49 protein-coding genes, 2 tRNA genes, 4 pseudogenes and 1 riboswitch (1 of these 56 cut by a window edge) are annotated in these 56,257 nt (G+C 71.3%); of the genes and pseudogenes, 22 read left to right on the top strand and 33 right to left on the bottom strand.

The window, feature by feature from the left end; translation table 11 throughout:
- Window positions 1–18: 18 nt before the first annotated feature.
- From IEZ08_RS29020 to IEZ08_RS29035, 6 genes and pseudogenes are all read right to left on the bottom strand, one after another.
- Window positions 19–450, bottom strand: a complete 432-nt coding sequence (locus IEZ08_RS29020) for a replication initiator (RefSeq protein WP_189243380.1) — start codon at window positions 448–450, stop codon at window positions 19–21.
- A 721-nt stretch (window positions 451–1,171) separates the two neighbouring features.
- Window positions 1,172–1,753, bottom strand: a complete 582-nt coding sequence (locus tag IEZ08_RS39855; protein ID WP_229803613.1) for a hypothetical protein — start codon at window positions 1,751–1,753, stop codon at window positions 1,172–1,174.
- 165 nt (window positions 1,754–1,918) lie between these two features.
- A pseudogene (locus tag IEZ08_RS40690) lies at window positions 1,919–2,077 on the bottom strand (recombinase family protein); the annotation flags it as partial.
- 133 nt (window positions 2,078–2,210) lie between these two features.
- A pseudogene (locus IEZ08_RS40695) lies at window positions 2,211–2,708 on the bottom strand (recombinase family protein); the annotation flags it as partial.
- A gap of 35 nt (window positions 2,709–2,743) precedes the next feature.
- Complete coding sequence (locus IEZ08_RS29030) at window positions 2,744–3,895, bottom strand: metallophosphoesterase (RefSeq protein WP_229803617.1); 1,152 nt, start codon at window positions 3,893–3,895, stop codon at window positions 2,744–2,746.
- A 103-nt stretch (window positions 3,896–3,998) separates the two neighbouring features.
- Window positions 3,999–4,868 (bottom strand): ABC transporter substrate-binding protein, encoded by an 870-nt coding sequence (locus IEZ08_RS29035; protein ID WP_068926052.1) that lies wholly within the window; start codon window positions 4,866–4,868, stop codon window positions 3,999–4,001.
- A gap of 130 nt (window positions 4,869–4,998) precedes the next feature.
- Here IEZ08_RS29035 and IEZ08_RS29040 point away from each other — a divergent pair, with 130 nt between their 5' ends.
- Window positions 4,999–6,573, top strand: coding sequence for a methyl-accepting chemotaxis protein (locus IEZ08_RS29040; RefSeq protein WP_068926050.1), 1,575 nt, complete (start codon window positions 4,999–5,001; stop codon window positions 6,571–6,573).
- A gap of 13 nt (window positions 6,574–6,586) precedes the next feature.
- Here IEZ08_RS29040 and IEZ08_RS29045 read toward each other — a convergent pair whose 3' ends face one another.
- Together IEZ08_RS29045 and IEZ08_RS29050 are read right to left on the bottom strand one after the other, a co-directional pair.
- The gene (locus IEZ08_RS29045) at window positions 6,587–7,228 is read right to left on the bottom strand and encodes a response regulator (protein WP_068926049.1); all 642 of its coding nucleotides are present in this window, start codon (window positions 7,226–7,228) and stop codon (window positions 6,587–6,589) included.
- Window positions 7,225–8,379 carry a sensor histidine kinase gene (locus IEZ08_RS29050; protein WP_068926047.1) on the bottom strand — a complete coding sequence of 385 codons (1,155 nt, stop codon included), beginning with the start codon at window positions 8,377–8,379 and terminating at the stop codon, window positions 7,225–7,227. Before IEZ08_RS29050 ends, IEZ08_RS29045 begins: the two co-directional genes overlap by 4 nt.
- 159 nt (window positions 8,380–8,538) lie before the next feature.
- Between IEZ08_RS29050 and IEZ08_RS29055 the strand changes: the two genes are divergently transcribed.
- Entirely contained in the window at window positions 8,539–9,273 is a 735-nt protein-coding gene (locus IEZ08_RS29055) for a hypothetical protein (RefSeq protein ID WP_189243382.1), read from the top strand.
- Here the strand turns inward: IEZ08_RS29055 and IEZ08_RS29060 are convergent.
- Entirely contained in the window at window positions 9,243–10,223 is a 981-nt protein-coding gene (locus IEZ08_RS29060; RefSeq protein WP_189243383.1) for an aldo/keto reductase, read from the bottom strand. The genes IEZ08_RS29055 and IEZ08_RS29060 overlap by 31 nt on opposite strands.
- A 146-nt stretch (window positions 10,224–10,369) precedes the next feature.
- Here IEZ08_RS29060 and IEZ08_RS29065 point away from each other — a divergent pair.
- Window positions 10,370–11,562 (top strand): annotated as a pseudogene (locus tag IEZ08_RS29065) (RNA-guided endonuclease InsQ/TnpB family protein); the annotation flags it as partial.
- Between the two features lie 34 nt (window positions 11,563–11,596).
- On the opposite strand, the gene IEZ08_RS29070 reads toward IEZ08_RS29065, so the two are convergent.
- Window positions 11,597–11,959 carry a MerR family transcriptional regulator gene (locus IEZ08_RS29070; RefSeq protein WP_068929080.1) on the bottom strand — a complete coding sequence of 121 codons (363 nt, stop codon included), beginning with the start codon at window positions 11,957–11,959 and terminating at the stop codon, window positions 11,597–11,599.
- Between the two features lie 339 nt (window positions 11,960–12,298).
- Here IEZ08_RS29070 and IEZ08_RS40700 point away from each other — a divergent pair.
- Window positions 12,299–12,760, top strand: a pseudogene (locus IEZ08_RS40700) (DUF998 domain-containing protein); the annotation flags it as partial.
- Window positions 12,761–12,850: 90 nt separating this feature from the next.
- Here IEZ08_RS40700 and IEZ08_RS29080 read toward each other — a convergent pair.
- Window positions 12,851–13,873 (bottom strand): nucleoside hydrolase, encoded by a 1,023-nt coding sequence (locus IEZ08_RS29080; RefSeq protein ID WP_203863527.1) that lies wholly within the window; start codon window positions 13,871–13,873, stop codon window positions 12,851–12,853.
- A gap of 81 nt (window positions 13,874–13,954) precedes the next feature.
- On the opposite strand from IEZ08_RS29080, the gene IEZ08_RS29085 reads away from it, so the two are divergent.
- Window positions 13,955–15,391 (top strand): WGR domain-containing protein, encoded by a 1,437-nt coding sequence (locus IEZ08_RS29085; protein ID WP_068926037.1) that lies wholly within the window; start codon window positions 13,955–13,957, stop codon window positions 15,389–15,391.
- Window positions 15,392–15,404: 13 nt separating this feature from the next.
- Here IEZ08_RS29085 and IEZ08_RS29090 read toward each other — a convergent pair whose 3' ends face one another.
- The 14 genes from IEZ08_RS29090 to IEZ08_RS29155 form a co-directional block, all read right to left on the bottom strand.
- Window positions 15,405–15,926 carry a TrmH family RNA methyltransferase gene (locus IEZ08_RS29090; protein ID WP_068926035.1) on the bottom strand — a complete coding sequence of 174 codons (522 nt, stop codon included), beginning with the start codon at window positions 15,924–15,926 and terminating at the stop codon, window positions 15,405–15,407.
- A gap of 240 nt (window positions 15,927–16,166) precedes the next feature.
- Entirely contained in the window at window positions 16,167–18,602 is a 2,436-nt protein-coding gene (locus tag IEZ08_RS29095; protein WP_068926034.1) for a Tex family protein, read from the bottom strand.
- A 137-nt stretch (window positions 18,603–18,739) separates the two neighbouring features.
- Window positions 18,740–20,461, bottom strand: a complete 1,722-nt coding sequence (locus IEZ08_RS29100) for a sialidase family protein (RefSeq protein ID WP_068926032.1) — start codon at window positions 20,459–20,461, stop codon at window positions 18,740–18,742.
- Between the two features lie 99 nt (window positions 20,462–20,560).
- Window positions 20,561–20,917 carry an MmcQ/YjbR family DNA-binding protein gene (locus IEZ08_RS29105; RefSeq protein WP_068926031.1) on the bottom strand — a complete coding sequence of 119 codons (357 nt, stop codon included), beginning with the start codon at window positions 20,915–20,917 and terminating at the stop codon, window positions 20,561–20,563.
- Between the two features lie 55 nt (window positions 20,918–20,972).
- Window positions 20,973–21,314: a VOC family protein gene (locus tag IEZ08_RS29110; RefSeq protein WP_068926030.1), complete on the bottom strand. Its 342-nt coding sequence runs from the start codon at window positions 21,312–21,314 to the stop codon at window positions 20,973–20,975.
- Between the two features lie 109 nt (window positions 21,315–21,423).
- Window positions 21,424–22,515, bottom strand: a complete 1,092-nt coding sequence (locus IEZ08_RS29115) for a DUF5685 family protein (protein WP_189243386.1) — start codon at window positions 22,513–22,515, stop codon at window positions 21,424–21,426.
- A 179-nt stretch (window positions 22,516–22,694) separates the two neighbouring features.
- A tRNA-Arg gene (locus IEZ08_RS29120) sits at window positions 22,695–22,770 on the bottom strand.
- Window positions 22,771–22,802: 32 nt separating this feature from the next.
- Window positions 22,803–22,875: transfer RNA gene (locus IEZ08_RS29125), tRNA-Met, on the bottom strand.
- Between the two features lie 193 nt (window positions 22,876–23,068).
- Window positions 23,069–23,596: a GNAT family N-acetyltransferase gene (locus IEZ08_RS29130; protein ID WP_176728589.1), complete on the bottom strand. Its 528-nt coding sequence runs from the start codon at window positions 23,594–23,596 to the stop codon at window positions 23,069–23,071.
- Window positions 23,597–23,695: 99 nt separating this feature from the next.
- Window positions 23,696–24,235 carry a P-loop nucleotide/nucleoside kinase family protein gene (locus tag IEZ08_RS29135; protein ID WP_084780599.1) on the bottom strand — a complete coding sequence of 180 codons (540 nt, stop codon included), beginning with the start codon at window positions 24,233–24,235 and terminating at the stop codon, window positions 23,696–23,698.
- Window positions 24,236–24,280: 45 nt separating this feature from the next.
- Window positions 24,281–25,627 carry an FG-GAP repeat protein gene (locus tag IEZ08_RS29140; RefSeq protein ID WP_189243387.1) on the bottom strand — a complete coding sequence of 449 codons (1,347 nt, stop codon included), beginning with the start codon at window positions 25,625–25,627 and terminating at the stop codon, window positions 24,281–24,283.
- A 134-nt stretch (window positions 25,628–25,761) separates the two neighbouring features.
- Window positions 25,762–26,331 carry a cellulose binding domain-containing protein gene (locus IEZ08_RS29145; protein ID WP_068926023.1) on the bottom strand — a complete coding sequence of 190 codons (570 nt, stop codon included), beginning with the start codon at window positions 26,329–26,331 and terminating at the stop codon, window positions 25,762–25,764.
- Window positions 26,332–26,389: 58 nt separating this feature from the next.
- A complete protein-coding gene (locus tag IEZ08_RS29150; RefSeq protein WP_189243388.1) occupies window positions 26,390–27,409 on the bottom strand; it encodes a lytic polysaccharide monooxygenase auxiliary activity family 9 protein in 1,020 nt (339 codons plus the stop codon).
- Between the two features lie 245 nt (window positions 27,410–27,654).
- Window positions 27,655–28,689, bottom strand: a complete 1,035-nt coding sequence (locus tag IEZ08_RS29155) for an ROK family transcriptional regulator (protein ID WP_068926020.1) — start codon at window positions 28,687–28,689, stop codon at window positions 27,655–27,657.
- Between the two features lie 46 nt (window positions 28,690–28,735).
- On the opposite strand from IEZ08_RS29155, the gene IEZ08_RS29160 reads away from it, so the two are divergent.
- Window positions 28,736–29,923: an MFS transporter gene (locus tag IEZ08_RS29160; RefSeq protein ID WP_068926018.1), complete on the top strand. Its 1,188-nt coding sequence runs from the start codon at window positions 28,736–28,738 to the stop codon at window positions 29,921–29,923.
- Between the two features lie 101 nt (window positions 29,924–30,024).
- Here the strand turns inward: IEZ08_RS29160 and IEZ08_RS29165 are convergent, their stop codons facing one another.
- Window positions 30,025–30,417, bottom strand: coding sequence for a hypothetical protein (locus tag IEZ08_RS29165; RefSeq protein WP_068926017.1), 393 nt, complete (start codon window positions 30,415–30,417; stop codon window positions 30,025–30,027).
- Between the two features lie 173 nt (window positions 30,418–30,590).
- On the opposite strand from IEZ08_RS29165, the gene IEZ08_RS29170 reads away from it, so the two are divergent.
- Entirely contained in the window at window positions 30,591–31,106 is a 516-nt protein-coding gene (locus IEZ08_RS29170; RefSeq protein ID WP_068926015.1) for a 2'-5' RNA ligase family protein, read from the top strand.
- A gap of 46 nt (window positions 31,107–31,152) precedes the next feature.
- On the opposite strand, the gene IEZ08_RS29175 is transcribed toward IEZ08_RS29170, so the two are convergent.
- Window positions 31,153–31,941 (bottom strand): calcium-binding protein, encoded by a 789-nt coding sequence (locus IEZ08_RS29175; RefSeq protein ID WP_068926013.1) that lies wholly within the window; start codon window positions 31,939–31,941, stop codon window positions 31,153–31,155.
- A gap of 387 nt (window positions 31,942–32,328) precedes the next feature.
- Between IEZ08_RS29175 and IEZ08_RS29180 the strand changes: the two genes are divergently transcribed.
- Window positions 32,329–33,186: a pentapeptide repeat-containing protein gene (locus tag IEZ08_RS29180; RefSeq protein ID WP_068926011.1), complete on the top strand. Its 858-nt coding sequence runs from the start codon at window positions 32,329–32,331 to the stop codon at window positions 33,184–33,186.
- Between the two features lie 23 nt (window positions 33,187–33,209).
- Here the strand turns inward: IEZ08_RS29180 and IEZ08_RS29185 are convergent, their stop codons facing one another.
- Window positions 33,210–35,078: an N-6 DNA methylase gene (locus tag IEZ08_RS29185; RefSeq protein ID WP_189243389.1), complete on the bottom strand. Its 1,869-nt coding sequence runs from the start codon at window positions 35,076–35,078 to the stop codon at window positions 33,210–33,212.
- Between the two features lie 166 nt (window positions 35,079–35,244).
- Between IEZ08_RS29185 and IEZ08_RS29190 the strand changes: the two genes are divergently transcribed.
- A complete protein-coding gene (locus IEZ08_RS29190) occupies window positions 35,245–36,519 on the top strand; it encodes a hypothetical protein (protein ID WP_189243390.1) in 1,275 nt (424 codons plus the stop codon).
- A 4-nt stretch (window positions 36,520–36,523) separates the two neighbouring features.
- On the opposite strand, the gene IEZ08_RS29195 is transcribed toward IEZ08_RS29190, so the two are convergent.
- Window positions 36,524–36,907 carry a hypothetical protein gene (locus tag IEZ08_RS29195; protein ID WP_189243391.1) on the bottom strand — a complete coding sequence of 128 codons (384 nt, stop codon included), beginning with the start codon at window positions 36,905–36,907 and terminating at the stop codon, window positions 36,524–36,526.
- Window positions 36,908–37,125: 218 nt separating this feature from the next.
- Between IEZ08_RS29195 and IEZ08_RS29200 the strand changes: the two genes are divergently transcribed.
- On the top strand, window positions 37,126–37,365 hold the full coding sequence (locus tag IEZ08_RS29200; RefSeq protein WP_189243392.1) for a hypothetical protein: 240 nt from the start codon (window positions 37,126–37,128) through the stop codon (window positions 37,363–37,365).
- A gap of 28 nt (window positions 37,366–37,393) precedes the next feature.
- On the opposite strand, the gene IEZ08_RS40375 is transcribed toward IEZ08_RS29200, so the two are convergent.
- On the bottom strand, window positions 37,394–38,329 hold the full coding sequence (locus IEZ08_RS40375) for an NADPH-dependent FMN reductase (RefSeq protein WP_189243393.1): 936 nt from the start codon (window positions 38,327–38,329) through the stop codon (window positions 37,394–37,396).
- A gap of 331 nt (window positions 38,330–38,660) precedes the next feature.
- Between IEZ08_RS40375 and IEZ08_RS29210 the strand changes: the two genes are divergently transcribed.
- From IEZ08_RS29210 to IEZ08_RS29240, 7 genes are all read left to right on the top strand, one after another.
- Window positions 38,661–39,020 (top strand): MmcQ/YjbR family DNA-binding protein, encoded by a 360-nt coding sequence (locus tag IEZ08_RS29210; RefSeq protein WP_068926001.1) that lies wholly within the window; start codon window positions 38,661–38,663, stop codon window positions 39,018–39,020.
- Between the two features lie 126 nt (window positions 39,021–39,146).
- On the top strand, window positions 39,147–40,136 hold the full coding sequence (locus IEZ08_RS29215; RefSeq protein WP_084780592.1) for a LacI family DNA-binding transcriptional regulator: 990 nt from the start codon (window positions 39,147–39,149) through the stop codon (window positions 40,134–40,136).
- A 314-nt stretch (window positions 40,137–40,450) separates the two neighbouring features.
- A complete protein-coding gene (locus tag IEZ08_RS29220; protein ID WP_189243394.1) occupies window positions 40,451–41,842 on the top strand; it encodes an extracellular solute-binding protein in 1,392 nt (463 codons plus the stop codon).
- Window positions 41,843–41,988: 146 nt separating this feature from the next.
- On the top strand, window positions 41,989–42,846 hold the full coding sequence (locus IEZ08_RS29225) for a carbohydrate ABC transporter permease (RefSeq protein ID WP_229803623.1): 858 nt from the start codon (window positions 41,989–41,991) through the stop codon (window positions 42,844–42,846).
- On the top strand, window positions 42,846–43,835 hold the full coding sequence (locus IEZ08_RS29230; protein WP_189243395.1) for a carbohydrate ABC transporter permease: 990 nt from the start codon (window positions 42,846–42,848) through the stop codon (window positions 43,833–43,835). Before IEZ08_RS29225 ends, IEZ08_RS29230 begins: the two co-directional genes overlap by 1 nt.
- A gap of 58 nt (window positions 43,836–43,893) precedes the next feature.
- A complete protein-coding gene (locus tag IEZ08_RS29235) occupies window positions 43,894–45,426 on the top strand; it encodes a glycoside hydrolase family 13 protein (protein ID WP_068929077.1) in 1,533 nt (510 codons plus the stop codon).
- A 188-nt stretch (window positions 45,427–45,614) separates the two neighbouring features.
- Window positions 45,615–46,337, top strand: coding sequence for a hypothetical protein (locus IEZ08_RS29240; RefSeq protein WP_068925995.1), 723 nt, complete (start codon window positions 45,615–45,617; stop codon window positions 46,335–46,337).
- Here IEZ08_RS29240 and IEZ08_RS29245 read toward each other — a convergent pair.
- Entirely contained in the window at window positions 46,286–47,653 is a 1,368-nt protein-coding gene (locus IEZ08_RS29245) for a sensor histidine kinase (RefSeq protein WP_068925994.1), read from the bottom strand. The two genes, IEZ08_RS29240 and IEZ08_RS29245, sit on opposite strands and share 52 nt — an antisense overlap.
- A complete protein-coding gene (locus IEZ08_RS29250) occupies window positions 47,650–48,324 on the bottom strand; it encodes a response regulator (protein ID WP_068925992.1) in 675 nt (224 codons plus the stop codon). Before IEZ08_RS29250 ends, IEZ08_RS29245 begins: the two co-directional genes overlap by 4 nt.
- A 195-nt stretch (window positions 48,325–48,519) precedes the next feature.
- On the opposite strand from IEZ08_RS29250, the gene IEZ08_RS29255 reads away from it, so the two are divergent.
- From IEZ08_RS29255 to IEZ08_RS29265, 3 genes are all read left to right on the top strand, one after another.
- A complete protein-coding gene (locus IEZ08_RS29255) occupies window positions 48,520–48,876 on the top strand; it encodes a GNAT family N-acetyltransferase (RefSeq protein WP_068925990.1) in 357 nt (118 codons plus the stop codon).
- 111 nt (window positions 48,877–48,987) lie between these two features.
- Entirely contained in the window at window positions 48,988–49,965 is a 978-nt protein-coding gene (locus tag IEZ08_RS29260; RefSeq protein WP_084780588.1) for a pirin family protein, read from the top strand.
- A gap of 306 nt (window positions 49,966–50,271) precedes the next feature.
- A complete protein-coding gene (locus IEZ08_RS29265; RefSeq protein WP_068925987.1) occupies window positions 50,272–50,685 on the top strand; it encodes a VOC family protein in 414 nt (137 codons plus the stop codon).
- A gap of 120 nt (window positions 50,686–50,805) precedes the next feature.
- On the opposite strand, the gene IEZ08_RS29270 is transcribed toward IEZ08_RS29265, so the two are convergent.
- Window positions 50,806–51,411 (bottom strand): DJ-1/PfpI family protein, encoded by a 606-nt coding sequence (locus IEZ08_RS29270; protein ID WP_068925985.1) that lies wholly within the window; start codon window positions 51,409–51,411, stop codon window positions 50,806–50,808.
- 207 nt (window positions 51,412–51,618) lie between these two features.
- A riboswitch (S-adenosyl-L-homocysteine riboswitch) is annotated at window positions 51,619–51,696 on the top strand.
- Between the two features lie 15 nt (window positions 51,697–51,711).
- On the opposite strand from IEZ08_RS29270, the gene metH reads away from it, so the two are divergent.
- Entirely contained in the window at window positions 51,712–55,410 is a 3,699-nt protein-coding gene (metH, locus tag IEZ08_RS29275; RefSeq protein ID WP_189243396.1) for a methionine synthase, read from the top strand.
- A gap of 42 nt (window positions 55,411–55,452) precedes the next feature.
- Window positions 55,453–56,257, top strand: partial view of an STAS domain-containing protein gene (locus tag IEZ08_RS29280; protein WP_373294387.1) — the 5' portion only. Its footprint extends 26 nt past the window's final position; 805 of the gene's 831 nt are visible here — the first part of the coding sequence; the start codon lies at window positions 55,453–55,455; its stop codon lies off the right edge, out of view.

The following is a 56,257-nucleotide window of genomic DNA, read 5'->3' on the forward strand; positions in this document are numbered from 1 at the left end:
AAGATCCACCCGCGGCACCTACCTCGTCGAGCTTTTTACACCGCCCCGAGGACGCCACCCATGGACCGCACCGAAGGAGGGAGCGGTGAACGTGGCGAACACGCGTGGATGTTCACTCACGTCCTCCGGAACGCCCTTACCGCCACGGAGGCCGGAGATGATCAGGTGATAGGTGTCGTCTCGATAAGTGGCCGAGCAGGACGGGCAACGGGACGCACGCCGGTTGCCGCATGCGGTCAGCAGAAATCCGGTGGGTTCGTCGGCGGTCCGGTAGACGTCCAGGACCTCACCCGTTCCGGCGTCCACGGTCAGGCGTTCCCCGTGGAGCCGGACGGGCTGAGCACAGCCGCCAGTCGCATACACCATGCGTTGCCACCGGGCGAAGTCCGGCATGGCTGCACGCTGTACGGCGGCCAGGATGTCAGGCGAGAACGGCGGGACATCGCTCACGCGGCATCCCTCCCGCTCTCGGCGGGGACGGACGGAGCGGCATCGGCCCGCTGGTGAGAGAACTCGATGCCGTAGATGGCAGCGATACGCCGCCACTTCTCGGGCGAACGCTCAGGAGCCTGAGCGATCATGCGCTTAGTCCACTCCTCGATAAGCGCGGCTTGCGGTACCGGTCCTTTGGGTACCAATTCACTCCTTTCCTCGCAGGGAAAGCCGCCGCCTGTACCGGGAAAAGGGTGAGCGCCATCGCCGGATATGCCGGAACGGCATACCCGCTCTTGCGGTGGTGTCTCTTTCAGCGAGAGCGTGGAGTGTTAGGTTTTGCGCGACGGTTTAGCCAGGTGAGCACTGCCGTGGTGTGGGCCTACCGCTGGCCGGGTCCCCCCAGCGGAACGGCTTGTCATCGTTTTATTGCCCGGTGGCGCTCTGTGCTCGATCTGTCGCGGCTGGTGTCTCGCTGCTTCCCGAACTACGGGGCTCTTTTCGTACTCACATTTTTACCACTCGAAAGATGAATTCATGCAGACCAAGGTTCCGCGCAGTCCATTAACCGTGAGTCCCCGTGAGAGTCCCTAGACGTCCACCGGCGTCCGGTTGCGTCCCATGGCGTCCGACTGCATGCGGCTGCACCTGATCGTTTGAGGGCATAAGTAAGGGAGCTGGCACCTTTCGGTAAGGCAGTCAGCTCCCTTGATCGACGAGGACGTCTCAGGACGTCCGGTCAGTCTTCCCGCCAGACCGGCTCCAGCAGATCGGGGTTGAAGGGTTTGTAGCCCCCGCCCGCCGGATGGACGATCACGGCGAGCAGCTCTTCCCGGATGTGTGCTCGCTTCTGCGACAGAGCCAGACCGCCTTCTTCTTCGGGCAGGTCCCAACGACGGCGGAGTTCGGTGATGTCGATCGCCGAGCTTGCGCGCTGACGCTCGACCGAGGCGGCATGCCTGTGCTTCTCCGCACGGAGCCGACTGATCGTCTTCTCAAGCCGGGGAAGAGCGCTGAAGAAGAACTCGTTGCTGACTTCCTCACTCTCCCACTTCGCCGTCAGAGCATCGCGGCGCTTTATGGCGGCGGACAACTCGTCTTCTTTGTCCCAGGAGGAATCTTGCTCAGGGGCGTTGAAGACCGCCCTTGCTTCCATGAAGTTCAGGACGAGTTGAGAGATCGCGAAGTCCACCAGGTCGCCGCGCCGACTGACACCACCGCACCCGCCCGCGCCTTTCGACTGGCACTGATAGAGGTGATAGTCCTTGCCTTTCGGCTTTGACGCCCGCAGTCGCTTGTTGCAGATCTTGCCGTTGGGCATGAGCCGTCCACACCGGAGGAACCCGGTAAGGAGATAGGTGTGCTCCCGCCAATCCTGCGAGAGAGGGCCGGAGACAGCCCCGTCGCTGCCCACTTGGTGGCCTTTCCTGCTATCGATGATCGATTGCACGGCGAGCCACTCTTCCGGGGTGAGAATCGGAGTCCACTGGCCGACGACGGGGTTGCCCTCCGCGTCCCGTACGAAGTCCCCGTTGAGCCGACGCCAGCCGCACAACCGGGGAGCGGCCAGCATGGTCCTCAAGGTCTGTACTCGCCAGGGATTGCCCCGAGGGGTCAGCACGCCCGCCTTCTGCCACTCCGTCACGATCGAGTTCAGGGAACGACCAGCGATGAAGTCGCGCGGCCTTCTGGATGAGCGGAGCTTCGGCAGGGTCGAGGGTCAGGCGATCGGCCTTCCAGCCGAACGGACGCACCCCGCCCACCGGCTTGCCCTGCATGGCCCGCGCCTGATGCGAACGGCGCATGCGGCGCTGGATCTTCCGGGCCTCCATCTTGGAGATGACCACGCCGAACATGCCCATGCTCTCTACGTCCTCGCTGTAGAGGTTCTTGACGCTCTTGGAGTCGGCGAAGACGAAGCCATCGTTGTAGGTGAACGCGTCAACGAAGCGTTCGTAGTCACCCGAACGCCGGGCAAGGCGGTCATCGGCCACGACCACCACACCGCGAATCGGCGTGCCGTCGGGGAGCTGGCCCTTGCGCAGGGCTACGAGCATCGCTTCGAAGCCGTCGCGGACGACATCGGCCTTCGAGGCGGACTTGTCGTTGTCGGTGAACTGATGCACAACAGTCCATCCGCAACGGGCAGCCGTCTCGTGGTTCACGATGTGCTGGTCCTTCACACCGTGTTCGTCCTTCTTGGTGTCCGCCGAGATGCGAGCGTATGAGACCACCGGGATCGGGGAGTCTGGCCCCAGCGCGACCAAGCGTGGCATGACGCCTCCTTGAGAACCTCGCCTCAAGGAATGTTCTACATGTAGTCCAGGATCGGGGTGTCCTTGTACGGGGACTCCGCCGCCGACAGCTGCTCCCTGGACTGGGCGACGACCGTGTTGACGTACTTGACCGTCGTGTCGTGCTGCTCCTTCATGAGCGAGACGATCTTCGGGTCCTCGGCCACGGTGTTGGTGTTCAGTGTGGTGGAGGACTTGCCGACGACGGTCCACTCACCGCGCTTCTTGGCGAGCTGGAAGTCCAGCACGCTCAGCCGCTGGCCCCACCGGCCGGGCTCGGTCAGCAGGACCTGCCGGCCGGTGGCCTTGTTGGTGACGAACTTCTGCGGCACGTCGTTGTGCGCGTGCCCGAACAGCACGGCGTCCACGCCCGGGACCTGCTCGGCGACCATGGCCGAGGCGTTCTCGACCGGCAGGTCGCCGCCGTAGGACGACATTCCGTTGTCGCCCGCGTGAGCGGTGACCACGACGACGTCGGCGCCGAGGCCGCGGATGACCGGAACCCACTTCTTGGCGCTCTGCACCAGGCCGGTGAAGCGCAGCCTGCCCTCGACGTTGGCCTTGTCCCAGATCGCCACGCCCGGGTTGGTCAGGCCGAGCACGCCGACCTTGATCGGCTTCTCGCCCCTGGCCTTCATCGTCTTGATGACGAACGGCCGGTAGGCGGGCAGGCCGGACCTGGCGTGGACGGCGTTGGCGCCGAGTACCGGGGCCTTCATCTGCTTGACCCAGGTGGCCAGAAGCGGCAGGCCGTAGTTGAACTCGTGGTTGCCCAGCGTCACCGCGTCATAGCCGATGGCGTTCATCGCACGGGCCATCGGGTGGAGCTTCCCGGTCTCGTTCACCGGCTCGATCTTGGCGTAGTAGTACGCCAGCGGCGTGCCCTGGATGGTGTCGCCGGAGTCGAACAGCAGGGTGCGGTCCGCGCCGCGCTCGGCCCGGATCTTGTCGACGAGCGTCGAGACCTTGGCCAGGCCGACGTGGTTGCCCCGGCTGTCGGTGAACTCGGCGTTCTTGAAGTAGTCCCAGTTGAGGGTGTTGCCGTGCAGGTCGGAGGTGCCCATGACGGTGACGGTCACGGGCGTGTCGGGGGACGCCGATGCGGTCGCGGGGACGGCCAGGGCCGCCACCGTGACCGCGCCGACGAGAGCGAGCTTCCTGGTGTGCATGTGACCGGAGGGTAACGTGCACAGATTGCTGCCCGCTTACGACACCCTTACTGCTCATTGGGGCTTTGATCCCCGGTGGGAGATTCCGGATGGATCACCGGGATCAGGCGCCGCCGTTGATGGCCCCGGTCTTGAGTGAGCCCTCCGCGATCTCCCACTTCTTCAGCAGCCCGTCGTAGGTGCCGTCCTCGAACAGCTCGTACAGGGCCTGCTGGACGGCCTTCTTCAGGGTGCCCTTGCCCTTGCCGATCGCGATGCCGTACGGCGCCGCCTCGATCTGCGGCCCGGAGATGCGCAGCGAGGAGTTCTCCTGCACGGCCAGCGACCCCGGCGGGAAGTCGTCGAGGTAGGCGTCGGCCTTGCCGGCGAGCACCGTCTTCTTGGAGTCGGACAGAGCCGGGACCGTCACCACCGTCATCTTCCTGCTCGCGGGGCAGCGCTCGTTCTGGGCCGCGGCGAGATCGACGTAGATGGTGCCGGCCGGGACGGCGACCCGCTGCCCGCACAGCGCGGCGACGCCCTCGTCGTCCGTCTTCCCGCGCACCACGATGACGGAGCCGACGTTGAGGTAGTCGACGAAGTCGACCCGCTGCTGCCGCTCGGCGGTGTCGGTGATGGACGACATGGCGGCGTCGATCTCACCGGACTCCGCCTTGCCGAGCAGGTCACCCCAGGAGGTCTGCCGCATCTCCAGCTCCAGCCCGAGCTTGGCGGCGATGGCGGTGGCCAGGTCGACGTCGAACCCGGTCTGCTCGCCGTTCTCGACGAACTCCATGGGCGCGTACGACAGGTCGGAGCCGACCACCAGGACTCCCGACCGCAGGATGTCGTCGGGCAGGTAGGCGCGGGCGGCGGCGGCCTGCGTCGCCGGAGCGCCCGCCGCGCGGGAATCCTCCGGGGCGTCCGGCTCCGCCGAGCAGCCGGTGACGAGAACGCCGGCGGCGAGAGCCGCGAGCAACGGGGTGATGCGCATGGGGATGTCCTTGGGTACTCAGAGGGCCTGCCGGTTCTTCCCTGCGAATCGGCAGTGACTCGCATCACTTGAGCCCTCAGCTTCGCCTTGTACCTGTCGATTCACCGGGCAAGCGATGGAAGAGGCGGCAATGAGACTCACAATCCGGCATCAGATCCTGTCCCTGGCGGCGGGAGGCTTCGTCATGGTCACGATGGCGGGCCTTATCGGCTATCAAGGTATTTCGCAGCTTGAGGACACACAGCGCGAGGCGGGCAATGCTGCGGCGGCCCTGGAGGCCGTCGGAACGGCCGACACCGCCCGGGTGGCGTTCCGCGGCGACGTCCTGAACGCGATCACCACACGTGACAGCGCCGAGCGGCAGAAAGTGCTGGACCTGCTCGGCTCCCACGTGTCGGAGCTGCGCGGCAGCTTCGCGCAGATCGTCCGGCTCCGGCCGGAGCTGGCCGGTGAGCTGAAGGAGCTCGACGCCGCGACCGATGAGATGATCGCGGCCGGTCAGCGGGTGGTGACCCTGGCCAGCCGGGTGGTCAGCGACCCGCGGCAGGTCGGCGCGGCCGAGGCGCGGCCCGACTTCGAGAGCCGCTACCGGCGGTTCGACGAGATGCTGCCCGAACTGGAGAAGGCGATCGCCGACGAGGCCGAGGGGGCCTCCGCGGCGGCCGAGGCCACGGCGTCCGACGCCAAGACCCTCACGCTGGTCACCGCCGGACTGGCCGCGGTGCTGCTGGGCGGCGCCGCCGTCCTGCTCGCCCGGCGGGTGTCGCGCCGCATCGGCTCGTTCGTGCTGGCCATGAAGGCTCTGGCGGACAAGGACCTGACCGTGCGGGCCGACATCGGGGGCACCGACGAGCTCGCCGAGCTCGGCAAGAGCCTCGACGAGGTCGTCACCACGGTCCGCGGGGCCATCGGGGAGATCGCCGACAATGCCGCAGCCCTCATCTCCGCCTCCGCGCGGCTCTCGGACACCAGCCGGGACCTGGCGTCGGGTGCCCAGACGGCGGCCGACCAGGCGGGCAGCGCCTCGTCCAACGTTGACCAGGTCTCCGAGAGCGTCAGCTCGACCAGCCAGGCGGCGCAGAGCCTCCAGGCGTCCATCCGGGACATCAACGGCGCCGTCACCGAGGCCGTGGAGGTCGCGGCAGAGGCGGTCGGCCTGGCCACGACCACCAACCGCACGATCGAGCGGCTGCGGACCTCCAGCGGCGAGGTCGGCGCCGTGGTCAACATGATCACTTCGATCGCGCAGCAGACGAACCTGCTGGCGCTCAACGCGACGATCGAGGCCGCCAGAGCCGGTGAGCAGGGCAAGGGCTTCGCCGTCGTCGCCGGAGAGGTCAAGGACCTCTCCCAGGAGACCGCCTCCGCCACCGAGGACATCGAGAGCAAGGTCGCGGCGATGCGGGGCGACACCGAGAACGCGATCGAGGCGATCGGCCGCATCGGCACAGTGATCAACCGCATCGACGAGATCCAGCGCTCCATCGTCGCCGCGATCGAGGTGCAGAGTCAGGCCACCCAGTCCATCGGCGCAGGCATCGAGGTGGTCTCCCGGTCGTCGAACGACATCACCGGCTCGATCCTGAACGTCGCCGAGGCGACCCGCACCACCCACGACGGGGCCACCAGGACCGAGATGGCGGCCACGGAGCTGGCGGAGCTCGCCCACAACCTCAACGCGCTCGCCGAGCGTTTCCAGCGCTGACGGCCGGGTCCCGCTACGGGTCGCGGGGGCGGACCAGCCCGTGCTCGTAGGCGTGGCGGACGGCCTCGGCGCGGTCGCGCAGGCGGAGCTTGGCGAACAGGCGGTTGATGTGCGTGGAGACCGTGGAGAGGCCGATGCGCAGGGTGGCGGCGATCTCGGCGTTGGTCAGGCCGCGGCCGATCAGCGCGAGGATCTCGCGTTCGCGGGGCGTGAGGTCGCCCGGCTCGATCGGAGTCCCGAGATAGCCCGCCATCACTCGGCCGGTGATCGCCGGGTCGAGGGCGGCCAGGCCGCCCGCCGCCGCCCGGATCACCGTGAACAGCCGCTCGGGCGGTGACACCTTGAGCAGGAAGCCGCTCACCCCCGCGCGCAGGGCGCCTTCGAGGTTCTCGTCGGTGTCGTAGGTCGTCAGCATGACGATCCGGGGCGGTTCGGGATCCGCCAGCAGCTCCCGGGCCGCGGCGATCCCGTCCATGCCGGGCATCGCGATGTCGAGGAGCGCCACGTCGGGCCGGAGGCGCCGGGCGGCCGCCACGGCCTCCCGGCCGTCGGCGGCCTCGCCGACCACCCGCAGGTCCGGCTGGGTGCCGATGACGAGGCGGAGGCCGCGGCGGACCGTCGCCTGGTCGTCGGCGAGGAGAACGGAGACGGTCATGTGACCACGGTGATCCTTCCGGCGATAGGGAGCGAGACGCTCACGCCGTACCCGCCGCCCGGCCGCGGACCGGCCGACAGCCGCCCGTGGAACAGCGCCACCCGCTCGCGCATGCCGACCAGGCCGTGGCCCGTCCCGTTCATGCCGGGCACCCGCCCGTCACGGGGGCCCTCGTCGACGATGTCCAGGCAGAGCATCCGGGACCGGTAGGAGATCCGCACCTCGGACGTGGTGGGCCCGGCGTGCCGGAGCGTGTTGGTGAGCGCCTCCTGGACGATCCGGTAGGCCGACAGGTTCAGTCCCGCCGGGAGCGGCACCGGGTCGCCTTCGACGGTCAGCCGTACGTCGAGACCCGCCAGGCGCATCTGCTCCACCAGCTCGTCCAGGCGGGCCAGGCTCGGCTGCGGGGCGAGCCCGTCCTTGACGGGGCCGGTCCGGAGCAGCCCGACCATGAGACGCAGCTCCTCCACCGCCTCGCGTCCCGTCTCCTCCACCACGTTCAGCGCCTCGCGCTCGACGGCCTGCTCGGGACGGAGCATCAGCCGCGCCGCGCCCGCCTGCATGACCATCACGCTGACGCTGTGCGCGACGACGTCGTGCAGCTCCCGGGCGATCCGGAAGCGCTCCTCGGTCACCGCCTCCCGGGCGAGCAGCTCGCCCCGCTCCTGCGCCTGGAGGGCGACCTGCCGGTGGTGCCGTACGGCGATGCCCGCGCCGCCCGCGAGAGAGATCATCACCAGCAGGACCGCCACGTCGCCGGGCGTGAGGTCGGAGGCCGTCACCAGGACGACGACGGCGTACACGGCCGTGAGCGACAAGCCCGCGACGGCCCGCCGGTCCTCCAGCGGGAACACGCTGAGCAGGGTGAACAGCAGGAGGAGATGGACGTAGAGCTGCCAGGCGGCGAACATGTCGCCGTGGTACGCGGTCAGCGGCGTGTTGATCGACACATAGGCGACCAGTGCGGTGAACGGTACCCGCTGCCGGAAGAGCACCAGGACCGCGGCGATCACGACCACCCCGATCCACCACCAGGGACGACCGTACTCACCGGATCCCATGACTCCGTCGAGCTCCTCGGCGACGCCGAACAGCAGGAAGGCCAGGAAGATCAGCCAGTCGGCGGGGGTGGGCGGCGGACGGCGGCTCATGAGGCGAGCGTAAGGGGAAGATCGTGTCGAGGAATCCGCCTTGCGGGGGATAAGTCCGGTTGAATCGGTCAGCGGGAGGCGGGCATCCCCCGCGAGGCGGACACGGGATCGAAGCGGGCCTCGACGACGCGGGACGGGTTCCTCCCTAGTGTTCCTGCCATGCTCGGACTCACCAGCCCCGACACCTTCCGCCGCCGCGCCGCAGGTGTCAGCCTCGTCCTCGCCCCGCTCTGCCTGCTGCTCGGCATGATCGTCGATCCGCTGACGGCGGGAGCCGACGAGACCCTCGGCTACGCCCAGAACCCCGTCGCCACCGGGATCAGCGCGACCCTGCTGCACTACGCCTGGGTGCTCTGGGTCCCCGGCGTGATCGGTCTGGTCCACCTGGTGCGGGGGAAGGGAGTGGTCCTGGCCAACGTGGCCGGAGCGGTGACCGTGCTCGGCCTGATCAACTTCTCCTCCCTGATGATCGCGGACTTCTTCGACATCGTGCTCTACCGGCGGCTCCCGGAGGAGCAGGCCACCACGATCCTGCAGGAGGCGGCCCAGCCCGCGATGGTCATCGCGTGGCAGGTCCCCGGCATGATCGGCTCCCTCTCCGGGCTGATCGCGGTGGCCGTGGCCTACGCCCGTGCCGGACACGCGGGCTGGTGGTTCCCGGCCGGGGTGCCGGTCGGCATGGTGGTCTGGATCGCCGGGACGCGTGCCGGGATCCCGCTGCTCGCCTACACCGGACCGGCGATCCTCCTGCTGGTCTTCGGCATCGTGGGCACGGCGATGATCCGGATGACCGACGAACAGTGGAGGCCGGCCCGGCCGCCGGTCCCGGCCGGAGACCGATCGGTCCCCGGCCGGACGCGTGGTCAGCTCTCGATGGAGGACATGTCCGGGTAGCGGTCACCGTGTACGGCCCCGCCGGGCACGGCGGCCTCCAGCGCGGCGAGCTGGTCGGAAGTCAGCACGACGGCGTCCGCCGCCGCGTTCTCCTCCAGGTAACGCAGCCGCTTGGTGCCCGGGATCGGGATGACGTCCTCACCCCGGGACAGCGCCCAGGCCAGGGCGAGCTGGGCCGGGGTGCACCCCGCCTCGTCGGCGATCTTCCGGACCCCGGCGACGAGCGCCTCGTTGTGCGCAGCGTTCTCCCCGGCGAAGCGGGGGAGGTACTTGCGGAAGTCGTCGGCGGGCATCTCGTCGGCGGGCGGAAGGGCTCCGCCGAGCAGTCCCCGGCTGATCGGAGAGTACGCCACCAGGGCGATGCCCAGCTCCCGGGCGGCCGGCAGGATCTCCCCCTCGATGTCCCGGGCGAAGAGCGAGTACTCGCTCTGCAGCGCGGCGATCGGGTGGACGGCCTGGGCCCTGCGCAGGCTCTCGGCGTTCACCTCGGACAGGCCGAGGTGGCCGACCTTGCCCGCGGCGACCAGCTCGGCCATCGCCCCGACGGTCTCCTCGATCGGGACCCGGGGGTCACGGCGGTGCATGTAGTACAGGTCGATGTGGTCGACGCCGAGCCTGTGCAGAGAGGCGTCGCACGCCTTGCGGACGTACTCGGGGCTGCCGTCGATGGCCCGCGCGGCCGGGTCGTCGCCGCGGACGATGCCGAACTTCGTGGCCAGCACCACCCGATCCCGGCGATCGGCGATCGCCCGCCCGACCAGCTGCTCGTTGTGCCCCTTGCCGTACATGTCGGCCGTGTCCAGGAAGTTGACCCCGAGCTCCAGCGCCCGGTGGATGACCCTGATCGACTCGGCCTCGTCGGTCGGGCCGTAGAACTCCGACATGCCCATGCAGCCGAGCCCGAGCGCGGAGACCTCGGGGCCGCCGTTGCCGAGACGTCGCTTGTTCATCTGAAACCTCCGAGGAGACCCCCGCCTCCAGGCGGGGGAGGAATCGGACCCCTGCGCAGCAGGGCAGGGGCAGGCGATTCGCCGTCAGGCGAACCGTCGTGTCGAACAACCATGCGGTTCTTAACCGATCGCGCGATGATGTGGATATGGCGCAGAGTGTGAAGCGGGCCTACAAGTACCGCTTCCATCCGACCCCCGGACAGGCCCAGGAGCTTGCCCGCACGTTCGGCTGCGTGCGCCTGGTCTACAACAAGGCGCTGGAGGAGCGGACCCGCGCCTCCACCGTCGAGGGCCGCCGCATCTCCTACGTGGAGACCTCGGCCGCGCTCACCCAGTGGAAGAAGACACCCGAGCTGGCGTTCCTGTCCGAGGTGTCGTCGGTGCCGTTGCAGCAGGCGTTGCGCCACCTGCAGGCGGCGTTTGCGAACTTCTTCGCCCGCCGGGCCAAGTACCCGGTGTTCAAGTCCCGCAAGAAGTCGCGGGCGTCGGCCGAGTACACCCGCTCGGCCTTCACCTGGCGCGACGGCCGGCTCACCCTCGCCAAGATGGACGGCCCGCTGGACATCGTGTGGTCGCGCCCGCTGCCCGAAGGAGCGCAGCCGTCCACGGTGACGGTGTCGAAGGACGCGGCCGGGCGCTGGTTCGTGTCCCTCCTGGTGCAGGAGACGATCGCCCCGCTGGCTGCGACCGGGAAGCGGGTCGGGGCAGACGCCGGGCTCACGTCCCTGGTCACGCTCTCGACCGGGGAGAAGATCACCAATCCGAGGCATGAGCGGGCCGACCGGCGCAAACTCGCCAAGGCCCAGCGCAACCTCGCCCGCAAGGCGAAGGGCAGCGGCAGCCGGGCCAAGGCCCGGCTGAAGGTCGCCCGCGTGTACGCCCGGATCGCCGACCGCCGCCGCGACCACCTGCACAAGCTCACCACTCGGCTCGTCCGTGAGAACCAAACGGTCGTGATCGAGGACCTGACCGTCCGCACCATGGTCAAGAACCACTCGCTGGCCCGCGCCGTCTCCGACGCCTCCTGGCGGGAGCTGCGCTCGATGCTGCAGTACAAAGCGCAGTGGTACGGGCGGGACCTGGTCGTGATCGACCGTTGGTTCCCCTCGTCCAAGCTGTGCTCGGCCTGCGGCACCCTGCAAGAGAAGATGCCGCTGGGCGTGCGGGAATGGCAGTGCGCCTGCGGCGCACTGCACGATCGCGACGTCAACGCCGCGAACAACATCCTCGCCGCCGGGCTGGCGGAGAGGTGAAACGCCTGTGGAGCTGGTGTGAGACCTCAACGAGAGTCCTCTCGGGAAGGCGACCGGCGGTGAAGCAGGAAGGCCGACCGGCGACGGTTGGAATCCCCTCCCTTCAGGGAGGGGAGGAGGTCAAGAGTTCTCCATTGCGTGGTAGAGGTCGATCTTGTAGTCGAGGATTGAGAGATCCTCGCTGAGCTGGGCGATCCGTTCCAGGACCCGAGCCCGATGGATTTCGAGCATGCGCCGCCGCTCGGCCGCGGTCGCCGGACCCCGGCGGCGCAGCTCGGCGTACCGGCACATCTCGGCGATCGGCATCCCGGTCGTGCGCAGCTTCGTGAGGAAGTCCAGCCAGTCGAGGTCCGGCCGGGTGTAGCTGCGCCGCCCGCCGGAGTCGCGGCCGACCTCGTGGATGAGCCCGATCCGCTCGTAGTAGCGCAGCGTGTGCGTGCTCAGCCCCGACACGCGCGAGGCTTCCTGGATGGTGATGCCCATGGACATCACCCTGCATGTTGAAGTGCACTTCAAGTCAAGCGGGTCCTTCGGGGCACCGGTCCCCGGGACACGACCCCGAAGCGGCCGACCCTGAGGGGGAGAGCCCTACCTCCAGGGGAGTCCGCGCAGTTCACGGGTACGGCACGGCGGGCGTCACCCTGAGGACTGCCCCACCCCCGGCCGGGGTCCCTCCGGGACCGGTCAGGGATGGCTGGGGATCATTTCGGATACTTCATGACCTGGCCCGACGCGATCGTTGACGCCATGGGAAGCAAGGCGTTCTCCGGACCATGGATGGTCCTCGGCGGGTACACGGCGATCGTCGCCGGGTCGGTGTCCATGCTCGGCCTGCACGTGGCCACAGGGCTCGATCCGGTGCACACTCTGATCAGCGAGTACGCGTTCGAGCGGGACGGCTGGCTGCTGCCGGCCTCGCTCACGCTCTTCGCCGTGGGCGCGACGGCCTTCGCCGTCCTCCTGGCCCGCCGCGGCAGGGATCGCAAGGCGGCGGCGCTGGTCGGGATCTGGGGCCTGTGCATGCTGCTGATCGGCGCCTTCCCCACCGACCGGCCCGGGGTGCCGCTGTCCATGTCCGGGGGCATCCACCGGTACGCCGCGTTCGCGGCGTTCCTGGCGATGCCGGTCGCCGGGCTGATCCTGGCACGGCGGAACGAGGGCAGGCCGTACGCCAGGACGGTGAAGGTGCTGAGCCTGGCCTCGCTGGGTGTGCTGCTCCTGGTGGTGATCCCGTACGTGGTGCGGATGTTCGGCGTCGAGCTGACCAACGACGACATCCCGGCCGGGGTGACCCAGCGGCTGGTGGTCGGCTTCGAGGTCGCGGTGCTGGCGACGCTCGGGCTGGCGCTGGGGAGCGGGCCCGGCCGGAAGGGGTCAGCCGAGGCGGTGGGCGAGGCGGCGGTAGGACGACAGCGCCAGCTCCCAGAACCGGTCCGCGTCGAGGGCGGTGGCGACCACGGCGTTCGCCGGTCGCCCCGGCCGGAGGTCCGTGACCGTCGTTCCGGGGGCGGGGCCCGCGGCGGTCTCGCCACCGCCACTCTTGCCGCCCCCGCTGCCCCCGCTGTCGCCGGAACCCGTTCCGGGGGCGGTTCCGGGACCGGTGACCACCGTGACCGCGGCGGGCGCGGTGGTCACCACCCCCGGATCGATCACGCAGGCGACGGCGCAGGCGTCGTGGACCGCGGGGCCGCCGGGCCCGCCCGCCCTGCGGGGGAACTCCACGCAGGGGACGAGCAGCTCGCGGCCGAGCCGTCCCAGCGTCCGCATCTCCGCCACCACGGCGTCCCCGGCCCGCGCCTGCCCGGCGACGTCGACGCCGATCGCGGTCACCGTCCAGCCCGCCCCGAACACGACCGCGGCGGCCTCGGGGTCGGCGGCCAGGTTGAAGTCGGGAACCGGGGCGCGGCGGGTGTGGCGGCCGCCCAGGACGACCAGGCCGCGGACCTGTTCCACCAGGCGGGGCTCCGCGCGCACGGCCAGCGCGATGTTGGTCAGCGGGCCGAGCGCGAGCAGGGTGATCTCGCCCGGATGCGCCCGTACGGCCTCGGCGAGGAAGTCCGCCGCGTGACCGCCGGCCGGGGGCGGGCAGACCTCGGGAAGCGCGACCGCCCCCAGGCCGGAGACCCCGTGCGGGCTGTTGTGCCGCGCGAGGCCGTGCCCCGCCAGCGCGCCGGCGCTCCCGGGGACGACCGGCACCTCGTCCGCGCCGAGGAACGCGCGTAGCCGCAGCGCGTTGACGGTCGTCCGCTCCAGGGTGGCGTTGCCCGCGACCGTGGTGATCCCGGCGATCTCCAGGCCGGGGGCGGCGCACGCGAGGGCGAGGGCGAGGGCGTCGTCCAGCCCCGGGTCGCAGTCGATGATGATCTTGCTCGGTGTCACGGTCCCGGCGGTGGCCACATGAGGCAGGTTACCCATTTCATGATTTGTCGCCCTGCTGCCGTACGCTCCCCGAAAAACCGATCAAGGGAAGAGGCGGAGATGACGGCGCAGAGCACGTACCTGGAGCTGTCCGAGGACGGCGGCGGCTCGCACAAGTTCTACGAGGTCGTGCTCGACGGAACACAGGTGACGATCACCTACGGCCGGATCGGGGAGTCCGGGCAGACCAAGACCTCCTCCTTCCCCACTCCGGAGAGGGCCGCGGCCGCCGCGGCGAAGAAGGTGAACGAGAAGGTCCGCAAGGGGTACGCGACCGCGGTGCGGGGCGTGCGGCAGGCCCGGCCGGTCACCCGGCGCAGCATCGTCAGCTCCCGCTCCACCGCCCGCCAGGCGCCGGTGCTGTGGCGCTTCGCCAGCGGCGCGGCGGCGTTCGGCATCTTCGTGGACGCAGAGCGCTGCTGGGTGGGCAACCAGCGGGGCGACGTCTACACCGTCACCCACGACGGCACCGTGACCGGCCGCTTCCGGCTGCCCGACGGCGTCAAGTGCATCGTCGCCGACGACTTCTGGATCTACGCCGGCGCCGACGACGGCAAGGTCTACGACCTCAGCGGGAAGGTCCCCCGGGTCGCCTACGAGATCGCCGAGGACGTCGACATCTACTGGCTCGACATCCACGACGGCGTGCTCGGCGTGTCCGACCGGGCGGGACGGATCACCACCATCGACCACGAGGACGAGTTCCAGTGGGCGCGCACCGGCCAGGGCGAATCCGCCTGGATGGTCCGCTGCGACGACGAGGCCGTCTACCACGGCCACTCCGCGGGCGTGGCCCGCTACGACGCCGCCGACGGCGCCCCCGTCTGGCAGACCGGGGTCCAGGGCGCGGTGCTGTTCGGCTGGCAGGAGGCCGCGTCAGTCTACGCGGGCACCTCGCGCGGGGCCGTGCACCGGCTGCACAAGTCCGACGGCCGCACCGAGGCGGTCTACCAGTGCGACGCCACCGTCTTCTCCTGCGCCACCGCCCCCGGCGGCCGCTACGTCTTCGCCGGGGACAACCACTCCTCCATCTACTGCTTCGGCGCCGACGGCACGCGCCTGTGGAAGCTCGCCACCGGCTGCGGCTCGGCCTTCTCCATGCAGTACCTCGACGACCGCCTCTACATCGTCACCACCGACGGCACCCTGGCCTGCATCGACGCCACCGAGGCGGCGATCAGGGCGGCGCAGGAGGGCACCGTTCCCGAGCCGGTGGACGTCAAGGCAGCCACCGGCCTGGCCGCGGTGGAACCGGCCACGACGGTGGAGATCGTCTCGCCGGAGGCGCAGGCGGACGGCGGAGTGGTCGTGGAGTGCTTCCAGGAGGGCGGACGACTCCGGGTCCGGGTCCTCAGCGAGGGTTACGAGCGCGGCTGGAACGTGCAGTTCCCCAAGAACGTGCGCGAGGCGGGCGCCCGCTACCTCGTCGAAGGCGTGCGCTCCTCCGGCCGGGGCGGGTTCTACCGGGCCTACGGCGACATCCGCCGCCTGCTCTGACCGGGTCCGGCCTTCAGGCGAACCCGGCCAGCTTGTAGAGGACGAGCGAACCCGCGACGGCCACGTTGAGGCTCGCCCCCGTGCCGATCATCGGGATCTCCACGGCCGCGTCGAGCAGGTCGAGGGCCTCCGGCGGGATGCCGTCGCGTTCGTGGCCGAGGACCGCCACCGTGGGGCGGCGGGCCATGGGCAGGTCGGCCAGGCGGACGGCCTCCTCCGCCAGTTCCACCCCCAGGACGTGGTCACCGGCCGCCCTGCGCTCGGCCAGCCAGTCCAGGGGATCCCGCACCCAGTGCACGCAGGCGGGCCGGCGCAGGGTGTTACCGCGCCGCAGGGCCTCGGGGACCCACGGCAGGCGCGGTACGGCCATGCACGCGCCGACCGCGTCGCAGGTCCGCAGCAGCGTGCCGAGGTTGATCCCGTGCATCGGCCAGAGCGGGGCGACGCGCAGGTGACCGAGACATCGGGGAGGACGGGGGCGGCGGGCGGCCCGCAGGTCCTTGCGGGTGCGCACCCGCACGGCGGGGCCGGTCACGACCGGGCGCGGACGACCTCCGCGGGAAGGCGACAGATCATACAGCTCATACGGATCATGCTGCGGGCGCTTCAGCGGTGCGCCCGGAACCATCGACGGGGATGCCTGAGTCCACAATAGCCGTACGGCCGCCGTCCCACGAGGAGACGACAGCCGTACGGCACACGACAGGCACGGCCGCCGTATCGCCGGAGGGGACGGGCGCGCCGCCCTCCGGGGATCACCGGTCGAGTGGCCCGATCAGCGCTTGCCGCCGTCGGAGCCACCGAGGCCGGCGCGGCGCAGGGCCTCGGCCATGGCGCCGCCCGGGGCGTTGCGCTCCTGGCCGCCGCGCTGCTGTCCGCTCCGCTGGCCGCCGCGCTGCTGTCCACCCCCCTGCCCGCGCTGCTGCTCGCCGCCGCGCTGCTGATCTCCGCGCCCGCGCTGCCGGTCCCCGCGCTGTTCTCCGCGGTGGCCGCCGTCGCGCCGGTCACCGCCGTCCCGCCGCCCGCCGCCGGAGCGGTCGCGCTGCTCGCCGCGGGCCTCGGTCTCGTCCTCCAGGCGGAGGGTGAGCGAGATGCGCTTGCGCGGGATGTCGACGTCGAGCACCTTCACCCGGACGACGTCACCGGACTTGACCACCTCGCGGGGATCCTTGACGAAGTTGCGGGACATGGCCGAGACGTGGACCAGGCCGTCCTGGTGCACGCCGACGTCGACGAACGCGCCGAACGCTGCGACGTTGGTGACCACGCCCTCCAGGACCATGCCCGGCCGGAGGTCGGAGATCTTCTCCACGCCCTCCTTGAAGGTGGCGGTCTTGAAGGCGGGCCGGGGGTCGCGGCCGGGCTTCTCCAGCTCCGCGAGGATGTCAGTGACGGTCGGCAGGCCGAAGGTGTCGTCCACGAACTCCTGGGGCCTGAGGGACCGCAGCGTCGCGGAGTTCCCGATCAGCTGGGTGATCTCGCAGCCGGTGGCCGCGAGGATGCGGCGGACCACCGGGTAGGCCTCGGGGTGCACGCTGGAGGAGTCGAGCGGGTCGTCGCCGCCGGGGATGCGCAGGAAGCCCGCGCACTGCTCGAACGCCTTGGGCCCGAGGCGGGGCACCTCCTTCAGCGCCCGGCGGGAACGGAACGGGCCGTTGGCGTCACGGTGGGCGACGATGTTCTCGGCGAGCCCGGAGCCGATGCCCGACACCCGGGTCAGCAGCGGCGCCGAGGCGGTGTTGACGTCGACGCCGACGGCGTTCACGCAGTCCTCGACCACCGCGTCGAGCGAGCGGGAGAGCTTGGTCTCGGCGAGGTCGTGCTGGTACTGGCCGACGCCGATGGACTTGGGATCGATCTTGACGAGCTCGGCCAGCGGGTCCTGCAGGCGGCGGGCGATGGAGACCGCGCCGCGCAGGGAGACGTCCAGGCCGGGCAGTTCCTGTGAGGCGTAGGCGGAGGCGGAGTAGACCGACGCCCCGGCCTCCGACACCACGATCTTGGTCAGCCCGGGGACCAGCTTGACCAGCTCGCCGGCGAGCTTGTCCGTCTCCCGCGAGGCCGTGCCGTTGCCGATCGCCACCAGCTCCACGCCGTGCGCCTTCACCAGCGCGGCCAGGGCCGCCAGCGACTGGTCCCACTGGCGGCGCGGCTCGTGCGGGTAGATCGTGTCGGTCGCCACGACCTTGCCCGTGGCGTCGACCACCGCGACCTTCACGCCGGTCCGCAGGCCCGGGTCCAGGCCCATCGTCGGGCGGGTCCCCGCGGGAGCGGCCAGCAGCAGGTCGCGCAGGTTGGTGGCGAACACGCGCACGGCCTCGTCCTCGGCGGCCTGCCACATCCGCATCCGCAGATCGATGCCGAGGTGGACGAGGATGCGGGTGCGCCACGCCCAGCGGACGGTGTCGGCCAGCCACCTGTCGGCGGGCCGCCCCCGGTCGGAGATGCCGAAGCGGTGGGCGATGGCCGCCTCGTAGGAACCGGTGGGCTCCTCCTCCGGCTCCAGGGTGAGGGTCAGGACCTCCTCCTTCTCACCCCGGAACATCGCCAGGATCCGGTGCGAGGGCAGCTTGGTGAACGGCTCGGCGAAGTCGAAGTAGTCGGAGAACTTGGCGCCCGCCTCCTCCTTGCCCTCGCGCACCGCCGAGACCAGCCGCCCCCGGCTCCACATGCGCTCGCGCAGCTCGCCCACCAGGTCGGCGTCCTCGCTGAACCGCTCGACCAGGATGGCCCGCGCCCCGTCGAGCGCGGCGGCGGCGTCGGGCACGCCCTCGCCGACGAAGGCCGCCGCGGCGGCCTGCGGGTCGACGGACGGGTCGCCGAGCAGCCCGTCGGCCAGCGGTTCGAGCCCCGCCTCCCGGGCGATCTGCGCCTTGGTGCGCCGCTTGGGCTTGTAGGGCAGGTAGATGTCCTCCAGCCGGGCCTTGGAGTCGGCCGCCATGATCTGGGCCTCAAGGGCGTCGTCGAGTTTGCCCTGGCTGCGGATCGACTCCAGGATCGCGGTGCGCCGCTCCTCCATCTCGCGCAGGTAGCGCAGCCGCTCCTCGAGCGTGCGCAGCTGCGCGTCGTCGAGCATCCCGGTGGCTTCCTTGCGGTAGCGCGCGATGAAGGGCACCGTGGCCCCGCCGTCGAGCAGCTCCACCGCCGCCCGCACCTGCCCCTCGCGCACGCCCAGCTCGTCGGCGATCCGCTGATGAATAGAAGTCGTCACGATCTCTTCCCCTTGTGATGGACGCCCCAAAGCTACCGCGTGGCGGGGGAGCGGAAGGGGTGGTGCCGCCAGGCATGTGGACGACTCCGGGGAATCGCCCCCTGCGGATCGTCCGATCGCGACGGCCCCGGTCCCCGTCACGGCAGGGGGAGCGGCTCCGGGAACGCCGGGGAGAGGCGGGTCCACTCGACGGTGGCCGCGGCGGCGTTGCCGCCCGGGGTGCCGGTCACCCAGTGGGTGAGCTGCGGCCGTTCCCTGCTGTCCTGGACCACCCAGGCGGCCCCGGTGTCCGTACCGTCGCGGAACAGACGGGCGACGCCGGAGCTGTCGACGGTCACCCGCCAGGTCGCGATCCGCCCTGCGCCGTCCAGGGCGTGGACCCGCTCCCAGACCGGCGAGCCCTTGCGCATGCTCCAGACCCCGCCGCGCTGTACGGCCAGCATCAGCCGCCGGGCGCCGTTGGCCACCTTCGCGCCCAGGCAGACTCCGTCGCCGGTCCGGGGGTCCAGCGCGCTGTCGTCGTCGACCCGGCCCCGGAACTCCAGGGTGAAGTCGCACCCCCGCCGCACGTCGAGGGCGCGGGTGGCCCCGCTGGCCCGGGTGCCGCCGCTGCGCAGGACGAACCCGCCGCCGGGGGCCCGCCGCGCGCCGCCGTACAGCTCCCAGTCCCCGGCGAACAGGTCGCCGGGGAACTCCCGGGTGATGTCGAGCTCGGCCACCTTGATGTTGATCTGGTTGTGCTCCCAGACGACGAAGAACCTCCCCGGCTCGTACTCGTCGGCGCTGGGATAGACGTCCCACCCGCGTGCCGCCCCCCGGGTCAGCCGCCTTCCGTCGGCGAGGAGCCGCCCCGGCCCCCACGGTTCCCCGGGCCGCCGCACCTTGTAGTGGAGCACCTCGCGGTACTGGTCGGGCCTGCTCTCCGCCGGACCGGTGAACGGCCCGGCCAGCGTGTTGTAGATCGCCAGATGACGGCCCCCGGAGTCGCGGGTGAAGAACGTCTTGACGTAGTAGTTGGGCAGGTCCTCGTCCAGCGTGAGGCGTGACCAGGTCAGGCCCCCGTCGGTGCTGGTGGCGGTGGCGCAGTGGGCGGCGCTGACCCGGTAGCGGGCGTCGCGCTCGGCCGCCGAGGCGCCGCCGCGCAGGTCCAGCGTGCGGGTGACCATGACCAGCGCGCCCGGGTCGTCATAGGAGATCGCGATCTGCGGCTCCTCCACCGCCACGCCGGGCGGGTTCTCCGCGAGCGCCCCCGGGGTCCAGGTCCTCAGGTCCGCCGAGCGCAGCACACCCGCCCGCGTGGTCCCGCCCGCGTGCCGCCAGTACGGCACCAGCCAGTGCCCGCCGTACCGCAGCGGCCTGCCCGCCACGACCACGCCCCGGCCGTTGTCCGGCACCTCCACCGTGATCGGGAAGTCGGTCCAGGTACGGCCCGCGTCGGTGCTCCGCCTGGCCGTCATCGCGGTCGGGAAGCCGTCCACCCGGCCCTCGCGATCCCGGTCGCGCTCGACGTCGATCAGCCCGAGCAGCGCGTACAGGACGCCGTCGTCGTTGAGGAACATCACGTAGTGGTAGCGGTGCGCGGCGGTCGCCGCGGCCAGCGTGCCGACCGTCCAGGTCCGCCCGGCGTCGCCCGACCGGGCGTACATGATCGATCCCTGGTCCTTCGGGGACGGGTCACGGCTGTCGCGCACCCCGGCCCGCCAGCCGACCACCAGCCGCCGGGAGTCCAACGCGACGATGTCGGGAACGCGGTTCCCCTCGTGGGCGAGCTCCCCTCCGGGAGTCCTGTCGGCCTTCCCGTAGACGGTGACGGGGGCGCCGACGTGCGTTCCGACGATGTCGATCTCCGGCCAGGACATGGATCACAGCGAACAGGCGAGAGGTGACCGGAGGGTTGCCGGAAGGTGACATCCCGCCCCTGATCACCTCGGCGCCGCCGCCCGGGACGGGCGGCCCGGTCACTCCAGGAGGGCGGCCAGCCGTTTGGGAGCGACGGCCCGGTAGGCCTCGGTGACGATCTCGGCGATCTCGGCCCAGTCCTGGGGGACGTCGAGATAGACGCCGAGCCAGCCGCGGTGCCCGACGTACGGCGGGCGGAAGAAGCGCTCGGGCGCCTCGGCGACCATGGCCTCCTGGACGCCGGGCGGGGCGGCGCACCAGAAGGCGAGCCGGTCGTCGTGATGGTGGTCGGCGTACATCACGAACGTCTTCCGGTCGCGGATGAACCAGGTCGGCTCGCCGTGGCTGAGCCGTTCGGTGGTCTCGGGGAGCGCCAGGCAGAGCCGCCGCAGTGACTCCAGCGGATCATCGGTCATGGTCCGACGATACGCCCGTCGTGCCGGCCCGCGCCGGTCACAGGGGGAGCACCGGTTACAGGGGAGCACCGCCGAACCCGATCTCGTTCCCTTCGGGATCGCGATAGATGACCTTGCGCACGCCGTTGGAGTATGTCTCGCGTTCCACGGGCTCGATTCCCCGCTCGGCGATCCGCGCCACACGCGTGTCGAAGTCGTCGACGAAAACCGTGTGCATGGCGTGACCGGCCCGCTCGGGCCGCCGCTCGACGTATACGGACCGGTGTTCCGCGAGTTCCCACACGGCCTCCGTGTCGCTTGCGACGAACGTCGGCGGGGCGCCCAGCAGCTGTTCGTACCACTTCAGGGCCGCCGCGTAGTCGGTTACCGGAATTCCTGCGAACAACTCCAGGGTCATACGCCGATTCTATGGATCTCTTCCGGATCGTGAGCTGCGGGACCGCGCCCACTCCGCCGGATACGCCCGGTCCGGCGGGCGGCCGGCGGGCCGCAGCCGGTGCGGGGACTCAGGCGCAGCAACCGCAGCAGTCGCAGTCACAGCAGCTGCAGCAGTCGGCGTCACGCAGGTAGCAGCGCTCGCTGCGCGGCAGACCCCTGCGCCTGCTCCACCGGGGCCGCCACATTCCGCAGGTGAAGAAGGTCGCCACCCCGGCTGCCGACTTGCGGATCCATCCCGGCCGCTCGTAGGAGGCATCCGCGGGATGGTCGCGGAAGGCGCGCTCGACCGCCCGCCGTACCTCGGTTCCGAGGAGCACCTCCACCAGGTGACGCTCCTGGAGCTCCATATCCCGCAACGCCAGGGTGAGGCCGTGTACGGCGTCGTCGCAGAGCCGCCGCGCCTCCCGCCTGGTGGCGCCCGTGGCGGTCAGCGGGTTGAACCGGCCCCGCGCGTCGTCGTCTTCCTGGTCCTCGACCGCGTCGAGCAGGTGGGCGATCCGGCCGAAGAACCTGCCCGCCTCGGCCAGGGCGTCGGCGTTGCCGGGCCGCCCGGCGAGCACCGCCGTGTGGGCGAACGCCGCGGCGACGGCGTCCTCCGCCGGGCGGGTCAGGTCGAGGAGCGTGATCGGCCGGGCTCCGGAACCGCCGGAACCGCCGGAACCGCCGGGCCCGGACGGGGAGGCGGCCCGGCGCTCCAGGTCGAGCTGCCGGTCCACGGTGGAGGCCAGGACGGCGGTGTCGAACCCGACCCCCGCCCCCAGCCGCGCCCCACTGGCCTCCCAGCGGGCCGCCAGCCTCATCCGGGCCGGTCCGGTCCCGGCGGCGACGTCGCCGTCCACCACCTGATCGCGGATCCGGCCCGCGGCGAGCACCAGCGAGACCGCGGCCGCGAGCTGCGCCCCCTGGGCCCGGGCGTCCACCACGTCGGCGGAGCGGAACCCGCGCAGCGCGCAGGGGCCCGCGGTCCGGTGCGGGGAGGCGGACGGCAGCTGGGCCTCGGCGAGGACCGAGATGATCAGGGTGTCGTAGTTGGTGGCCAGTCGCCCTCCGTGTCCCTGCCCGTCCCGCAACGTCAGGCACAGCCCGCACAGGTGCGCCCGCCACGCCCGGTGGAGGGACGGGCACCCGTGCTCACCGCACGGGCGGATGATTCCGAACACGCGACCTCACAGCTCAATGGAGCGATCCATCACATAACGAGGGAATGGTAGGGGTAAAACCAGTCCCTTCGGTATGGCCGCGTCTCGGGAATGACCGCCGCCACGAGGCCGAGGGCGTGGAGCCCCAGGTCGCGGTCGTGGAGTCCTGGATCCCGTGTGGAGTCCCGGACCAGGAAGGGTGGTGCCTCCGGCTGGATTCGAACCAGCGTCCTCCTGCTCCGCAAGCAGGCGCGCTCTCCGCTGCGCCACGAAGGCCGGAATTCTTCGATGAAATAATGGAGAATCCGTGGCGGGTGTGGGAATCGAACCCACCTGGGGTGGCTTATGAAACCACCGGGCACGCCAGCGCCCCCACCCGCCGGGAATGCGAAGAGCCGCCCCGGGAACATGTCCGGGACGGCTCGCATGGGACGTCGCCAATCGTCACATGCGAACCTGCCCGGCCATGCTCATTCGGCGTCGGATACGCATTCTTTTTCCTTTCGGCGGTTCCTGTGAATCAATTGTGTTGTTCCGGGACGGCCCGGCGCAACACGTTTTACCGGCGGCTGTCTCAGCCGGCCAGCTCGCCTTCCAGCATGGTCATGAGAACCATGTCGTGCCATTTCCCGTCGCGGCGGAACGCGTCGCGCTGCCTGCCGTCCTGGGTGAAGCCGACCTTCTCGTAGACCCGGATCGCCGCGGTGTTCTCGGCGACGACCCAGAGCGCGATCGAGTGCAGCCGCATCTTGTCGAAGCCGTACCGGCAGATCTCCCGGGTGGCGTCGGTGCCGTAGCCCTTGCCCCAGCAGTCCTTCTCGCCGATGTAGATGTCGAGCTCGGCGTTGCCGATCTCCGGTTCGGCGTCCCGCAGGCGTACGAGCCCGATCAGCCGCCCCCCGTCGAGGGTCTCGATCCCGAGGAGCACGTCGTCGTACGAATTCCGCCCGCGGTTCTCGACGCGCTCGACGGTCTGGGCGAGTGAACTCGGATATCCCTCGTCCATCCAGCGCATGACGTCGGGATCGCTGTTCCATCGCCACAGCGCCTCGGCGTCGGACGGTTCCATGGGACGCAGCCGCACGAGCTTTCCGGTCGGCACCGGCGCACTCCGATCGATCGGATATGAGAGACACAGCGATACCTACCAGGCGCCGTTCTCGTGATTCAACCGGATTAACGGCGTCCCGGCGCACTCGTCTCACCGTTGCGCGATCGTGCGTTCACCTTCCCCGGCCGGCTCCTCGAAGCCGGCCAGATAACGCTGCAGAAGGTCCTCGGACACCGTGACGCAGTTCGCTCCCTCCAGCGCGTTGCGTACGGCGAGCCGCCGGCGCAACGTTTCCGGGTCCGCCTTGAGGTAGACGAGCTCCCACCGGTAGCCGTGATCTTCGATCAAGGCCTTGTACCGGTCACGCTTCGCACGCTGCCAGAAGCTGTAGTCCAAGACCACCGACCGGCCCGCTCGCATCAACCGCACCAATTCGTGCCACAGCATCTCCTCGGTGGCGGCTTTGTGCTCCTCGTACTCCTGCGGATCGAAGAGCGCGCCATCGCGCCCGAACCGCTCCCAGATCGATTCATCGATCGACAGCCGGACGTAGCCGCGTCGTTCCAGAGCCTGCGCATAGGTTGTCTTGCCAGAACCGGCGATGCCGCACATCAACACGACAGAGCGTCCGGGTTCGTCTCCCGGGCCGGTGACGTGGTCGGCTTCGGTAGTGCTCACAACACCGTCCATGGGCAGGACACTATCGACGTGCCGGCCCGGGGTGCGGTGGCACGGTTACCAGGCCGGCGCGTGATCGCTCAGAACACCGCCGAAGCCGGAGGCGCCCGAAGCCGGAGCCAGCCTGTCGAGGGTCTCCAGCGTGTCCAGGTCGTACAGGGTGACGGCACCGACACCGGCGTGGCCGGGGGCTCCGACGACGAGCTTGAGGCTGTCGGTGATCGTGACGGTGGCGCCGAAACGGTCGCCCGGGTGACCGTCCGGCGCGGTGAGCACCGTCGCCGGCCGGGCGCGCGGGCTCACCAAACCCACGCTGACGGCTCCACGGCCGTCACCCGCCTGCGGCATGCCGACGACGGCCCGCCCGTCGGCCATGGCCACGGCGGTTCCGAAGTGGACGCCCGGCTGAGGGGAGAGCAGCGTGTCGGACACCTCCAGTGGCCGGTGTCCGTGGGTCGTGATGACGTCGACGGCGTCCACGCCGGGGGCGCCGACCAGGAGGTGACTCTCCTCGTCGAGGTTGCCGGCCGCGAGCGCGTAGCCGTATCGGGCGCCCGGTACGGCGCCCTGCGCATAGGTGTACTTGCGGCTGCGCCGAGCATCGGTCAGCGGGTCGATGAGCAGGGTCATCGCACCCGCGGATTTGACCCCGGGGCCGTTCCCCGCCCCGGCGCCGTTCCCCGCCCCGGCGCCGTCGGTGTTCTCGTCCGGCGCGCCGACCGCGAGGGCGATACCGGGGCGCTCGGGGAACCGCCCTGCGGCCAGGGACCAGCCGAAGTGGTCGCCGGGCTCGCTGCTGCCGACCACTCCCGGACTGTTCTGGCTGATTCGCTGGGATTCGCCGGGTGTGCGGCCGGTGAAAGCGTACACGTAGACCGCTCCGGAGGCGGGCGCACCGGGATCGCCGTCGTACGGCGCGCCGACGGCGAGGATGTTGCGGTACGCCGTCAGGGAGCGCCCGAAGGCGCTGCCGCCGCGGCCGGATGGAGGGCGCAGGATCCGGGTCGGCGTGCTCCCGTGTTTCTCACCCCAGATGATCATTACTGTGCCGTCGGTGAGCCCGGTCACGACATCCGAACACCTGTCATGGTCGAGGTCGGCCATGAGGAGGGAGACGGGCTGGGCCGGGGTGGCGATCCGGGACCGCCGGACGCCGAGCAGCCAGATCGAGTGCGCGTCTCCGGCCGGCGTGTTGCGCCAATCACACCCGGCGGTCGACGAGTCCGCCGTGATCCGGTGAAGCGGTGCCGGCGTGGCGGCGGCCGGGAGGGCGGTGGGGCGGCCGGAGACCGGCTGCGGGACCGCGGGGGCGCGCAGCAGGAAGATCCCGGCGAGGACCAGGCCGGCTGCGATCGTCGCGGCGAGCCACAGTCGGGGTCCGCGCCGCCGGCGTGTCGGGATCACGGTGGGGGCGTCGTTGATATCTATGCGCGTAAGACGCCGATGTCGGCGAAACGGTTCCATGGTCGCCTCGTGCCGACGCCCGCAGGCTTCGGTGATCTCACAGCCGGGCGCGCGCGGAACTCCTGGACGGGCACTTAGCCGCAGGTGATGTCGGTGAAGGACGGGGGTGTGGGGGCGGCGCCGATGAAACCGATCTCGGAGACGGTGGCCCCCGGGGCCAGCACGGGGTCGTCGGCCGGGGCGTGGATCATCGCGATGGGGCCGCTCTGCATGTGCGTGCCCTTCCACGCCTGGGTGACGGTCACCCCTCGCGGGAGGAGCCACTGGATGTACCAGTCGCGCATCGGGCCGCCGGTCCTGTTGGTGATCGTCGCGGTGCCCCGGTAACCACCCGGCCAGGACTCGACGAGGGTGATCGTTGCCGTGCACCCGGCGATCGGGGACGGGGGCCGGGCATGGGACGGCGACGCGGACTGTCCGGCCGGTACGGACTGTCCGGCCGGTACGGGCTGCTCGGCTTGTCCTGATGGTCCGGGTTGACCGGGCGATGGCGGCGCGGGCGGCGCGGCGGGGGAGGCCCCGTGCGCGGCGGGGTGCCCGGGCGACGGGACCGCGGGCCCTCCGACGCAGGCTGCCGCGATCAGCGCCACCGCCGCGCCGAGGGAGACGGCGCCCATCAGCGTCGTGATCTTCCCCCGGGACATGCCGGGCCTCCTTCCTGGGCGGAGGGGCCCCGGCCGGACCGGCCGGGGCCGCGGGTCGTCAGGGACTGGCGCAGGTGGGGGCGGGGGAACCGCTGGTGCCGTTGGCGGTGAAGCCGAAGGTCACCGACCCGCCGGCCTGGATCGTCCGGTTCCAGTCGGCGTTCTTCGCGGTGACCGTGGACCCGGAGACCGTGTGGGTGCCGTTCCACAGGCTGTTGATGGAACTGCCGGTGGCGAGATCCCACTTGACGGTCCAGCCGTTGATGGCGGCGGTGCCGGGGTTCTTCACCGTGACCTCACCCTGGAAGCCGCCCGACCAGGAGGTGACGGTCTTGTAGGTGGCCGTGCAGGAGCCGGGGTCGCCGGTCGGGGTGACCGTGGGGGTGACCGTCGGCGTGACGGTGGGAGTGGGGCCCGGACGGCCGACGCCCGTCACCTCGCCGTCGCCGCCGTCGAAGACGACGTCGGAGCAGTTGTAGAAGGTCTCGGCGCTGTCGGAGCGCTTCCACACCGAGTAGACGATGTGGCGGCCCGACTTGCCCGAGGGCAGGGTGGCGTTCCAGTAGTAGTGGGCGTCGTTGGTGCCGGGCGAGCCGACGCTCGGCGGGTGGTCGGCGGTGTGGAAGGGCTGCTCCTCCAGGTCGTTCCAGGTGAGCGGCCGGTTCGGGTTCCAGCCGTCCTTGGTGACGTAGAGGTAGAACCAGCCCGGGTGGGCGGCCCACTTGTTGTACCGGAACTGGATCTGCGCTCCGGAGGTCAGGTGGGTCACCGGCCAGTCCTCGTGCGCGAGGTCGAACCCGCTGAAGTTGGGGTTTCCACCGCTGCACAGCTGCCCGTCGGGGATGAAGCCCCGGGTCCGGCCGGCGCCGTCGGAGCGCAGGACGCTGAACCAGTTGTAGAGGGAGTTGGCGCCGCTCTGGGCCACGGCGGCCGAGCAGGCGGGGTTGATGGGGACGATGTTCCCCTGCGGGCTGAGCCCGTCCTGCCAGCAGAAGAAGGTCCGGCTGCCGGGCACCATCATGGCGCCGTGGGCCGAGGCCGAGCTGGGGACGAGGACGACCGCGAGGAGCGCGGACATCACCGTGGCCGCGCAGGCGACAGCGATTCTTCGCCAATTGCGCACTGAACTGACCGACCTTTCGGGTGGCGGACTACCGATCGATGCAGCGAGCGCTCACGCGAACCGGACTCTAGGACGGTGCCCGGGGGGTGTAAACGAAACGCTCCCGCCGGGCGCGGCGGGCCGGAACGTCCGTGCAGCTCAGAAACGTGCCGCCGGAGCGGGGCGGGATGAAAGATTCACGGTCGCCGTCGTCGCGGACGTCATCCCGGGACGCCGCCGAAGACGTCCTGGTGCGCGATGGACAGGGCGGTGAACAGCGCGCCGCGCAGGACCGCGTTGCCCTCCACCGTGCTCGGCCGTACCTGGACCGGGACGGGGGAGAGGGCGGCCAGATGCTCGCCGGTCCGCGCCGCCAGCGCGTCGCCGCCGGAGTGGCCGGTATCCCCGCCGAGGACGACCAGCCCCGGGTCGAGGACGGCGACCAGGGTGAAGGCGATCTCGGCGATCAGGCTCGCGAGGGAGTCCGGTTCCAGGGCGCGAGCGGCCTCGGTCGTCACCAGATCGCAGATCGCCGTGCCGCCCGGCCGGAGGAACCCGATCTCGCCCGCGCCCCCGGAGACGCCGCGCCTCAGCCGCCCGCCGAGAGTGACGGCCGCGCCGACCCCGTCGTCCAGCCAGAGCAGGACGAAGTCGTCGCGGCCCCGGGCGGACCCGGCCCGGTGCTCGGCGACGGCGGCGAGGTTGACCTCGTTCTCCAGGGTGACCGGGGCGTCGATCCGGGTGCGCAGGGCCTGGAGCAGGTTGGGTTTCCAGCCGGGCACGCCGTTGTCGGCCACCAGGTCCCCGGCGGCCGGGTCCACCAGGCCGGGAGCGCCCAGGACGACGGCGTGCATGCTCCGGGCCCCGGCCGCCTCGGCGACCGCGGCGACGATGAGCTCGGCCAGGTCGTCGCCGGGCCGCAGGGACCGTACGGCCGAGCCGACGGTCCGGCCGGTGATGTCGGCGACGGTGACGTTGACGGCGGAGCGGCGCACGTCGACCCCGGCCACGTGGGCGCGGTCGGCGACGATGCCGTACAGGCGGGCGTTCGGCCCCCGGCGGTCCTCCCCGCTCTCCCCGGCGACCTCGATCAGTCCGTTGACCCGTAGCCGCTCGATCAGGTCGGACACGGTGGGGCGGGACAGACCGGTCAGCGCCCTGAGCTGGGGGGCGGTCAGCGGGCCGCGCTCCAGCAGCAGGTCCAGCGCGAGGCGGTCGTTGATCGCCCGCGCCATCTGCGGGGTCGCGGTCTTCATCTGTCCTCTTTTCATCAGGAAGCCTGCCTGTTAATTTTTTAGCATTATGCGTACCGATCTTCAACGTGCCAGGATCGCCGTCGCTGCCGTCTTCGCGGTGCACGGTGCCGTCGCCGGCAGCATGGCGACGCGTATCCCGTGGCTGCAGGATCACCTTGGGCTGAGTCCCGCTGCCTTGGGGTTCGCCCTGTTCTGTCCAGCTCTGGCGGCCTTCGTCGCCATGCCGATGGCCGCCCGTCTCACCCATCGTTACGGCGGGCGTTCGACCACCCGGATCCTGCTCGTCCTGTGGTGCGCGGCGCTGCCGCTGCCCTCGCTGGCCCCCGGGTTCGGCTGGCTCTGCGTCATCTTCCTGCTGTACGGCGCCGCCGCGGGCATGTGCGACGTCACCATGAACGCCCAGGGGGTGATCGTCGAACGGAGACTGGAACGCCCGATCATGTCCGGGCTCCACGGGATGTGGAGCGTGGGATGCCTCGCCGGCGCCGGAGTCGGGACGGTCGCCGCCCAGCTGGGCGTCGACGCGCGGCTCCACCACGGGGTGACGGCGCTGGTGCTGCTCGTCTTCGGCGTCGTGCTGAGCCGCACGCTCCTCGACACCTGGCCGGAGCCCGGGGAGAAGACCCCGCCCCGGTTCACCGTGCCGCCCCGGACGGTCCTCGCGATCGGCGCCGTCGGGTTCTGCGCGACCTTCGCCGAGGGCGCCAGCCAGAGCTGGGCCGCGGTCTACGTCAAGAACGTCACCGGCGGCGGTGAAGGCGTCGCGGCCGCGTGCTACGCCCTGTTCTCCCTGTCCATGGCCGCCGCCAGGCTCTCCGGCGATTCGATCGTCCGCAGGCTCGGGCCGGTCACGGCCGTCCGGGCGGGCGGCCTGCTCGCCACCGCCGGCACCGTCCTGGTGGCGATCGCCCGGACCCCGTTCCTGGCGATCACGGGATTCGTCCTGCTCGGGCTGGGCGTCGCGGTGATCGCCCCGCTGGCCTTCACTGCCGGGGGCAACGCCACCCCGGAACCCGGCCAGGGGGTGGCGGGAATCGCCACGTTCACCTACCTCTCCAGCCTGATCGCCCCCGCTGTCACCGGCTGGATCGCCCACGCGACCTCGCTGCCCGCCACGTTCGGCCTGATCGCGGCCGTCACCCTGACGGGCGCCCTGCTCGCCGGGGCGCTGCGGCCCCGTACCGCCCCGCACGTTCCCGGCACGGCCGGGCTGCTGAGATCCGGGCGCTCCTGACCTGCGGCGTCCGCCCGGTCCGGGGAGGCGTTCGCGCCGGAGACCACGAGCCGCGGGGGCCGTGGTCTCCGGCGGAGGCGCGCGTCGGCCGAGGGATGCCGTTACGCGCGCACCTGCTCGGCGAGCCGCTCCAGGCTCTTCTCCAGGGCGTGGTCGACCTCCTCGGCGGGCGGGGCGTGCTCCTCGTCGAAGAAGGACAGGTGCACGGTCACCTCACTCGCCTGGTCGCTGATGGTCGTGATCTGCAGCCACCCCGCGTAGCGGCCGTCGTCACGGGTGCCCCACTCCATGCGGAGCTGGTCGCGCTGGGCGCGGAACAACCCGCGCTCGTCCTTGCCGGTGGCGTCCTCATGCACGGTCACCGCGGGCAGGTCTTCGGATCGCACGTGCAGGTCCCGGGGGAGCCAACTGTCGAGCCGGTCCACGTCGCTGGCCCGGTCGAAGACCACGCCGGGTGGGGCGGTCATCGTCCGGGAACGCTCGTATTCGCTCATCGGATCGTCACTCCTCGGTCCGGATGTTGTCGGATGGCGACCTACCCTGTCGGTTCCGGTCCATCCACGGACCCGGGTCAAAGACGTCCCCGCGCATCGCGGCGCCCTGCGCCTGGGCGTGCGGCCACGGGTCCCCCTCCTGGGAGCCACGCCGGGCGGACTAGTCTTCGACCATGGTCGCCGCGCTGGAGCTCTATCTCGACCCGGTCGCCGAGAAGCGGATCAGGACGTTGTGGGAGGCCCTGGCCAGGGAGGGCGTCCCGTCGATGCGGGACCTGCTGAAGGGCCGCCACCGCCCGCACGTCTCACTGATCAGCGCCTCGCGGCTGGACGGCCCCGCGGTGGCGCAGGCGCTGCGGGGGATGGAGGTCGCCCGCCCGTTCGAGCTCCGGTTCGACTTCGTCGGGCAGTTCCTGGGCCGGGTGCTCTGGCTGGGCCCGGTTCCCACGACGGAGCTGCTGGCCCACCACGCGGCGGTGCACGCCCGCCTCACCGAGGCCGGGATCGGTGGTTTCGAGGTCTACCTGCCGGGCCGCTGGGTGCCGCACTGCACGTTGTCCATGCGGGTGCCCTTCCCGAAACTGCTGGACGCGATCCGGCTCTGCATGGACGTACTGCCGATCGAGGCGACCGTGGTCGGGGCCGCCGTGGCCGACCACGCCCGTGACGCCGTCACCCCGCTGCGGTGAGGCGACAGCGGGGTGACGGGGTGACAGGGTGGCGGGGAAGAGTGCCTCAGATCTCGCAGCCGAACTCCGTGTCGGCGGCGTCGGAGTTGCAGGTGTCGGTGCCGCCGCCACCGCTGAGGACGTCGGCGCCGCCCCGGCCGGTGAGCGTGTCGTCGCCCCGCCCGCCGCGGATCTCGTTCGCCAGGCCGTTGCCGGTGAGGGTGTCGCCGAGCGCGCCGCCGAAGACGTTCTCCACGTCGGCCCGCATGTTGTCGTTCTCCCCGGTGGAGCCGTCGTTCGCCACGCCGTCGAGGGAGACGGTCTGCGGGACGATCCGGTCGTTGTAGACGGCCGTGTCGGCGCCGGGGCCGCCGCTGAAGACGTCCGTCCCGTCGGGGGCGCGGTCGGCGACCATGTTGTCGCTGCCGGCTCCGCCGGTGAAGACGTCGTCGCCGGGGCCTCCGGTGAAGGTGTCGCCGCCGCTGCCGGCGGTCATGGTGTCCTCGCCGGTCCCGCCCTTCACACGGGCGCCGATGCCGGTGGTGTTGGTGAAGGTGTCGTCGAGGTCCTTGAGGTCCGCCTGGATCACCTGGACACCCGGGCAGACCACCGAGTTGGGTGTCTGCCGGAGGCAGCCGCTGCCGGGCCGGACCACGTCCCCGGTGTCGGTGACCACGACGTCGCCCTGGGCCGAGAACGAGATAGTGATCTCGTTGGCCTTCCCGTCGGCCGCGGTCACGCGCAGGTTGGCGCTGCTCACGCTCACCCCGGTGTCCGCGTATGCCGGCAGGGCCAGTCCTGCCTGGACGCCCCCCGCGATCATCGCAATGGCCGCGAGCGACCAGATCTTCCGCATGGTCGTATGCCTTTCCGTGCTGATTTCCGAGCCGGCGGCAGTGCCCCCGCGCCGGCGTTTCGGTTCGAATGATGTTCCAGTGCAATTAGCGGGGTTCGTGTCGCGACGGGGAACGTAAAAAAGCACAGGACGGCTGTGACGAAAGTCATGCGCGGTGAACGTGGGTCCGGCCGGTCGCCGCAGACGGGTCCGCGACGGCACCCGGCCCGGGACACCGGCTCCGAGCGAGTAGGGTCCTTACGCCGGATCCGCCGGTCGGATCCGCTGACGCCGGAACAGACCGGCGCCCGAACACGCTGAAACCTGAGCACCGCAACCGCCGGGCATCCGGGATCCCGGAACCGCCGGGATCCGGCCGGTGCTCCCGACCTCAGGAGATCACCTACGGTGTCCGACGCACGCGACCACGCATCACCCCAGGCGGGGCCCTCCGCCGACGGGGGCCGCACCCGCCTGCGAGCCGACTGCGAGCGCTGTTTCGGGCTGTGCTGCGTCGCGCCGGCCTTCACCGCCTCGTCGGACTTCGCGATCGACAAACCGGCCGGGAAGGCCTGCCCCAACCTGCGGGAGGACTTCCGCTGCGGCATTCACCGGCACCTGCGGCAGCGGGGCTTCACCGGCTGCACCGTCTACGACTGCTTCGGCGCGGGGCAGCAGGTCTCCCAGGTCACCTTCGGCGGGAAGGACTGGCGGCGCAGACCGGGGACGGCCGGGCAGATGTTCGAGGTGTTCCCGGTCATGCGGAACCTCCACGAGCTGCTGTGGTACCTGACCGAGGCGCTGGCGCTGCCCCCGGCCCGCCCGATCCACGCCGAGATCCGCCGGGTGCGCGACGGGATCGAACGCCTCACCCAGGACGGCCCCGACGCCCTGCTCAAGGTGGACGTGGCGGCGCACCGGCGTGAGGCCGGTGACCTCCTGCAGCGCGCGAGCGAGCTGGCGCGGGCCGGGGCAGGGGGCAGGAAGAAGGAGCGCAGGGGGGCCGACCTCATCGGGGCCAGGCTCAAGGGCGCCGACCTGCGGGGCGCCAACCTGAGAGGGGCCTACCTCATCGGGGCCGACCTGCGCGGCGCCGACCTGCGGACGGCGGACCTCCTCGGAGCCGACTTCCGCGGCGCCGACCTGCGGGGCGCCGACCTCACCGAGAGCATCTTCCTCATCCGGTCCCAGCTCGACGCGGCCAGGGGCGACGCCACCACGAAGCTGCCGCCCTCCCTCGCCCGTCCCGCCCACTGGCCGGCGTAGCGGTTCGCGTCAGGTGTCAGGTGTCAGGCGTCCGGAGGGGGAGGGACGAGGGTGCCCCGGGCCAGGCCCCGGGCGAGGGCGGCGGTCGCCCGGTCCACGCTCGCGGTCAGCTCACGCATCCCGGCCTCGAAGGTGAAGATCTTCCGGAAGACGGCACCGTACCGTTCCTGCTCCCGGAGCGGCATGCGCGGCACCTGCGCGCGGCGCGAGTCGAGACGGGTCGCGCCCGGCGGGGCGCCGGTCGCGGGTGCGAGGGCCAGGGCGCGCACGAACCCGGCGAGGAAGAACGGGTCGAGCCGGCCGGGCTCCGGTCTCAGCAGGGTGAGACGCGGGCCGAGGAGCAGGCCGGGCTCCTCGGCCACCACGGTCGCCAGAGCGCTGCCCCGGGTGGTCACGACCACGTCCCCCGGCTCGACCCTGATCCGGCCCTCGGGGCTGGTGCGGGTCTCCACCGGACCCCCGTGGAACACGTGGTGGTCGGTGAGCACGAGATCGCCTGTGCCGTCGATGTCGAAACGCCCGGCGGACAGGACGGTCAGTGCTCCGGTCCGCTCCAGCTCCTGGAGGGTGACCGTCGGCGGTTCCCGCCCCGGACCCGGGACGGCCGAGGGGACCAGGTCCGGGAGGCGTCCGAGTTGCGCGGCCAGGCTCTCCCGGAGGGAGAGATAGAGGTCCGCCGAGGTGTGGCCGTCCGTCCCCAGGTGGCGGGAGGGGGTGACGTCGACGTCCTCGTCGATCAGCTCGATGATGGGGACCGTACGGCTCTCGCCGGGGCGGTCGAGGTCCGCCTCCGGGTCGGCCTGGAAGGCGTGCCAGCGCTCGGCCACCGCGCCGAAGCTCGCCGGGCCGGCCTCCGCCATCAGCACGCGTGAGGGGGTACGGCCGCCGCCCGCGGGCTTGCGCAGCACCCACAGGTGCGCGGGGAGTGCGGTGCCGGAGGCCATGCCCGGGGGCAGGCCGATGACGGCCTGGAGGGCGCCGCGCCGCAGGAGGTTGCTGCGGATGCGGCGGCCGGAACGGCGGGCGGCCGTGATCACGGGCATCAGCAGCACCGCGACACCGCCCGGGCTCAGGTGGGCGAGCGCGTGCTGGACCCAGGCGAGCTCGGACTCGGTCTTGGGCGGCAGGCCGTACTCCCAGCGCAGATCACCGGTGAGCTCGTCGTATCCCCAGTTGCGCTCGTTGAAGGGCGGATGGCAGACCACCGCGTCCACGGCCACGTCCGGCCAGGCGTCACGCCGGAGGGAGTCGCCCGCCTCGACCGTGCTGTCCACCGGGATCAGGGCCAGGCGCGACTGCGCCAGGCGCGCGAGGGCGTCCTCGACCTCCTGTCCGCGGACCCGCTCCACCCCGGGGAGCCCGGCCGCAGCGGCGAGCAGGACGCCGAGACCGCAGGCCGGGTCGAGAACCGACCTGATCCCCGGTCCGGCCAGCCGCACCATGAAGCCCGCGACCTCGGGCGAAGTCGCCGACAGGCGGCGGGAGTGGACGTCGGCGTAGCGGTCGAGCAGGAAACGCGTCACCTCGGCGGCGCCCTGCTCCCCAGCGTACTCCCGGACGAGCTTCCAGGCGGAGGCCGGGACGGTGCGCGGTTCACCCGCGCCGCGGAGGAGCTCGGTGGCCTCGGCGACGACCTCGCCGAGACGCAGGTCGTCCGCGGCGGTCCGGATCTGCTGCCAGACGCGCTCCCGCAACGGGAGCTCCCGCACCTTGCCCTGCGCCAGCAACCACGACTCGACGGCGCTCAGCGAGAAGGCGGGGCTGGTCGCGGTCCCTCCGACGGGCCTGGGGAAGTCCTCGTGCCGCCGCCGCCAGTTGCTCACGGCCGCGCGGCCGACTCCCGCCATCCGCGCGATGTCGGCCGCGGTGACGGTCGCGTCGCCCCCTGCCACTCGGCTCCCCACTCTTCGTCCCAGCGTGTGGGCACCAAGCTATCCGACAGCACGATCGGACGTCGAAGAGCGATCGCGAACACGTGTATCGGATTCACGCTGATCGCGTCAGAGAGTCTTTTCCGGCGTCACGGGTTCTGTCGGCGATGATCTCTAGTCTGCGGCCATGGCCGTATGGGACGAGGTTCGCGACATCATCGACGCCGGCGACCGGCGCGCGCTCGTGGAACGGATGACTGCCCTGACCGGGGACGAACGCCGCGAGGTGGCGCGGGAGCTGCCGGGATACCTCGAAGTGCTGCGCGAACGCGCACAGACGGAGGAACGGGCGCGTCAGGCCGGGTGGGAGACCGCAGGCGAGGAGGACGACCGCTGGTTCGACGTGTGGGGCCGTACGGAGCCCTGGGACGACTCCGGCGAGCTGCTGCGGATCGCGGGGGCCGGGTCGCTGGGCGGTGCTGCCGCCGTGAGCGCCTGGCTCGGCCGCCGAGACCTCCTGACGACCTGGCCTTCGCCCGACGGCGCGGACCGGCGGGCGTTCGGCGATCCGGGGCCGGTCGTCGCGGTGCTGTCCCGGCGTCCTCCGGAGTGGCAGGCCGAGGCGACGGTGCGGCTCGTGCGGAAGATCCGTGACGGGCGTGACCCGGGGGCGCCGTTGGCGCTGGCCATGCTCCGCCGTACCGGGATCGAACCGCCGGAGCACGACCCGCTCGTCGTGGCGTGGCTTCATGAGGAGCCGCGCATGCCGTTCCGGCAGGACCCGCTCCTCGACGCGCTGCTGCCGCGGATCTTCGAGGCGGAGGGCGTGGGCCGCACGCTGCGGGACAACACAGGCATGGCCACGGAGCTGGCCGCGCTCGGCGTCGAGGGAAGGGTCCGCCGTGACCTGCTGCTCGACGGATGCGTCCGTCGCTTCCTGCGCGGCGGGCCGGCTGCCGACCTGAGCTTCTTCGTCCGCCTGCACGAGACGCTGGACCCCGCCCCGGCCGAGGTCGCCCCGCGCGCCCGCGACTATCTGCGCCTGCTGCCCACGGCGCCCGGCCCGGTCGCGGAAGCGGCGCTCGCCCGGCTCCGCGGGCTGCCCCCGGGCACGGTCGCCGACCCGGAGGAACTGGGTGACGCGATGGAGGGACTGCTCTTCCGGGGCGAGGTGAAGCTCGTCGGCGCCGGGCTCTCCTGGCTCGCCGAGCTGTTGCCGCGGGAGGACGTCGACGCGTTCGCCCCGGCGCTGGCCACGGCCGTGACCCACGACTCACTCGGGATCCAGGGCCGTGCCGTACGGCTGGCGCTCAGGAACGCCGGAAGATGGGGCCCGGAGGCGAGGGAGATCTTCGCGGGGCTGACGGGGTCGCTCCCCGGCGAGTTCGGCGCGGGATTCGCCGGCGCGTTCGGCGGCGAGCCCGCCTCCGTCCCGGTCGTGCGCCGCAGAGGCGGGACCTGACCGGTTACCGGTGCTGGGGCTGCTTGTGCGCGTTCGGCTGAGGGGCGGGCCTGCGGCGGGTGAGTACGAAGATCAGGCCGCCCCCGATGAGGAGGCCGCTGCCCGCCGCGAGCATGGCCCACGCGCCTCCCTGCTGCGAGCTCTGCTCCGCCAGGTCCGTGGAGGCGAACCCGGTCCACTTGTCGATCTCCTGGGTGAGCTGCTCGTGGCGCGCGGGGTCGCTCTCCTTGACGGAGTCGGCCTCGCGGGTCAGCTCCTCCGCCTTCGCCAGGTGGCTGTCGGCGCGGGCTCCCGTCTCACTCGCCCGGGAGAAGGGGATCGCGCTCGCCGCTCCGACGAGCAGACCCAGCACCATCGCCACGATCGAGATCACCCTGACCGGCTGCACCGAACATCACCTTCCATATGTGTCCACCTCGACCGTGCCCTGCATACGGCGAGGAGGTCGGGCATGTCGGCCCGCCGTCGCGACACGGTAGTCCGCCGCCGTGTCCGGCCGCGTCCGCCGCCCGGCGGATGACGCCTCATTCGTCCGGGTGATACGGAGATATGGAGTTATACCAGACGAAGGGGGTATGGAGCATTTAATCCGACAAAGGGGGAGAAATGGCCGGCAAGAAGATGGAAGGCGACGAGAACCAGCGCCGCCAGGCGGCCCGGGAGGCGCGCAAGTCCGGTAAGAGCCCGAGCGAGGTGAACGCGACGAAGGGAGGCTCGAAGCAGCGCCACTCCCGTCCCAAGCACGAGCCGCACCACCACGAGGACCGCACGTCCTCGCCCCACCGGGGCAAGCAGGAGAGCGTCCGGAAGAGCATGAGGCCCAACACCAAGCCCGAGTACGAGTAACCCCGGACCGGACGCCCCGCCGGTCCGGTTACCCGAGGGGATCGCCCGCGGCGACGTCGACGGGGTCGAGCAACTGGTCGGACCGGAGTCCGCGGTGCCCCCGCTCCGGGAGGACACCGGGCTCCCGCCGTACGGCACGCACCGGCTTCGGGTGACAGGGCCCCGACAGCTCGGAGATCTCCCCGGACAGCGGGCTCGGCACCGGGCTCGGCATCACGTTCAGCACCGGGTCCGGCGTCGGGACCGGGACCGGGGCGGGGACCGGGCTCTCCGGGGAGGGCACGCCGCCGGAGCGGAAGGCGGCCCTGGCGGCCAGGACCTCGCGGGCGGCCGCGCACACCTCGCGCAGCGTCGCGCGGACGCGGTCGCGGGCCACCGGATCGGCGATCCTGCCGATGGCGTTGAACTGCCGGGCCCCGGGACGTACGGCCAGATCGAGGCCGTACACGATGGCACCGCCCGCGCCGAGCAGCCGGCTCACCTCGGTCTGCGCCCAGATCGCCTCGTGCGGGCTCACGCAGGAGGTGATCACGGCGACGGGCTTGCCGACCAGGGCGCCTCCCGCCGCCGGGGACGTCGCCCATCGAAGCGCGTGGGCCAGCTGCGGAGGCAGGAGGCTGTGCTCGGGAACGGTGATCAGCATGCCGTCGGCCGCGGACAACACGCGGCACAGCTCATCGGTCCCCGCCGCGAGCGGGCCGGCGGGGGAGCAGGCCAGGTTCTCCAGCCCGTCCCAGACCTCGAAACACGCGGAGCTCGCGGAGCCCGCGGAGCCCGCGGAGCCCGGCGACCGCGGGGAGCCGATGGATCGTGGAGAGCTCGTCTCCGGGAACTCCGAGCGGCCCGGAAGCCCCGAGACTCCGGGAAGCTCCGAGAACTCGGGCAGCTCCAGCGCCACCGCGTCCAGCAACCGGTGAACGTACGCCTGCGGGCGCAGCACGCCCGCGATCCCCACGATCCTCATCCACCCACCCATTCGCGTGCGATTAGGGCCGTCCTGCCCCAGAAGGCACAGGGGTAACAAGCGCCGCGGAACGGATTTCCCAATGGAGTGGAAACGTTTTCACAAGCCCACGGAAACCCCGGGAGAACGGTGCCTCATGGCGGGACGTCCGCCGGGCGGGCGACGCCGGGTCGTACCGCGCGGGCCGGGGCCGGGGCGCGCGGGCCGGGGCCGGGGCGCGCGGCCTCGCCGGGCATCCCCGGCCGGGACCGGTTTTCCGGGAGCGGGTGTGGTGTGTGAGAAAAGTTGTCAAACGGGCGGCGGGGCGTGCGGCGCATGCGATCATGGAGCTATGCCCGATTTCGACCGTGTACGTGCCATCGCGCTGGAACTGCCCGAGGTCGAGGAGGCCGTTTCCTGGGACACGCCCTCGCTGAAGGTCCGCGGCCGGATGTTCCTGCGTCACTACGAGGACCCCGACTTCACGGTGGTCAAGGTCTCCCGCGAGGAGCGTGAGGCCCTGACCGGGGAACGTCCCGAGGTCTTCGTCGTGACCCCGCACTACGAGAACTACCCGTACGTGCTGGTGCGGACGGCCGAGCTGAGCACCGAGGAGTTGCGCGAGCTGGTCACCGAGGCGTGGCGGATGAGCGCTCCCAAGCGGATCGTGCAGGCGTTCGACGGGGCCGCGACCCCGGGGGACACCCCGTAGTCTCCGCGGTCGCCGTGCCGGACGGCGGAGCGGGACGGAGTTCTGTTCCGTGCCGCGCAACAGGATGGCGTCCGGCGAGCGCAAGCGGATGCAAATATTTGCGCGCTTTGCCATATAGTTTGCGGCATGACACGACGACTTGCAGAGGTGGCCAAGAAGGTCGGGGTGAGCGAGGCGACGGTCAGCCGGGTGCTCAACGGGAAGCCCGGCGTGTCCGAGGCGACCCGCGAGGCGGTGCTGACGGCGCTCGACGTGCTCGGCTACGAGCGCCCCACCCGGCTGCGCGGCGACCGGGCCCGGCTGGTCGGCCTCGTCCTGCCCGAACTGCAGAACCCGATCTTCCCTGCCTTCGCCGAGGTCGTCGGGGGTGCGCTGGCCCAGCGGGGGTTCACCTCGGTGCTGTGCACCCGGACCGTGGGCGGGATCTCCGAGGCCGACTACGTGGACCTGCTCCTGCAGCAGCAGGTCTCGGGAGTCGTCTTCGCCGGCGGCCTGTACGCCCAGGCCGACGCCTCCCATGAGCACTACGAGCTGCTCCGGGAGCGCGGACTGCCCACGGTGCTGGTCAACGCGGCCGTCGAGCACCTGGGTTTCCCCCAGGTCTCCTGCGACGACGTGGTGGCCGCGGAGATGGCGATCGGGCACCTGAAGGCGCTGGGGCACGAGCGCATCGGCATGGTGCTCGGCCCCAGGGACCACATGCCCTCCCGCCGCAAGCTGGAGACGTTCCTCACCTCGGGCGGTGATCCGGCGCTCGTCGAGCACACGATGTTCTCCCTGGAGGGAGGGCACGCGACGGCGGCCAGGCTGCTGCGCAAGGGGGTCACCGGCGTCGTGTGCGCCAGCGACCTGCTCGCGCTCGGCGCGGTCCGGGCGGCCCGCAGGTCGGGGCTGGCGGTCCCCGCCGACGTCTCGGTCATCGGTTACGACGACTCGGCGCTGATGAACTGCACCGAACCGCCGCTGACCACGGTCCGTCAGCCGATCGACGCGATGGGGCGGGCGGCGGTGGACCTGCTGACGGCGTTGATCGACAAGGCGGTGGTCCCGGCGGACGAGCTGCTCTTCGAGCCGGAACTGGTCGTACGCGCCTCCACGGCGAGACCGTCCCCCTGAGCCCGCCTGGGTTTCCCTGAGCCCGCCTGGGTTTCCCTGAGCCCGCCGTCCCGGAGCCGCTGCCCCGGGCCCGCCGTCTTGAACCCGCCGCCCGCGAGGGGGTGACACGGTGATCGTGTCACCCCCTCGTCGCGTTGCCGGACATGTGTCACGCCTGCATCACACCGGTGTGTCACGTAACTTAGTCGTTATATTGCAGTAGTCTGTCGAAACATTGCATGAATGTGTCATGGAGCCTATCGTGATGGCCACGCCGGGGGCGGATCGCCTGTCTCACTCCGCCGGCGTCCATCCGCACCAGAAGGGTCAGCTCCATGACGAGATCCGGCTATCGCAGAACCGCGGGACTGCTGCTCGCGACCGCTCTCGGCCTCACGGCGTCGGCGTGCGGCACGGACGAGGCCCCCGCCGGGGACGACGCCCAGCCCGCGGCCGAGGGCTCCGCCGCCGGACCGGTGTCGATCACCGTCAACTGCATGCCGCCGAAGACGAACAAGGCGCAGCGCGCGACCTTCCAGGAAGACCTCGACGCGTTCCAGAAGCTCAACCCGAACATCAAGATCACGAAAGCCACCGACGCCTTCCCGTGCTACGAACCGCGCACGTTCGAGGCCAAGCTCGCCGGCGGCCAGCTGGAGACCGTCTTCTACGTGAACTTCCCCAACGTCGGGCGCCTGATGGAGAGCGGCCAGGCCGCCGACATCACTCCCTACGTCGGTGAGCTGAAGACCTTCAAGGACTACAACGCCTCCATCGACATCTTCAAGAAGGACGGCAAGATCTACGGCCTGCCCACCGACGGGTACGGCATGGGCCTGGTCTACAACCGCGACGTCTTCACCAAGGCCGGGCTCGACCCCGGCACCCCGCCCAGGACCTGGGCGGAGGTGCAGGCCGCGGCCAAGAAGATCGCCGCCCTCGGCCCCGGCTACGTCGGCTTCGGCGAGTACAGCGGCAACAACGTCGGCGGCTGGCACTTCACCGCCTCCCTCTACGGCCGCGGCGGCGACGTGCTCACCCCCGACGGCAGGAAGGCCGCCTTCAACACCCCCGAGGGCAGGGCCGTGCTGGAGAACCTCAAGCAGATGCGCTGGACCGACAACAGCATGGGGTCCAAGCTCTACATCGACTGGCCCGCGCTGATGAAGGCCATGGCCGGCGGCAAGATGGGCATGATGCTCGGCGCCCCCGACGTGCTGATCGGGCTGCGCAACGACTTCCAGGCGAAGTTCGACAACTACGCGGTCACCGCGATGCCCGAGGCCAAGGCGCTGTTCAACGGCGGCGCCGGCTACATGATCAACCCCAAGGCCACCCCCGAGCAGATCAGGGCCGGCCTGAAGTGGATCGAGTACGAGTTCCTCACCCCGGGCAAGGGCCAGCTCGACTACGTGCGGGCCAAGGGCGCCGGCCTCACCGTCGGCCAGCCGTACCCCGACCTGTACGGCGCCGACACGCCCTCCGGCCAGGAGGTCCTGAAGCTGCGCACCGAGAACGCCAACGTCGACCCCGCGCAGTTCGCGCTCTGGGCCGAGGGCTCCAAGGGCATCCCGCCGAAGGCCGAGCCGGGGCCGTACGCCCAGGAGATCTACGCGATCCTCGACACCCCGATGTCCGCGGTGCTGACCCGCCAGGACGCCGACATCGACCAGCTGCTCGCCGACGCCGAGGCGAAGGTCAACGCCCTGCTGGAGAAGAAGGGCTGACCCCCGCAGGAGCCGGGGGCGGCGGTCGTCCCGCCGCCGCCCGGCGTCACGTCGAGATCGGAAAACGGATGACTGCAACCAGCATGCGCGTCCCGCGGATCCCGCGGGGTTCACGGGGACGTCCCCCGACCAGGCGGCGGCGCGAGGTGAGGCGGAACATCACCGCCTACGGATTCCTCTGCGGAGCGCTGATCTGCTTCGCGTTCTTCTCCTGGTACCCCATGGTCTGGGAGGTCGTGCTCAGCTTCCAGCAGACGAACTTCGTCGACCCGCCGATCTGGGTGGGGCTGGAGAACTTCGTCACGGTCTTCGAGGACGCGGCGTTCGGCCCCGCCTGGAGGAACACGGTGATGTTCACCGTGCTCGCCCTGGTCTTCGGGTACGGCGTGCCGTTCGTCGTCGCCCTCGTCCTCAACGAGCTGCGCCACGCGCGGGCCTACCTGAGGTTCGTCGTCTACCTGCCGGTGATGCTGCCCCCGGCCGTCGGCGTACTGCTGTTCCAGTGGTTCTACGAACCGGAGTACGGGCTGTTCAACCAGATCCTCGGCTTCTTCCGGCTGCCCGCCCTGGACTGGCTGAACTCCACCGACACCGCGCTCGTCTCCCTGGTCATCGTCTCCACCTGGATGAACCTCGGCACCGGCACGCTCATCTACCTCGCCGCGCTGCAGACGATCCCCGGAGAGCTGTACGAGGCCGCGGAACTGGACGGCGCCGGCGTCCTCAAGCGGATCTGGCACGTCACGATCCCGCAGACCAAGCTGATCCTCCTGGTCATGCTGCTGCTGCAGATCGTGGCGACCATGCAGGTCTTCATCGAGCCCTTCCTGCTCACCGGCGGCGGCCCGGAGAACTCCACGGTCAGCGTCGTCTACCTCATGTACCAGTACGCCTTCAACTTCGGCAACATCAACGGCGGCAACGCGCTCGGCGTCATGCTGATGATCGTTCTGATGGTCTTCTCCGCCGTCTACCTGCGCGTCTCGCGGGAGGACAAGAGCTGATGCCGAACCTCACCGTCATTCCCGAGTCGCCGGAGCGGCCCGGCGGGAGCGGGCCGGCGGCGCCCGCGGCGGCCCGCTCCGCGCGGGCGCGGCGACCGCGCCGGAAGATCCGGCAGGAGTTCCGCACCGTCGTCTCCCCGCACCAGCTCACCTCCCGGCACGGCCGGGTGATCTACTGGACCGTCCTGGTCACGGTGGTGGTGAGCTTCACCGCGGCCTTCGTCTTCCCGCTGTACTGGATGGTCACCGGGGCGATGAAGACCACCGAGGACCTGGTGCAGATCCCGCCGACGTTCCTGCCGCCGCGGTTCACGCTCGACGCCTACGCCGAGGCGTGGGAGCTGATGGACCTGAGCCTGCTGCTGGGCAACACCGCCCTGTACGCCGGCGGGGCGTGGCTGTTCACGCTGGCGATCGACGTCACCGCCGCCTACGCCCTGTCCAAGCTCCGGCCGGTCCTGGGCAAGCTGGTTCTGGCGCTGATGCTGGCCACGCTGATGATCCCGCCGATGGTGATCATGCTGCCCGCCTACCTGACCGTCAAGGACCTGCCGCTGCTGGGCTGGGACCTGCTCAACACGCCGTGGGCGATCTGGCTGCCGGCGGCGGCCAACGGGTTCAACATCTTCCTGCTCAAGCGCTTCTTCGACTCGATCCCGCGAGAGCTGCTGGAGGCCGCCGAGATCGACGGCGCGGGCCCCGTCCGCATCCTGTGGTCGATCGTGATCCCGGTCTCCCGGCCGATCCTGGGCGTGGTCTCCATCCTGACCGTGGTCGCGGTGTGGCGGGACTTCGTCTGGCCGCTGCTGGTGCTGACCGACAGCGAGAAGATGTCGGTCAGCATCGGCATCGCGAGCCTGTCGTCGCAGATGCCGCAGAACGTGCTCATCGCCTCGCTCGTGATCGCGAGCCTCCCGACCGTCGTCGTGTTCTTCCTCTTCCAGCGTCACATCATGGCCGGCCTGACCGCCGGCAGCCTCAAGGGCTGACATCTCCAGCCGATCGCTGGGGATCAACCCGTACTCACAGCAAGGAGTCGTGTTCAGCATGCCGGAAACGTGGTGGCGGGGGGCCGCGATCTACCAGGTCTACCTGCGTAGCTTCGCCGACGGAAACGGTGACGGGATCGGGGACCTGGCCGGGCTGCGCACACGCCTGCCGTACCTGGCGGACCTCGGGGTGAACGCGGTCTGGCTCAACCCGTGGTACCCCTCGCCGATGGCCGACGGCGGGTACGACGTGGCCGACTACCGGGACATCGAGCCGGTCTTCGGCACGCTGGCCGAGGCCGAGCGGTTCATCGGGGAGGCCCACGCGCTGGGCATCAAGGTGATCATCGACGTGGTGCCCAACCACAGCTCGACCGCGAGCGCGTGGTTTGAGGAGGCGCTGGCCGCCGGGCCGGGGTCGCCGGCCAGGGAGCGGTTCTGGTTCCGGGACGAACCCGGCGACTGGAAGTCCATCTTCGGCGGGCCCGCCTGGACGCAGGTGCCCGACGGGCAGTGGTACCTGCACCTGTTCGACCCCGGGCAGCCCGACTTCAACTGGACCAACCCCGAGGTGCACGCCGAGTTCCACGACGTGCTGCGCTTCTGGTTCGACCGGGGCGTGGACGGCATCCGCATCGACTCGGCCGCGGTCCTGGTGAAGGACTTCGACGGCGGCGACCCCGACGGCTACACCGACCTCGACGAGGTGCACGAGATCTACCGGGGCTGGCGCCGCCTGGCCGACGAGTACGACGAGCGCATCCTCGTCGGCGAGGTGTGGTTCCCCGACCAGGAGCGCTTCGCCCGCTACCTGCGCCCCGACGAACTGCACACCGCCTTCAACTTCGACTTCCTGGCCTGCCCCTGGGAACCGGCCGCGCTGCGCCGCTCGATCGAGCAGACCCTGGACACGCACATCCCGCTCGGCGCCCCGCCCACCTGGGTGCTGTCCAACCACGACGTCGCGCGGGTGGTGACCAGGTACGGCAGGGCCGAGACCTCCTGGGACCACGGCAACCGCCGGGACGGCGCCCCCTCCGACCTGGAGCTCGGTCACCGCCGGGCCCGGGCCGCCGCGCTGCTGGCCATGGCCCTGCCCGGCAGTGTCTACGTCTACCAGGGGGAGGAACTGGGCCTGCCCGAGGTGGACGACATCCCCGGCGAGCTGCGTCAGGACCCGATGTGGACCCGCTCCGGCCACACCGTGCCGGGCCGCGACGGCTGCCGGGTTCCGCTGCCCTGGGCGGGGGAGGAACCGCCGTTCGGCTTCGGCGCGGGCGAGCCGTGGCTGCCGCAGCCGGAGGACTGGCGCAAGCTCACCGTCGAGGCCCAGACCGCGGACCTCGGCTCGACGCTCAACCTCTACCGGGCCGCGCTGCGCCTGCGCCGCGACCGGCTCGGCGACGGCACGCTCACCTGGCTGCAGTCGCGTCCCGACGTGCTCGCCTTCACCCGCGAGTCCGGCCTGACGTGCGTGGTGAACCTGGGCGCGGATCCGGTGCGGCTCCCGCCGCACGAGTCGGTGCTGCTGGCCAGCGGCCCCCTGGACGGGGACGAGTTGCCCTCCGACACCGCCGTCTGGCTCACCTGACTCCGCCTTCGCGCGAGACGGGCAGCGGTCCGTCGGATGCGCGGTCCGTCGGGTGACGGAGCGGCGGTCGGTTGCGTGACGGAGGAGCGGCTCCCGCCTGGGGTGACGACGCGCGGCGGTCGCGGCGCCTACCTTTCCTGACGCGTCCCCGCCCGTCCGGGCACGGGACAGACGGAAGGAAAGGTTCCATGTCACTGCCCTCAGACCCGCACGGAATCCGCAGGACGGTCGCCGGGCTCTGCCTCATCGTCGCACCCGTCCTCTACACGGCGGGCCTGCTCGTCGATCCGGCCATCCGGCAGGGCGTCGACGGTGACACCATCGGGACCTACGGGCTCCATCCGGAGCAGGTCTCGATCAGCGCAGCGCTCCTGCACTGGAGCTGGGTGCTGCTGATCCCAGGGATCATCGGAATGATCCAGCTGATCCACCACCGCGGCGTCGTGCTCGGGCATCTGGCGGGCGGCCTCGCCCTGCTCGGTGTCGTCAACTTCTCCGCGCTCATGCTGGGCGACTTCTTCTACGTTCAGCTGGAGAGCACGATGCGGCCCGTCGAGGGGGCGGCGCTCGGCGACGAGGCGCTCGCCGACCCCGGCGCCGTGTTCGGCTTCCAGATCCCGGGCTTCGCCGGGCTGGCCGGCCTGTTCCTGCTCGGGCTGGTGCTGGCCTACGCGCGGCGGGAGCTGTGGTGGGCTCCCTTCGCGATGCTCCTGGGCATCTTCGGCGCGCCGATGTACCCGATCGGCACGGTCGTCGGCGGTCTGCTCTACCTGGCCGGAGCCGGGGCGATCGGGCTGCGCATGCTGCGGATGAGCAACGCCGAGTGGGCCGGGGAGGAACGGACCGCCGCGGGGCGGGTTCAGCACGTTCCCGACGGGCCGGAGAGCGGGAAGCGGGCGGCCACGCGGTAGCCGCCGCCCGGCACGGGACCGGCGGACAGCTCGCCCCCGTGCATCGCGACCCGCTCGCGCATCCCGATCAGGCCGTGCCCGCCCGGGGCCTGCCGGGAACCGGAGCCGGACCCGGATTCGTCGGCCGCCGGGCCGTGCCCGCGGTCGGCGGGCTCACCTCCGCCGGACGCGGGGGCGACCGCATCCGGGGCCGGGGCCGCCCCGTCGTCGACGACCTCCACGACCAGCTCGGCCGGGCCGTACCCGATGACCACGCCGGCCCGGGCGGCGGGCGCGTGCTTGCGCACGTTCGTCAGCGCCTCCTGGACGACGCGGTAGGCCGACAGGCTGAGTCCCTCCGGCAGGGGGCGCGGCTCTCCGGCGGTCCGGAGCCGGACGTCCAGCCCGGCCTCCCGGACCTGGGCGAGCAACTCGTCCAGGCGGTCCAGGCCGGGCCGGTGGGTCTCCGGGCCGGGGCCGGGGCCGCCGTAGTCGCGCAGCACCCCCAGCATGAGCTGGAGCTCCTCGATCGCCTCGCGCCCGGCCCGCTCGACCCCGAGCAGCATGTCGCGCTCGCGTGCGCGGTCGTCGCCGAGCAGCATCCGCACCCCGCCCGCGTGCAGGGTCATGACGCTCACGTTGTGCGAGACGACGTCGTGGAGCTCCCGGGCGATGCGGGCGCGCTCCTCCTCCACGGCCCGGCGGGCCCGCTCCTCGCGCTCCACCTCCAGGCGCGTGGTGCGTTCGGCGAGCCGCAGCGTCCGGTCGATCTGGCGGCGCAGGAGGATGCCGCTGCCGTACGCCACGCCCACGAAGATCGCGCTGATCATGACCTCGGCGACGTCGTTGCTCTGGAGCGTCTGGAGGAAGGCGTAGGCCGCCAGCACGCACCCGAGTCCCGCCAGGCCGCGGCGGCTGCGCAGCTCGGCCGCGCTGGCCACGGTGTGGACGAGGATGAGCGTCGAGTAGAAGTGCCAGGCGGCGTAGTAGCCCTCTCCCGCCACCACCCGTACGGCCAGGCCGGTCGCTATCAGCACGAGGAGCATGATCGCGGGGAAGCGGCGCCGGAACAGCAGCAGCGTCCCGGCCGCGGCCGCACCGGCGGCCATCACCACCGGATGCTGCACCTGGCCGGGCTCCGGGCCCTGGCGGCCGAAGGACTCGACGAGACCGGCGATCGCCACCGCGAGGGAGAGCAGCAGGTCGAGCCGGGTCGGCCACCAGTCGCCGAGCCGTTCCCGCAGCGTCCGCAGGAGCCTCAGCGGGTTCCCCGGGGTCCTCAGCGGGTTCCCCGGCCTCCTGCGCGGGCCCTCCGGGGCCGTCCGCGTGCCGCTCAACGCGGAAGGTCCTTCCGCTCCTGGCCGGCCCGGACGATCCCGGCCTCGTAGGCGAACACGACGGCCTGGATGCGGTCCCGCAGGCCGAGCTTCTGCAGCACCCGGGCGACGTGGGTCCTGATGGTCGCCTCCCCGATCTCGAGCATCCGCGCGATCTCCGGGTTGGACAGGCCCCGGGCCAGCAGGTGCAGCACGTCCAGCTCCCGCTGGGTGAGGGTGGCCAGCTCGGGCGGTGCGGAGGGCTCGGGATGCGCGGCGAACGAGGCGATCACCCGCATGGTGACCGCCGGGTCGATGAGCGCGTCACCGGCCGCCGCCACCCGGATCGCCTCGGCCAGCTGCTCCGGCGGGGAACTCTTGAGGAGGAAGCCGTTGACCCCCGCGCGCAGCGAGGCGCGCAGGTTGGCGTCGGTGCCGAAGGTGGTCAGCATCACGATCTTCGGCGGGTTCGGGTCGCCGAGCAGGTGCCGGGCGGTGTCCAGCCCGTCCATGCGAGGCATGGCGAGGTCCAGCAGCAGCACGTCCGGCTGGAGCCGCCGGACCACGGAGAGCGCCTCCCGGCCGTCGGCGGCCTCTCCGACGACCTCGATGCCCGGGGCGGTCTCCGCGACCAGCCGCAGCCCGGCGCGGATCATGGCCTGATCGTCCGCGATGACCAGTCTGACCGTCATGACCTGGGTGAACCGTTCCGTGTACTGCTCAGCATGCCGCACAGGGTAGGCGACCCCGGGCACCCGGGCCGCCAGCCGGGGAGCGGGGTCCGAGGCGGGGCGGCGTCCGTCACGTGGCGGAGCCGGGGTCCGTCACGTGACGGATCCCGGGTACTGTGCGGGAGAGAAACAATGATCTTTAGGAGGCGGGCGGGCATGGAGCACGCGGAACCCACGGTCGTGGACAACCCCGAGGCCGGGAGATTCGAGATCCTGGTGGACGGCCGGGTGGCAGGCTTCGCCGAGTACCGGCGGAGCGGCACGAAGGTGTCCCTCACCCACACGGAGATCGATCCGGCGTTCGAGGGCCGGGGGCTCGGCTCGATCCTGGCTCGCGGCGCGCTGGACGCCTCCCGGGCGGAGGGGCTGTCGGTGCTGCCCTTCTGCTCGTTCATCCGCGGCTACATCGAGCGGCACCCCGACTACCTCGACCTGGTCCCGTCCGACCAACGGGCACGTTTCTCCCTCGACTCCCTCGACTCCCTCGACTCGGTCGCCTCCGCGGATCAGTAGCGGAAGGGCGGGACCAGCTCGTACAGGCGGGTGGAGAGCCCGGCCGGGTTGGCCGCGGCCCGCCGGTTGCCGGCCACGCCCGCGGGCCGTCCCCGGGCGTAGGGTCGCCTCATGAGCGATCTCGATCGGGAGCCGGGTCAGGCGGTGTACGACTGCGCGGTCGCGACCGTGGCCGAGCCGGAGAGTGTGCTCCTGCCGGGGCACGACGTGCCCCTGGGCCGCTACACCACGGTGCGCAGGCTGCTGCCGCACCGGCGGCGGCGGATGGTCGGCGCCTGGTGCTTCGTGGACCACTTCGGCCCGGACGACGTGAGCGGGCGGCCCGGGATGCAGGTGCCGCCGCACCCGCACACCGGCCTGCAGACCGTCACCTGGCTGGTCGAGGGCGAGATCGTGCACCGCGACAGCCTCGGCAGCGACCAGGCGATCGTGCCCGGTCAGCTCAACCTGATGACGTCGGGGCACGGCATCGCCCACTCCGAGCAGTCCCCGGCGGACCACCCCCCGGGCATGCACGGGCTGCAGCTGTGGGTGGCGCTGCCGGAGGAGGCACGCCACGGCGAGGCGCGCTTCGAGCACCACGCGGCCATGCCGGTGCTGCGCGACGGAGAGATGACCGTCACCGTCGTGGTGGGGGAGTTCGGGCGGCTGCGCTCGCCCGCACGCGTCCACACTCCGCTCCTCGGCGCCGAAGTGCTGTTCACCGGCCCCGGGCGGCGGGAACTGCCGCTCGACCCCGTCTTCGAGAACGCCGTGCTGATCATGTCCGGTACGGCGGACGTCGCGGGGACGCGGCTGTCGCCGGGCTCGCTGCTGTATCTCGGCCGGGGCCGGTCCGAGGTGTCCGTCGAGGCCGAGGGGGAGGCCCGGCTGTTCCTGCTCGGCGGCGAGCCGTTCGACGAGCCCCTCGTCATGTGGTGGAACTTCGTGGGCCGCTCCCACGAGGAGATCGTCCAGGCCCGCGACGACTGGGCGGCGGGCCGGCGGTTCGGCACGGTGGCCGGCTGCTCGGCCGAGCCGCTCCCGGCTCCCGGGATGCCCAACGTCCGGCTGAAGGCCCGGGACCGGCACGGCCGTACCGTGGGCTGAGCCCGTCCCGGACAGGATGTCCTCCAGCTCGTCCGCGCCGTAGCCGTCGTCGTAGTGAGCCTCGTCGGGCGTACGGCTCCGCTGCGCCGTGGCCGCCCCGGCCTCGCCGATCACCGCCGATCACCGCTGACAGCCTCGCCGGAACGTCGTCCGTCATCCGTCATCGCCAGAGAAGCAGGGACCTTGTCTTATCGGTCCCGGACGACAGTCCGCGGTACTTGACGAGCCCACGGCATGCATGTAGAAAACCAAAAGGTTATATAACTAGGCGGTTGAAATGTGTGGGCAGGAGAAGAGAGGCATGTCATGAACTGGACGCTGGAAGTGGTCGTGGTCCCGGTCGCGGACGTGGATCGGGCCAGGGCCTTCTACGCCGATCGGCTCGGCTTCGCGGTGGACCACGACACCGAGGTCAGCGAGGACATGCGCATCGTCCAGCTGACCCCGCGGGGATCGGGCTGCTCGATCGTGGTGGGGAAGGGGCTCTCGCAGATGAAGCCCGGTTCCCTGCAGGGCCTGCAACTGGTGGTCTCCGACCTGCGCGCGGCGCGCGCCCAGCTCGTCGAGCGGGGAGTGGAGGTCGGCGAGATCCAGATCGTCGGTCCGTCGGGCCTCCGCCCCGCCGAAGAGGGGGACGACCTCAACAACCAGGGGTTCGTCTTCTTCAGCGACCCGGACGGCAACGGCTGGGCCGTCCAGCAGATCACCGCCCGCGGCTGACGGGGGGTGGCCGATGGTCCCTCCGGTCAGCGGCACCTTCCGGTCGACGGCACCTTCCGGTCGACGGCACTGTCCGGTCAACGGCCTCCCCGGCCGCCGGGCCCTGTCGCGGGGCCGGGATCAGCCGGGGAGGGGCTCGTCGGCGAGGTAGGGCGGCGCGGGCTCGTACTGGATGGCACGGCGCACCGCGCGGGCGTGGTCGCGCCCGTGGAGCCGGCCGACCAGCCACAGGGCCATGTCGATCCCGGCGGACACCCCCTGGCTGGTGACCAGGTTGCCGTCGACGACGTACCGGGCGTCGCGGACCACGGTGATGTCGCCCCGGGCCTGGAGCGCGTCCTGGAAGGCGTGGTGGGTGGCCACCCGGCGGCCGCGCGCCGGGCCCGCCTCGTGCAGCAGCAGCGCGCCGGTGCACACGCCGGTGACCCAGCCGGCGGCGGCGGAGGTCTTGGTGATCCAGTCGACCAGTGCGGGGTTGGACACCTCGCGCCGGGTGCCGCTGCCGCCGGGGACCAGCAGCACGTCCAGCGGCGGATGGTCGTCCATGGTGTGGTCGGGCAGCACCCGCATGCCCTTGTTGCACCGTACGGCCTCGTCCCGCTCGGCGATGAGGACCGACGCGTCGGCGCCGCCGCGCAGCACGGACGAGACGGTGAACACCTCCCACGGCCCGACGAAGTCCAGCTCCTCCACACCCTCGAAGAGCAGCAATCCGTAGGTCGTCATGCTTTCTCCTTGATCGATGGGAATGTCCCGTTGTCTTTTTCATGATCGCTGCTACCCGCGCGCTGCGTAACCGCTGCGCACGGTAAATATGGCGAGAATCTCGGGGAATCTGCGGAAATTCACGTCAATGCCGCAGGAAATCGAGGCGGAGCGGAGAATCCGGCGGGGACGGGCGGCGCGGGCCGTTCCCTTGGTATCGTCGAATTCCAGGCCGAGAGGCGCTGCAACGGGCTCCGACCCGCCACGCTCGGCCTGGCGCATGTTCGACAAGGGCGCCTCCGGACAACGGAGGTGACCTGAGTGAATTCGTCTTCCGGCCGTGACGGCGCCCGCGCTCTGAAGGAGCTCCTGGACCGGCGGGTCGCGGTGCTCGACGGCTCCTGGGGCGTGATGCTGCAGGGCTCCGGGTTCACCCCGGCCGACTACCGCGGCGAACTGCTGGCCGACCACCCCCTCGACGTGACCGGTGACCCGGACCTGCTGAACCTGACGCGCCCGGACGTCATCCTGGACATCCACCGGCGCTACCTGGCGGCCGGCGCGGACATCACCACGACCAACACGTTCACCGCCACGGGCATCGGCCAGGCGGACTACGGGCTGCAGTCGCTGGTGCGGGAGATGAACCTGCGGGGAGCGCAGCTCGCGCGCCAGGCGGCCGACGAGGTGGGCGGGCGTTTCGTGGCCGGTTCGGTCGGGCCGTTGAACGTCACGCTCTCGTTGTCGCCGAAGGTGGAGGATCCGGCGTACCGCACGGTGTCGTTCGACGAGGTCCGCGCCACCTACGCCGAGCAGATCCAGGCGCTGGCCGAGGGCGGCGTCGATCTGCTGCTGATCGAGACGATCTTCGACACGCTCAACGCGAAGGCCGCGATCGCGGCCGCGCGCGAGGTCGCCCCGGACCTGCCGCTGTGGATCTCGGTGACGGTCGTCGACCTGAGCGGGCGCACGCTGTCGGGGCAGACCGTCGAGGCGTTCTGGCGCGCGATCGAGCACGCCGACCCGCTGGTGGTGGGGGTGAACTGCTCACTGGGCGCGGCGGAGATGCGGCCGTACGTCGCCGAACTGTCCCGGCTGGCCGGCGCCTACACGGCCTCCCACCCCAACGCCGGGCTGCCGAACGCGTTCGGCGGCTACGACCAGACGCCGGAGGAGACCGCGGGGATACTCGCCGAGTTCGCCGCCTCCGGGATGGTCAACATCGTCGGCGGCTGCTGCGGGACGACGCCCGCGCACATCGAGCGGATCGCCGCCGCCGTGTCCGGCCTGCCGCCGCGCCCGGTCCCGCGGCACCCGGCGCGCACCCGCCTCAGCGGGCTGGAGCCGTTCGAGATCGGCCCGGACACCGGCTTCGTCATGATCGGAGAGCGCACCAACGTCACGGGCTCGGCGCGGTTCCGCCGCCTGATCGAGGCGGACGACTACCAGGCCGCCGCCGGCGTCGCGCTGGACCAGGTGCGCGGCGGGGCCAACCTGCTCGACGTCAACATGGACGCCGACCTGCTCGACAGCGAGCGGGCCATGACCACGTTCCTGAACCTCATCGCGACCGAGCCGGAGATCGCCCGCATCCCCATAATGATCGACAGCTCGCGGTGGAGCGTGCTGGAGGCCGGTCTGAAGTGCGTGCAGGGCAAGGGCGTCGTCAACTCCATCAGCCTCAAGGAGGGCGAGGGCCCGTTCCTGGAGCAGGCCCGGCGCATCCGGTCCTACGGCGCGGGCGTGGTCGTCATGGCCTTCGACGAGAAGGGGCAGGCCGACACCGTCGAGCGCAAGGTGGAGATCTGCGCCCGCGCCTACGACCTGCTCACCCGGGAGGCCGCCTTCCCCGCCGAGGACATCGTCTTCGACCCCAACGTGCTCGCCGTCGCCACCGGCATCGCCGAGCACAACGGCTACGCCAAGGCGTTCATCGACGCGCTGCCGCTCATCAAGGAGCGCTGCCCCGGGGCGCGGACCAGCGGCGGCATCTCCAACCTGTCGTTCTCCTTCCGCGGCAACGACGTCGTGCGCGAGGCGATGCACTCGGCGTTCCTCTTCCACGCCGTGCGCGCCGGGCTGGACATGGGCATCGTCAACGCGGGCCAGCTCGCGCTCTACCAGGACATCCCCGCGGACCTGCTCGAACTCGTCGAGGACGTCATCTTCGACCGGCGCCCCGACGCCACCGACCGGCTGGTCGCCTTCGCCGGGACGGTCAGCGGGACCGGCACCCGCCGTACCGTGGACCTGTCCTGGCGCGAGGCCCCGGTGGAGGAGCGGCTGGCGCACGCGCTCGTGCACGGCGTCGTCGACTTCGTCGAGGCCGACACCGAGGAGGCCCGGCAGCGGGCGGCGCGCCCCCTCGACGTGATCGAGGGGCCGCTCATGGACGGCATGAAGACCGTGGGCGACCTGTTCGGCGCGGGGAAGATGTTCCTGCCGCAGGTGGTCAAGAGCGCGCGGGTGATGAAGCGGGCGGTGGCCCACCTCGAACCCTTCATGGAGGCCGAGAAGGAGCAGGCGCGGCTGGAAGGGCGGGACGAGGGCGGGCACGGCAACGGGAAGGTGGTGCTCGCCACCGTCAAGGGCGACGTGCACGACATCGGCAAGAACATCGTGGGCGTCGTGCTCGGCTGCAACAACTACGAGGTCGTCGACCTCGGCGTCATGGTCCCGGCCGACGTCATCCTCGACACCGCGGTCGCCGAGGGCGCCGACGTGATCGGGCTCTCCGGGCTGATCACGCCGTCACTGGACGAGATGGTCGCCGTGGCCGGGGAGATGCAGCGCCGGGGGCTGAAGCTGCCCCTGCTGATCGGCGGCGCCACGACCTCACGCCAGCACACCGCGGTGCGCGTCGCCCCCGCCTACGACGGCACCACGGTCCACGTGCTCGACGCCTCCCGCGTCGTCGGCGTGGTCGCGGACCTGCTGGACGACGACCGGGCCGGGGTACTGGCCGACAACAACCGCGCCGACCAGGAGCGCCTGCGCGAGCAGCACGCGGCCAGGGAGCGGAGCCCGCTGCTGACCGTCGCGCAGGCCCGCGCGAACCGCGAGCGGGTCTCCTTCGACGATCTGCCGGTCCCCGCCTTCACCGGGGTCCGCGTCGTACGGCCGGACCTGACCGCCCTCCGCGAGATGATCGACTGGCAGTTCTTCTTCCTCGCCTGGGAGCTGAAGGGCAAGTACCCGGCGATCCTCGACCAGCCGGTGGCCCGGGAGCTCTACGACGAGGCGAACGCGCTGCTCGACCGGATCGTCGCCGACGGCTCCCTCCAGGCCCGGGGCGCCTACGGCTTCTGGCCCGCGCGTTCCGACGGCGACGACATCCTGGTGGAGGCCGGTACGGCGGGCGACGGCGTCCCGGCGGAGACCGGTACGGCCGTCGGCCGCCCGACGACGGTGCGCCTGCCGATGCTGCGTCAGCAGACGGCCAAGCCCGAGGGGCGGGCCAACCGCTGCCTGGCCGACTACGTGGCGCCGGACGGGGACCACGTCGGCGGGTTCGCGGTGGCCGTCCACGGGGCGGAGGAGCTCGCCGCCGCCTTCGCGGCCCGCAACGACGACTACCGGTCCATCATGGTGAAGGCCCTGGCCGACCGCCTCGCCGAGGCGTTCGCCGAGTACGTCCACCTCCAGGCGAGGCGCGAGTGGTACGAGCCGGACGCCGCTCCCTCCCTGGAGGACCTGCACGCCGAGCGCTTCCGCGGTATCCGCCCCGCGTTCGGCTACCCCGCGAGCCCTGACCACAGCCAGAAGCGCGACCTGTTCGACCTGCTCGGCGCGGAGCGCCTGGGCATGGCCCTGACCGAGTCCTTCGCGATGACCCCGGCCGCCAGCGTCAGCGGGCTGCTCTTCGCCCACCCGGCGTCGCGTTACTTCACGGTGGGTCGCCTCGGCCGGGACCAGGTCGAGGACTACGCCCTCCGGCGCGGCCTGGGCCTGGCCGACGTCGAGCGCTGGCTGCGTCCCAACCTCGCCTACGAACCGGAGGAGGCGGGCCGGCCGGTGTGAGACCGCGTCCTCGCCGGGTAAGAGGGCTCCGTGAACGTATCGGTGCGTATCGCCCACTGCAGTGATGACACGGCATCGCTGACGGTGAGCGGTGAGATGGATTCCTCCAACTGCGAGCTGGTGGAGTCCATCCTGGATTCCCTCGTCTCGCGAGGGGCCCGGTACATCACGGTCGACGCTTCCGAGTTGCGTTTCTGCGACGTCGCGGGGGCGTACATGCTGGCCCGGATCCACCGGCGGCTGCGCGTCGCCGGCGGCGAGCTGGTCGTCACCGCTCCCGAGGCCGTGACGGGGATGTTCGACGCGCTGAAGGCCGCCGGAGGCCCGGAGCGCGGTCCGGAGACCGTCCCGGGACTCAGTCCGGGACTCGGCCCGGAATCTCCCGCCCAGGCGGGGGAGCGCGGGCGGGGCGCCGTGCCCGGCGCCCCGCGCGTGCGCCGGCGGCACCTTCCGGTCCCGCGCCGTTTCGGGAGCGGCCGTTCAGGCCGTACGGGCGCCGCGGAGCGCCGCCGTTCCGCCGCCCCTCCCTCGACGTCCCCCGTGTCCCCCGTGCCCCCCGTGTCCCCCGTGTTCCCTGTATCCCCTGTGTCCTCCGCGGTCCCGCAGGCGGCTCCGCACCCCGCCCTGGAGCGAGCCGCGCGGCTCAGGCGAGAGACGGCCGCGCAGCTGGAGATCCTGCTCCTCCGCGCGGCCAGGACCTGCACGGCCCTGGCCGAGGTCCACGAGCGCCTGGCCTCCTGCCACGCCACGCTCGCGGCGCGGGTCACGCCCCGGGAGAAGTCCCGGCTGAAGTGCGACGACCGGTTCCACCGGATGGAGGCGGAGCGGCTACGCGTGCGCGCCCTCC

Source organism: Planobispora rosea (assembly GCF_014648175.1).
GTDB classification, from domain to species: Bacteria; Actinomycetota; Actinomycetes; order Streptosporangiales; family Streptosporangiaceae; genus Planobispora; species Planobispora rosea.

Excerpts from the sequence above, each read along its gene's own strand:
- IEZ08_RS39855 (WP_229803613.1), bottom strand. The coding sequence starts at position 1,753 with ATGCCCAACGGCAAGATCTGCAACAAGCGACTGCGGGCGTCAAAGCCG.
- IEZ08_RS29030 (WP_229803617.1), bottom strand. The coding sequence starts at position 3,895 with ATGCACACCAGGAAGCTCGCTCTCGTCGGCGCGGTCACGGTGGCGGCC.
- IEZ08_RS29035 (WP_068926052.1), bottom strand. The coding sequence starts at position 4,868 with ATGCGCATCACCCCGTTGCTCGCGGCTCTCGCCGCCGGCGTTCTCGTC.
- IEZ08_RS29040 (WP_068926050.1), top strand. The coding sequence starts at position 4,999 with ATGAGACTCACAATCCGGCATCAGATCCTGTCCCTGGCGGCGGGAGGC.
- IEZ08_RS29045 (WP_068926049.1), bottom strand. The coding sequence starts at position 7,228 with ATGACCGTCTCCGTTCTCCTCGCCGACGACCAGGCGACGGTCCGCCGC.
- IEZ08_RS29050 (WP_068926047.1), bottom strand. The coding sequence starts at position 8,379 with ATGAGCCGCCGTCCGCCGCCCACCCCCGCCGACTGGCTGATCTTCCTG.
- IEZ08_RS29055 (WP_189243382.1), top strand. The coding sequence starts at position 8,539 with ATGCTCGGACTCACCAGCCCCGACACCTTCCGCCGCCGCGCCGCAGGT.
- IEZ08_RS29060 (WP_189243383.1), bottom strand. The coding sequence starts at position 10,223 with ATGAACAAGCGACGTCTCGGCAACGGCGGCCCCGAGGTCTCCGCGCTC.
- IEZ08_RS29070 (WP_068929080.1), bottom strand. The coding sequence starts at position 11,959 with ATGGGCATCACCATCCAGGAAGCCTCGCGCGTGTCGGGGCTGAGCACG.
- IEZ08_RS29085 (WP_068926037.1), top strand. The coding sequence starts at position 13,955 with ATGACGGCGCAGAGCACGTACCTGGAGCTGTCCGAGGACGGCGGCGGC.
- IEZ08_RS29100 (WP_068926032.1), bottom strand. The coding sequence starts at position 20,461 with ATGTCCTGGCCGGAGATCGACATCGTCGGAACGCACGTCGGCGCCCCC.
- IEZ08_RS29105 (WP_068926031.1), bottom strand. The coding sequence starts at position 20,917 with ATGACCGATGATCCGCTGGAGTCACTGCGGCGGCTCTGCCTGGCGCTC.
- IEZ08_RS29110 (WP_068926030.1), bottom strand. The coding sequence starts at position 21,314 with ATGACCCTGGAGTTGTTCGCAGGAATTCCGGTAACCGACTACGCGGCG.
- IEZ08_RS29135 (WP_084780599.1), bottom strand. The coding sequence starts at position 24,235 with ATGGACGGTGTTGTGAGCACTACCGAAGCCGACCACGTCACCGGCCCG.
- IEZ08_RS29145 (WP_068926023.1), bottom strand. The coding sequence starts at position 26,331 with ATGTCCCGGGGGAAGATCACGACGCTGATGGGCGCCGTCTCCCTCGGC.
- IEZ08_RS29150 (WP_189243388.1), bottom strand. The coding sequence starts at position 27,409 with ATGTCCGCGCTCCTCGCGGTCGTCCTCGTCCCCAGCTCGGCCTCGGCC.
- IEZ08_RS29155 (WP_068926020.1), bottom strand. The coding sequence starts at position 28,689 with ATGAAGACCGCGACCCCGCAGATGGCGCGGGCGATCAACGACCGCCTC.
- IEZ08_RS29160 (WP_068926018.1), top strand. The coding sequence starts at position 28,736 with ATGCGTACCGATCTTCAACGTGCCAGGATCGCCGTCGCTGCCGTCTTC.
- IEZ08_RS29165 (WP_068926017.1), bottom strand. The coding sequence starts at position 30,417 with ATGAGCGAATACGAGCGTTCCCGGACGATGACCGCCCCACCCGGCGTG.
- IEZ08_RS29170 (WP_068926015.1), top strand. The coding sequence starts at position 30,591 with ATGGTCGCCGCGCTGGAGCTCTATCTCGACCCGGTCGCCGAGAAGCGG.
- IEZ08_RS29175 (WP_068926013.1), bottom strand. The coding sequence starts at position 31,941 with ATGCGGAAGATCTGGTCGCTCGCGGCCATTGCGATGATCGCGGGGGGC.
- IEZ08_RS29190 (WP_189243390.1), top strand. The coding sequence starts at position 35,245 with ATGGCCGTATGGGACGAGGTTCGCGACATCATCGACGCCGGCGACCGG.
- IEZ08_RS29200 (WP_189243392.1), top strand. The coding sequence starts at position 37,126 with ATGGCCGGCAAGAAGATGGAAGGCGACGAGAACCAGCGCCGCCAGGCG.
- IEZ08_RS40375 (WP_189243393.1), bottom strand. The coding sequence starts at position 38,329 with ATGAGGATCGTGGGGATCGCGGGCGTGCTGCGCCCGCAGGCGTACGTT.
- IEZ08_RS29210 (WP_068926001.1), top strand. The coding sequence starts at position 38,661 with ATGCCCGATTTCGACCGTGTACGTGCCATCGCGCTGGAACTGCCCGAG.
- IEZ08_RS29215 (WP_084780592.1), top strand. The coding sequence starts at position 39,147 with ATGACACGACGACTTGCAGAGGTGGCCAAGAAGGTCGGGGTGAGCGAG.
- IEZ08_RS29220 (WP_189243394.1), top strand. The coding sequence starts at position 40,451 with ATGACGAGATCCGGCTATCGCAGAACCGCGGGACTGCTGCTCGCGACC.
- IEZ08_RS29230 (WP_189243395.1), top strand. The coding sequence starts at position 42,846 with ATGCCGAACCTCACCGTCATTCCCGAGTCGCCGGAGCGGCCCGGCGGG.
- IEZ08_RS29235 (WP_068929077.1), top strand. The coding sequence starts at position 43,894 with ATGCCGGAAACGTGGTGGCGGGGGGCCGCGATCTACCAGGTCTACCTG.
- IEZ08_RS29240 (WP_068925995.1), top strand. The coding sequence starts at position 45,615 with ATGTCACTGCCCTCAGACCCGCACGGAATCCGCAGGACGGTCGCCGGG.
- IEZ08_RS29250 (WP_068925992.1), bottom strand. The coding sequence starts at position 48,324 with ATGACGGTCAGACTGGTCATCGCGGACGATCAGGCCATGATCCGCGCC.
- IEZ08_RS29255 (WP_068925990.1), top strand. The coding sequence starts at position 48,520 with ATGGAGCACGCGGAACCCACGGTCGTGGACAACCCCGAGGCCGGGAGA.
- IEZ08_RS29260 (WP_084780588.1), top strand. The coding sequence starts at position 48,988 with ATGAGCGATCTCGATCGGGAGCCGGGTCAGGCGGTGTACGACTGCGCG.
- IEZ08_RS29265 (WP_068925987.1), top strand. The coding sequence starts at position 50,272 with ATGAACTGGACGCTGGAAGTGGTCGTGGTCCCGGTCGCGGACGTGGAT.
- IEZ08_RS29270 (WP_068925985.1), bottom strand. The coding sequence starts at position 51,411 with ATGACGACCTACGGATTGCTGCTCTTCGAGGGTGTGGAGGAGCTGGAC.